Source organism: Micromonospora sp. NPDC023888, from assembly GCF_040639415.1.
GTDB lineage: Bacteria > Actinomycetota > Actinomycetes > Mycobacteriales > Micromonosporaceae > Micromonospora.
Genome location: NZ_JBEZZW010000024.1, coordinates 57672 through 115342, shown reverse-complemented (window position 1 = coordinate 115342; position 57671 = coordinate 57672). Strand labels below are relative to the sequence as shown.

At 71.5% G+C, this 57671-nt stretch carries 51 protein-coding genes and 1 pseudogene (2 of these 52 cut by a window edge); 31 read left to right on the top strand and 21 right to left on the bottom strand.

What is annotated here, in order from left to right; translation table 11 throughout:
- The 8 genes in view from AB0F61_RS21590 to AB0F61_RS21555 are tightly spaced (at most 43 nt apart) and all read left to right on the top strand, a layout consistent with a single transcriptional unit that may run on beyond the window.
- On the top strand, window positions 1-4934 hold the 3' portion of the coding sequence (locus AB0F61_RS21590) for an amino acid adenylation domain-containing protein (protein ID WP_357812334.1). The gene continues 1426 nt to the left of window position 1, outside the view; 4934 of the gene's 6360 nt are visible here — the last part of the coding sequence; the start codon falls outside the window, past its left edge; it ends in the stop codon at window positions 4932-4934.
- Window positions 4934-5149, top strand: a complete 216-nt coding sequence (locus AB0F61_RS21585; RefSeq protein WP_357812332.1) for an MbtH family protein — start codon at window positions 4934-4936, stop codon at window positions 5147-5149. Before AB0F61_RS21590 ends, AB0F61_RS21585 begins: the two co-directional genes overlap by 1 nt.
- A 21-nt stretch (window positions 5150-5170) precedes the next feature.
- The gene (gene idi / locus AB0F61_RS21580) at window positions 5171-5740 is read left to right on the top strand and encodes an isopentenyl-diphosphate Delta-isomerase (protein ID WP_357812330.1); all 570 of its coding nucleotides are present in this window, start codon (window positions 5171-5173) and stop codon (window positions 5738-5740) included.
- Between the two features lie 43 nt (window positions 5741-5783).
- Window positions 5784-6905, top strand: a complete 1122-nt coding sequence (locus AB0F61_RS21575) for a tryptophan dimethylallyltransferase family protein (RefSeq protein WP_357812328.1) — start codon at window positions 5784-5786, stop codon at window positions 6903-6905.
- On the top strand, window positions 6902-7792 hold the full coding sequence (locus tag AB0F61_RS21570; protein WP_357812326.1) for an acetaldehyde dehydrogenase (acetylating): 891 nt from the start codon (window positions 6902-6904) through the stop codon (window positions 7790-7792). The genes AB0F61_RS21575 and AB0F61_RS21570 overlap by 4 nt, the downstream gene beginning before the upstream one ends.
- Window positions 7789-8835 carry a 4-hydroxy-2-oxovalerate aldolase gene (dmpG, locus tag AB0F61_RS21565; protein WP_357812324.1) on the top strand — a complete coding sequence of 349 codons (1047 nt, stop codon included), beginning with the start codon at window positions 7789-7791 and terminating at the stop codon, window positions 8833-8835. Before AB0F61_RS21570 ends, dmpG begins: the two co-directional genes overlap by 4 nt.
- Window positions 8836-8855: 20 nt before the next feature.
- Window positions 8856-9839: a class I SAM-dependent methyltransferase gene (locus tag AB0F61_RS21560; protein WP_357812322.1), complete on the top strand. Its 984-nt coding sequence runs from the start codon at window positions 8856-8858 to the stop codon at window positions 9837-9839.
- Window positions 9836-10687, top strand: a complete 852-nt coding sequence (locus AB0F61_RS21555; protein WP_357812320.1) for a fumarylacetoacetate hydrolase family protein — start codon at window positions 9836-9838, stop codon at window positions 10685-10687. Before AB0F61_RS21560 ends, AB0F61_RS21555 begins: the two co-directional genes overlap by 4 nt.
- Window positions 10688-10751: 64 nt before the next feature.
- Here AB0F61_RS21555 and AB0F61_RS21550 read toward each other — a convergent pair whose 3' ends face one another.
- The 6 genes from AB0F61_RS21550 to AB0F61_RS21525 all read right to left on the bottom strand — a co-directional run bounded on the left by AB0F61_RS21550 (window position 10752) and on the right by AB0F61_RS21525 (window position 15224).
- Window positions 10752-11594 carry an S-methyl-5'-thioadenosine phosphorylase gene (locus AB0F61_RS21550; RefSeq protein WP_357812317.1) on the bottom strand — a complete coding sequence of 281 codons (843 nt, stop codon included), beginning with the start codon at window positions 11592-11594 and terminating at the stop codon, window positions 10752-10754.
- A gap of 1 nt (window position 11595) precedes the next feature.
- Window positions 11596-12033, bottom strand: a complete 438-nt coding sequence (locus AB0F61_RS21545) for a hypothetical protein (RefSeq protein ID WP_357812315.1) — start codon at window positions 12031-12033, stop codon at window positions 11596-11598.
- A complete protein-coding gene (locus tag AB0F61_RS21540) occupies window positions 12030-13178 on the bottom strand; it encodes a molybdopterin-dependent oxidoreductase (RefSeq protein WP_357812313.1) in 1149 nt (382 codons plus the stop codon). The genes AB0F61_RS21545 and AB0F61_RS21540 overlap by 4 nt, the downstream gene beginning before the upstream one ends.
- Window positions 13175-13732 carry a methyltransferase domain-containing protein gene (locus AB0F61_RS21535; protein WP_357812340.1) on the bottom strand — a complete coding sequence of 186 codons (558 nt, stop codon included), beginning with the start codon at window positions 13730-13732 and terminating at the stop codon, window positions 13175-13177. Before AB0F61_RS21535 ends, AB0F61_RS21540 begins: the two co-directional genes overlap by 4 nt.
- A gap of 137 nt (window positions 13733-13869) precedes the next feature.
- The gene (locus tag AB0F61_RS21530; protein ID WP_357812311.1) at window positions 13870-14550 is read right to left on the bottom strand and encodes a DUF2064 domain-containing protein; all 681 of its coding nucleotides are present in this window, start codon (window positions 14548-14550) and stop codon (window positions 13870-13872) included.
- On the bottom strand, window positions 14547-15224 hold the full coding sequence (locus AB0F61_RS21525) for a glycosyltransferase family 2 protein (RefSeq protein ID WP_357812309.1): 678 nt from the start codon (window positions 15222-15224) through the stop codon (window positions 14547-14549). The genes AB0F61_RS21530 and AB0F61_RS21525 overlap by 4 nt, the downstream gene beginning before the upstream one ends.
- Before the next feature lie 157 nt (window positions 15225-15381).
- Here AB0F61_RS21525 and AB0F61_RS21520 point away from each other — a divergent pair, with 157 nt between their 5' ends.
- Window positions 15382-16728: a hypothetical protein gene (locus tag AB0F61_RS21520; RefSeq protein ID WP_357812307.1), complete on the top strand. Its 1347-nt coding sequence runs from the start codon at window positions 15382-15384 to the stop codon at window positions 16726-16728.
- Here AB0F61_RS21520 and AB0F61_RS21515 read toward each other — a convergent pair.
- The gene (locus AB0F61_RS21515; RefSeq protein WP_357812305.1) at window positions 16700-17779 is read right to left on the bottom strand and encodes an NAD-dependent epimerase/dehydratase family protein; all 1080 of its coding nucleotides are present in this window, start codon (window positions 17777-17779) and stop codon (window positions 16700-16702) included. The genes AB0F61_RS21520 and AB0F61_RS21515 overlap by 29 nt on opposite strands.
- A 160-nt stretch (window positions 17780-17939) precedes the next feature.
- On the opposite strand from AB0F61_RS21515, the gene AB0F61_RS21510 reads away from it, so the two are divergent.
- The 5 genes and pseudogenes from AB0F61_RS21510 to AB0F61_RS21490 all read left to right on the top strand — a co-directional run.
- On the top strand, window positions 17940-18635 hold the full coding sequence (locus tag AB0F61_RS21510) for a response regulator transcription factor (protein WP_357812303.1): 696 nt from the start codon (window positions 17940-17942) through the stop codon (window positions 18633-18635).
- Entirely contained in the window at window positions 18628-19644 is a 1017-nt protein-coding gene (locus tag AB0F61_RS21505; protein ID WP_357812301.1) for an ATP-binding protein, read from the top strand. Before AB0F61_RS21510 ends, AB0F61_RS21505 begins: the two co-directional genes overlap by 8 nt.
- 152 nt (window positions 19645-19796) lie before the next feature.
- On the top strand, window positions 19797-20672 hold the full coding sequence (locus tag AB0F61_RS21500) for an endonuclease/exonuclease/phosphatase family protein (protein ID WP_357812299.1): 876 nt from the start codon (window positions 19797-19799) through the stop codon (window positions 20670-20672).
- Between the two features lie 108 nt (window positions 20673-20780).
- Window positions 20781-21185 (top strand): hypothetical protein, encoded by a 405-nt coding sequence (locus tag AB0F61_RS21495; RefSeq protein ID WP_357812297.1) that lies wholly within the window; start codon window positions 20781-20783, stop codon window positions 21183-21185.
- Window positions 21186-21308: 123 nt separating this feature from the next.
- Window positions 21309-21428: pseudogene (locus AB0F61_RS21490) on the top strand (ATP-binding protein); the annotation flags it as partial.
- A 57-nt stretch (window positions 21429-21485) separates the two neighbouring features.
- On the opposite strand, the gene AB0F61_RS21485 reads toward AB0F61_RS21490, so the two are convergent.
- From AB0F61_RS21485 to AB0F61_RS21475, 3 genes are all read right to left on the bottom strand, one after another.
- Window positions 21486-23693, bottom strand: coding sequence for a tetratricopeptide repeat protein (locus AB0F61_RS21485; RefSeq protein ID WP_357812295.1), 2208 nt, complete (start codon window positions 23691-23693; stop codon window positions 21486-21488).
- The gene (locus tag AB0F61_RS21480) at window positions 23690-24076 is read right to left on the bottom strand and encodes a hypothetical protein (RefSeq protein WP_357812294.1); all 387 of its coding nucleotides are present in this window, start codon (window positions 24074-24076) and stop codon (window positions 23690-23692) included. The genes AB0F61_RS21485 and AB0F61_RS21480 overlap by 4 nt, the downstream gene beginning before the upstream one ends.
- A gap of 105 nt (window positions 24077-24181) precedes the next feature.
- On the bottom strand, window positions 24182-24664 hold the full coding sequence (locus AB0F61_RS21475; RefSeq protein ID WP_357812293.1) for a hypothetical protein: 483 nt from the start codon (window positions 24662-24664) through the stop codon (window positions 24182-24184).
- Between the two features lie 238 nt (window positions 24665-24902).
- Between AB0F61_RS21475 and AB0F61_RS21470 the strand changes: the two genes are divergently transcribed.
- The 6 genes from AB0F61_RS21470 (at window position 24903) to AB0F61_RS21445 (ending at window position 33107) form a co-directional block, all read left to right on the top strand.
- Window positions 24903-26438, top strand: a complete 1536-nt coding sequence (locus tag AB0F61_RS21470; protein WP_357812292.1) for a family 43 glycosylhydrolase — start codon at window positions 24903-24905, stop codon at window positions 26436-26438.
- Window positions 26439-26474: 36 nt separating this feature from the next.
- Window positions 26475-27914 (top strand): glycoside hydrolase family 43 protein, encoded by a 1440-nt coding sequence (locus AB0F61_RS21465; RefSeq protein WP_357812290.1) that lies wholly within the window; start codon window positions 26475-26477, stop codon window positions 27912-27914.
- Window positions 27915-27966: 52 nt separating this feature from the next.
- Window positions 27967-29460, top strand: a complete 1494-nt coding sequence (locus AB0F61_RS21460) for an RICIN domain-containing protein (protein WP_357812288.1) — start codon at window positions 27967-27969, stop codon at window positions 29458-29460.
- Between the two features lie 261 nt (window positions 29461-29721).
- Entirely contained in the window at window positions 29722-30432 is a 711-nt protein-coding gene (locus AB0F61_RS21455; protein WP_357812286.1) for a ThuA domain-containing protein, read from the top strand.
- Window positions 30402-31502: a Gfo/Idh/MocA family oxidoreductase gene (locus AB0F61_RS21450; RefSeq protein WP_357812284.1), complete on the top strand. Its 1101-nt coding sequence runs from the start codon at window positions 30402-30404 to the stop codon at window positions 31500-31502. Before AB0F61_RS21455 ends, AB0F61_RS21450 begins: the two co-directional genes overlap by 31 nt.
- Before the next feature lie 150 nt (window positions 31503-31652).
- Window positions 31653-33107 (top strand): alkaline phosphatase PhoX, encoded by a 1455-nt coding sequence (locus AB0F61_RS21445; RefSeq protein WP_357812281.1) that lies wholly within the window; start codon window positions 31653-31655, stop codon window positions 33105-33107.
- Between the two features lie 69 nt (window positions 33108-33176).
- On the opposite strand, the gene AB0F61_RS21440 is transcribed toward AB0F61_RS21445, so the two are convergent.
- Window positions 33177-34919 (bottom strand): RICIN domain-containing protein, encoded by a 1743-nt coding sequence (locus AB0F61_RS21440; protein WP_357812279.1) that lies wholly within the window; start codon window positions 34917-34919, stop codon window positions 33177-33179.
- A 398-nt stretch (window positions 34920-35317) separates the two neighbouring features.
- Between AB0F61_RS21440 and lanKC the strand changes: the two genes are divergently transcribed.
- The 4 genes from lanKC (at window position 35318) to AB0F61_RS21420 (ending at window position 41592) form a co-directional block, all read left to right on the top strand.
- Window positions 35318-37894 (top strand): class III lanthionine synthetase LanKC, encoded by a 2577-nt coding sequence (lanKC, locus tag AB0F61_RS21435; RefSeq protein ID WP_357812277.1) that lies wholly within the window; start codon window positions 35318-35320, stop codon window positions 37892-37894.
- A 5-nt stretch (window positions 37895-37899) separates the two neighbouring features.
- Window positions 37900-38019: a SapB/AmfS family lanthipeptide gene (locus tag AB0F61_RS21430; protein ID WP_013734295.1), complete on the top strand. Its 120-nt coding sequence runs from the start codon at window positions 37900-37902 to the stop codon at window positions 38017-38019.
- A gap of 73 nt (window positions 38020-38092) precedes the next feature.
- Window positions 38093-39817: an ABC transporter ATP-binding protein gene (locus AB0F61_RS21425; protein WP_357812275.1), complete on the top strand. Its 1725-nt coding sequence runs from the start codon at window positions 38093-38095 to the stop codon at window positions 39815-39817.
- Entirely contained in the window at window positions 39814-41592 is a 1779-nt protein-coding gene (locus AB0F61_RS21420; RefSeq protein WP_357812273.1) for an ABC transporter ATP-binding protein, read from the top strand. The genes AB0F61_RS21425 and AB0F61_RS21420 overlap by 4 nt, the downstream gene beginning before the upstream one ends.
- Before the next feature lie 27 nt (window positions 41593-41619).
- Here the strand turns inward: AB0F61_RS21420 and AB0F61_RS21415 are convergent, their stop codons facing one another.
- From AB0F61_RS21415 to AB0F61_RS21405, 3 genes are all read right to left on the bottom strand, one after another.
- The gene (locus tag AB0F61_RS21415; protein ID WP_357812271.1) at window positions 41620-42204 is read right to left on the bottom strand and encodes a response regulator transcription factor; all 585 of its coding nucleotides are present in this window, start codon (window positions 42202-42204) and stop codon (window positions 41620-41622) included.
- 119 nt (window positions 42205-42323) lie between these two features.
- Window positions 42324-42929: a response regulator transcription factor gene (locus tag AB0F61_RS21410; protein WP_357812269.1), complete on the bottom strand. Its 606-nt coding sequence runs from the start codon at window positions 42927-42929 to the stop codon at window positions 42324-42326.
- 199 nt (window positions 42930-43128) lie between these two features.
- Window positions 43129-44373 carry a hypothetical protein gene (locus AB0F61_RS21405; RefSeq protein ID WP_357812267.1) on the bottom strand — a complete coding sequence of 415 codons (1245 nt, stop codon included), beginning with the start codon at window positions 44371-44373 and terminating at the stop codon, window positions 43129-43131.
- Window positions 44374-44535: 162 nt separating this feature from the next.
- On the opposite strand from AB0F61_RS21405, the gene AB0F61_RS21400 reads away from it, so the two are divergent.
- From AB0F61_RS21400 to AB0F61_RS21380, 5 genes are all read left to right on the top strand, one after another.
- On the top strand, window positions 44536-45006 hold the full coding sequence (locus AB0F61_RS21400) for a hypothetical protein (RefSeq protein ID WP_357812265.1): 471 nt from the start codon (window positions 44536-44538) through the stop codon (window positions 45004-45006).
- 160 nt (window positions 45007-45166) lie between these two features.
- The gene (locus AB0F61_RS21395) at window positions 45167-46462 is read left to right on the top strand and encodes a GAF domain-containing protein (RefSeq protein WP_357812263.1); all 1296 of its coding nucleotides are present in this window, start codon (window positions 45167-45169) and stop codon (window positions 46460-46462) included.
- 47 nt (window positions 46463-46509) lie between these two features.
- Window positions 46510-46950 (top strand): glutaredoxin domain-containing protein, encoded by a 441-nt coding sequence (locus AB0F61_RS21390; protein ID WP_357812261.1) that lies wholly within the window; start codon window positions 46510-46512, stop codon window positions 46948-46950.
- A 175-nt stretch (window positions 46951-47125) separates the two neighbouring features.
- Window positions 47126-47497, top strand: a complete 372-nt coding sequence (locus tag AB0F61_RS21385) for a DUF302 domain-containing protein (protein ID WP_357812259.1) — start codon at window positions 47126-47128, stop codon at window positions 47495-47497.
- 198 nt (window positions 47498-47695) lie between these two features.
- On the top strand, window positions 47696-48946 hold the full coding sequence (locus AB0F61_RS21380; RefSeq protein ID WP_357812257.1) for a hypothetical protein: 1251 nt from the start codon (window positions 47696-47698) through the stop codon (window positions 48944-48946).
- On the opposite strand, the gene AB0F61_RS21375 is transcribed toward AB0F61_RS21380, so the two are convergent.
- On the bottom strand, window positions 48891-49391 hold the full coding sequence (locus AB0F61_RS21375) for a helix-turn-helix domain-containing protein (protein WP_357812338.1): 501 nt from the start codon (window positions 49389-49391) through the stop codon (window positions 48891-48893). The two genes, AB0F61_RS21380 and AB0F61_RS21375, sit on opposite strands and share 56 nt — an antisense overlap.
- 166 nt (window positions 49392-49557) lie before the next feature.
- Between AB0F61_RS21375 and AB0F61_RS21370 the strand changes: the two genes are divergently transcribed.
- The gene (locus AB0F61_RS21370; RefSeq protein ID WP_357812255.1) at window positions 49558-50199 is read left to right on the top strand and encodes a short-chain dehydrogenase; all 642 of its coding nucleotides are present in this window, start codon (window positions 49558-49560) and stop codon (window positions 50197-50199) included.
- Window positions 50200-50204: 5 nt separating this feature from the next.
- Here AB0F61_RS21370 and AB0F61_RS21365 read toward each other — a convergent pair whose 3' ends face one another.
- Genes AB0F61_RS21365 through AB0F61_RS21340 form a run of 6 tightly spaced genes read right to left on the bottom strand, consistent with a single transcriptional unit; the run spans window position 50205 to window position 56331 of the window.
- Window positions 50205-51323 (bottom strand): LLM class flavin-dependent oxidoreductase, encoded by a 1119-nt coding sequence (locus tag AB0F61_RS21365; protein WP_357812253.1) that lies wholly within the window; start codon window positions 51321-51323, stop codon window positions 50205-50207.
- The gene (locus AB0F61_RS21360) at window positions 51323-52366 is read right to left on the bottom strand and encodes an aldo/keto reductase (protein WP_357812251.1); all 1044 of its coding nucleotides are present in this window, start codon (window positions 52364-52366) and stop codon (window positions 51323-51325) included. The genes AB0F61_RS21365 and AB0F61_RS21360 overlap by 1 nt, the downstream gene beginning before the upstream one ends.
- 20 nt (window positions 52367-52386) lie before the next feature.
- On the bottom strand, window positions 52387-53718 hold the full coding sequence (locus AB0F61_RS21355; RefSeq protein ID WP_357812249.1) for an LLM class flavin-dependent oxidoreductase: 1332 nt from the start codon (window positions 53716-53718) through the stop codon (window positions 52387-52389).
- A gap of 2 nt (window positions 53719-53720) precedes the next feature.
- A complete protein-coding gene (locus AB0F61_RS21350; RefSeq protein WP_357812247.1) occupies window positions 53721-54458 on the bottom strand; it encodes an ABC transporter ATP-binding protein in 738 nt (245 codons plus the stop codon).
- Complete coding sequence (locus AB0F61_RS21345; protein ID WP_357812245.1) at window positions 54434-55270, bottom strand: ABC transporter permease; 837 nt, start codon at window positions 55268-55270, stop codon at window positions 54434-54436. Before AB0F61_RS21345 ends, AB0F61_RS21350 begins: the two co-directional genes overlap by 25 nt.
- Window positions 55267-56331, bottom strand: a complete 1065-nt coding sequence (locus AB0F61_RS21340; RefSeq protein ID WP_357812243.1) for an ABC transporter substrate-binding protein — start codon at window positions 56329-56331, stop codon at window positions 55267-55269. The genes AB0F61_RS21345 and AB0F61_RS21340 overlap by 4 nt, the downstream gene beginning before the upstream one ends.
- 492 nt (window positions 56332-56823) lie before the next feature.
- On the opposite strand from AB0F61_RS21340, the gene AB0F61_RS21335 reads away from it, so the two are divergent.
- Window positions 56824-57671 carry the 5' portion of a glycoside hydrolase family 6 protein gene (locus tag AB0F61_RS21335; RefSeq protein ID WP_357812241.1) on the top strand. Its footprint extends 496 nt past the window's final position, so the window shows 848 of its 1344 coding nt (coding positions 1-848); the start codon lies at window positions 56824-56826; its stop codon lies beyond the right edge, outside the window.

Below are 57671 nucleotides of genomic sequence, written 5' to 3'. Positions count from 1 at the left end.
TCGGCGACGTGCGGCACCACGGCCTGCTGCGGGCGATGCACGCGGCGGTGCAGGAGTTCCGCAACCCCGGCGCCGGCTCGTCGATGGTGGACCACGCGGTGGCGATCGAGAAGGAACTGCTGCTCGCGCCCGAGTTCTTCACCGCCTTCCGCCATCCGCGGGCCACCGGCGTCGAGGTGCTGCTCAAACGGGGCAGCGCGGACAACGAGCTGACCGCCTACCGGTACGAGGTGGTGCTGCACACCGGCGCGACCCGACCGGTCGGTGACCTGCCCGAGCTGGTCTGGGGCCGGGACGTCTCCGACCTGGAGGAGGTGACGGTCCCGACCCGCCTGACCCGGATACCGAACCCGCGGCTGGCCGGCGCCGCCGCCGCCCGGCTGCACCCCGAACAGGTACGCCGCTGGGCCGCCGACCGCGGCTGGCGCGCGGTCCCCACCTGGTCGTCGCGGGACTGGGACGGGTACGACGTGGTGCTGCTCGCCGCCGGCGAGGACGAGCCGCTCACCGACGTCTACCGTCCGGGCAGCCCGGACGTTGTCGCCAACGTGCCCGGGGTCGCCCGCACCGCCGGTGAGCAGGTGTCCGAGCTGCGCGCCACGATCAAGCTGTTGCTGCCCGACCACCTGGTGCCGGCCACCATCACGCCGATCGAGCGGATTCCGCTCACCCCGAACGGCAAGATCGACCGCAGGGCGCTGCCAGAACCCGAGGCCGTCGCCACCACGACCGAGGAGCGCGGGCCGCGCGACCCGTACCAGGAGATCCTCTGCGAGCTGTACGCCGACCTGCTCGGCCTGCCCCGCGTCGGGGTCGACGAGAGCTTCTTCGACCTCGGCGGCCACTCGCTGCTGGCCACCCGGCTGACCAGTCGGATCCGTGCCGTGCTCGGCATCGAGGTGCCGTTGCAGCAGGTGTTCGCGGCGTCGACGCCCGCCCAACTCGCCACGGTTCTGGCACACGGGTCGGGCCAGGCGGCACCCGCGCTCGAACCAGCGCCGCGGCCGGAGATCCTCCCGTTGTCCTTCGCGCAGCAGCGGCTCTGGTTCATGCAGAAGCTGGAGGGGCCGTCGGCGACGTACAACTCGCCGCTGGCGGTGCGGATGTCCGGCGCGCTCGACGTGGCCGCGATGCGGGCCGCCCTCGGCGACGTGCTCGCTCGCCACGAGGTGCTGCGCACGGTCTTCGCTGAGCGGCGCGGGGAGCCGTACCAGCAGATCCTGGACCCCGTCGGCATCGACCTGCCGGTGCGTGCGGTGTCCGAGAGTGACCTGACGCAGGTGCTCCGGGACGCCTCCCGGCACGAGTTCGACCTGTCCCGGGAGATCCCGGTGCGGGCGTGGCTGTTCACCACCGGCCGCGACGAGTGGGTGCTGCTGCTGGTCGTGCACCACGTCGCGGTGGACGGCTGGTCGATGCGGCCGCTGGCCCGGGACCTGACCACGGCGTACGAGCATCGCGCGGCCGGCCGCGCCCCGGACTGGACGCCGCTGCCGGTGCAGTACGCCGACTTCGCCCTCTGGCAGCGCCGGACGCTGGGCGACGAGGCCGACCCGGACAGCCGGCTCAGCCGCCAGCTCGCCTACTGGCGCGACAAGCTGTCCGGCCTGCCGCGGCTGGTGACGTTGCCGGCCGACCGGCCGCGCCCGGCTGTGGCCAGCCACCGGGGTGCCACGCTGACCCGCAATCTCGACGCGGACCTGCACCAGGCGCTGCGTGCGCTGGCCCGACGCAACGGATCCACCCTGTACATGGCGTTGCAGGCGGCGCTCGGCGCGCAACTGAGCCGCAGCGGGGCCGGCACGGACATCCCGGTCGGTGCGGCGGTCGCGGGACGCGTCGACGACGCCCTCGACGACCTGGTCGGCTTCTTCATCAACACGCTCGTGCTGCGCATCGACACCTCCGGCGGCCCCAGCTTCACCCGGCTGTTGGAGCAGGTGCGGGACACCAGCCTGGCCGCGTACGCCCATCAGGACGTGCCCTTCGACCACCTGGTGGAGAAGCTCAACCCGGACCGGTCGCCCGCGCAGCACCCGCTCTTCCAGGTGCAGCTCGTTCTGCAGAACACGCCGGAAGCCGAGTTCGAGCTGGCTGGGCTGACCGCGCGACCGCAGCTCGACGGGGTCGAGACCGGGGTGTCCCGGGTGGATCTGTCCGTCAACGCGATCGAGACGTTCGACGATCACGGCGCGCCCGCCGGGCTGATCCTCGTCGTCGAGTACGCCACCGACCTCTACGACGGCTCGACCGTCGACGCCTTCCTCGACGAGTTCGGCCAGTTGCTGCACGAGGTCGCCGACTCGCCCGACCAACCCATCGGAGGACTCGAATTGGACAACGACGCCGCGCCGGTTGCGGGCACCCTGCCGCAGCTCTTCGAAACCTGGGCCGCGTCCGCGCCGTCCGCGACGGCCGTGACCGACGGCGCGGCCAGCATCACGTACGCCGAGCTGAACAGCCGGGCCAACCGGATGGCGCGGGAGCTGGTCGACCGCGGCGCCGGCCCGGAGGACCGTGTCGCCGTGCTGCTGCCGCGCAGCATCCGGCAGGTCGTCACGATCCTGGCCATCGCCAAGAGCGGGGCGGCGTACCTGCCGATCGACCCGACCTACCCGGCCGACCGGGTGGCGTACCTCTGCGCTGACGCCCGGCCGAAGCTGGTCGTGACGGATACCGCAGGAGCTGCCCGCCTCGGCGCGGACCAGCCGGTGGTCGACGTCGACGACCCGGACACCGTGGCGCGGTGGGAGAGCCGGCCGGGCACCGATCTGACCGACCGGGACCGGACGGCCGCTCTCGGCCTCGACCATCCGGCCTACGTCATCTACACCTCCGGCTCGACCGGCCGGCCCAAGGGCGCCGTGATCACCCACGCGGGCCTGGCCGACGCCAGTGACGCCTGGCGGCAGCGCTGGGGATTCGAGCCGGGCAGCCGGGTCCTGCAGCTCTCCTCGCCGAGCTTCGACGCCTCGATCATGGACTTCGTCGTGGCGTTCGCCGCGAACGGGACGCTGGTGTTGCCCGAGCCGGGGCTGATCGCGGGCGCGGCGCTGGCCCGGGTGCTGGCCGAGAAGCGCATCACCCACCTGGTGACACTGCCGTCGGTGCTGGCCAGCATGCCGGCCGACGCGGCGGGCCGGCTCACCGACCTGCGTGGCCTGATGCTCGGCGGCGAGGTGCTGACCCCCGACCTCGCGGCGCGCTGGTCGCCGGGACGGCGCATGATCAACGTGTACGGCCAGACCGAGACGACCATCGCGTGCACGATGACCGACCCCCTGGACGGCGGGCGCGTCACGGTGGGCCGGCCGAACCAGGGGATGCGGGTGTACGTCCTCGACGAGGCCCTGCGGATCGTGCCACCCGGCATCGACGGTGAGCTGTACGTGGCCGGTCCCGCCGTCGGCCGCGGATACCTGCACCGCCCTGGGCTGACCGCGAGCCGGTTCGTCGCCGACCCGTACGGCCCGCGCGGGTCACGGATGTACCGGACCGGCGACCTCGGCCGCCTCACCTACGCGTTCGAGCTGGAGTACGTGGGCCGCACCGACGAGCAGGTGAAGATCCGCGGGATGCGGGTGGAGCCCGGCGAGGTGGAGGCCGCGCTGGCCGAGCACCCGGCGGTGGCGCGAGCCGCGGTGACCGTACGGGCCGACCGTCAAAATGAGCTGGCCCTGTTCGGGTACGTCGTGCCGGCTCAGCCCGACGCGGACGTCACCGGCATCCGGGAGGACCTGCGCAGGTCGCTGCCCGAGCACCTGGTGCCGGCGGCGGTGGTGGCGATCGAGGACCTTCCGCTCACCCCGAACGGCAAGGTGGACCGGGGCGCGCTGCCCACTCCGCAGATCGCGGCGCCGGTGGGTCGCGGACCGCGTACCCCGCAGGAGGAGATCCTCTGCGGCCTGTTCGCCGAGGTGCTGGGCCTGGGCCAGATCGGCGTCGAGGACAACTTCTTCGACCTCGGCGGCCACTCGTTGCTGGCGAACAAGCTGATCGCCCGGATCGCCGAGGTGCTGGGTACGGAGATCCCGATCCGGACGTTCTTCGCCGGCCCCACCGTCGCGCAGTTGGCCGAGCAGCTCGGCTCGGACGGCACCGACCGGGCCTTCGACGTGCTTCTGCCGCTGCGGACCGGGGGTAGCCTGCCGCCGTTGTTCTGCATCCACCCGGGGGCGGCGATCTGCTGGTCCTACGCGGATCTGCTGCTGCACCTGAGCCCCGACTTCCCGGTCTACGGGCTGCAGTCCCGCGCGCTGAGCCACCCGGACGAGCTTCCGGAGTCGCTGATCCAGGTGGCCGACGACTGCATCGAGGAGATGCGTCAGGTGCAGAAGACCGGGCCGTACTACCTGCTCGGGCAGTCGTTCGGCGGAGTCGTGGCGCAGGCCATGGCGGCCCGTCTGGAGGCCGCCGGGGAAAAGGTCGGGCTCATCGTGGCGCTCGACTCGGAGCCGTCCCGGCCGTTGAGCGAACACGAGCAGACGCAGGTCATCGAGGCCACCGCCAAGGTCTACACGGGCATCCTCGAAGTGCTGGGCGTCGACCCGGCGGCCCTGCCGAGCGGCAACCTCACCTTCGCCCAGTTCTCGGAGCTGGCCCGGACCACCAACACGGTCCTGGGCAACGTCGCCGAGGACGAGTTCCAACTGCTCATGGCGATTCTGCACCGCAACATCTCGATCGGCACCAGACACCGCACGACGCGGGTCGAGGCCGACATGCTGATCTTCGGTGCGGCCGAGGAACCGGAGCGGGTGCTCGACCCCGAGGCCTGGCGGGACTTCGTCGGCGGCGAGATCACGTACCACCCGATCCCGACCAGTCACAGCACGATCATGGCGCCGAAGGCGCTCCAGCAGATCGGCCCGATCCTCGAGCAGCATCTGCGGGCCGCCATCGCCGCCAACGCCACAACCAAGGAGGAGAACTGATGGGTAACCCGTTCGACGACACCGAGGGCCGGTTCCTGGTGCTGGTCAACGACGAGGGTCAGTACTCGATGTGGCCGGTGACCGTCGACGTGCCGGCAGGGTGGACAGTCGCCCATCCCGAGGACAGCTACCAGGTGTGCCTCGACTACGTCGAGCAGAACTGGACCGACATGCGGCCGCGGAGCCTGGTCCGCGCCATGGATGAGGGGTCCTGACCGTTGCTCACGAACAACGACGTGAGCGGGAGCGCCCCGGATGAGGGACGTGACCTGCTCGAGCTGGTGGACACCACAGGACAGACCGTCGGGGTGCTCGACAAGCTGGCCGCCCACACGAGTCCCGGCCATCTGCACCGGGCGTTCTCCGTGTTCCTCTTCGACGACGAGGGGCGCCTGCTGCTACAGCGGCGGGCGCTGGGCAAGTACCACTCGCCGGGTGTGTGGTCCAACACCTGCTGCGGCCACCCCGGCCCCGGGGAGGCACCGGCCGTCGCGGCCACCCGGCGGGTCCAGGAGGAGTTGGGCATCGCGCCGGTCGGTCTCTCGGCCGTCGGCACCGTTCGCTACGCGTTGCCGGACCCGAAGTCGGGCCTCATCGAGCGCGAGTTCAACCACGTGTTCGTGGGCCGCTTCCGGGACGAGCCGCGACCCGATCCCGCGGAGGTCGCGGAGTGGACGGTTGTCACACCGGGGCAACTGCGGGACATGCGGGACCGGCTGGAGTTCTCGGTGTGGTTTCCGGCAGTGATCGGACGCGTCGCCGAGACGGGACGAGTGGCAGACCTTCATCTGGACGCGTGGCGTTGAGCCACCCCGCGCCTCGACGTGGATTCTGACAAGGAGAACCGGGTTGACCGAGTATTCGGCGACGGTCCGAGACGCCTGCGCCAGGATATTGGAGAACACGGCACGGACCCTGCAACTGGGAGCCAGCGGGACGGAGTTCGTCGCGGCGTTCCGGGCCATGACCGAGCACTGGGGTGCCGCCGGCACCAACGACCTACCCCTGTCCGACGTGTCACCCGACGGGTCGCCGGTGGAGTACGCCGTCGAGTTGGACGGACACGCACCCGCACTCCAGTTCGCCATGGAGCCGCTGACCGCGGGCGTGCCGGCCCGTGACCCGGTCGCGGCGCGGGCCATCATGCCGCTGCTGGCGGGGCGGTACGGCGCCGGCACGAGCCGGTGGTCGGCCGTCGCGGACCGGCTCCTGCCCGACGACGCGCACGGACCGCATGTCGCGATGTACGGCGCCGAGGTCCGCGCCGGCGCGCCGATCCGGTTCAAGGCCTGGTTCTACCTGGACGCGAACGGACCGGACGGCGCGTTCGACCTGCTGTTCACCGCCCTGGAGCGAATGGGCACGACGCACCTGTGGCCGGTCGTGCAGGCGCACCTGCACCGGGTCGGGCAGGACGTGCCGTTCCTGCTGTCGCTCGACCTGGCCGACGACCCCGCGGCCCGGGTGAAGGTGTACTTCCGGCACTTCGCGGCGGACGTCGAGGAGGTGGCGGCCGTGCTCAAGGCGTACCCGGGCTTCGAGCCGGGGGAAGTGCGCGCGTTCTGCAAGACCATGACCGACGGCCGCCGCCGCTTCATCGACCAGCCGGCCGTCACCTGCCTGTCGCTGCTCGACGCGCAGACGTTCGAACGCACCGCGGCCACCCTCTACGTGCCGTTGTGGACATACGCCGAGCACGACGGTGAGGTCCGGCGGCGGGTACACCGGGCCCTGGCCGCGTGGCCGCAGGCGCTGCACCGCTACGACAGCGTGCTCGCCGACATCGCGCACCGCGGGCTGGACGCCGGGACCGGGATCCACAACTACATCTCCTGGCAGCCCGGCCGGGTCCGCCCCCGGGTCAAGGTCTACCTGTCGCCGGAGATGCACGACGTGAATCCTCCGCCGCTCGGCGTGAGCCAACAGGATCACCTCGGTGGCCAGGCCATTGCGAGAGGAAGAACCGAATGAGTACGCAGATGCATCCCGTTCCGCTACGGACCGCCATCGTGGGGACCGGGAACATCGGCACCGATCTGCTCCTGAAGGTGGCGGCGTCCCCGCTGCTGACCTGCGTCCTGTTCGCCGGGCGGCGGGCTGATTCGCCAGGCATCAACTTGGCCCGCGGTCTCGGGGTGACCACCAGCACCGGCGGCATCGACGCCGTGGTCGACGCGGCCGACGACATCGATCTGGTGTTCGACGGGACCTCGGCCGGGGACGCCACCCGGCACTGGGCCGTCGTCGAGCCGCTGGGGCTGCCGTTCATCGACCTCACACCGGCGAACCAGGGCAAGTTCTGCGTACCCGCGCTCAACCTCGAGGACTGCCTCGACGAGCAGTACCTCAGCATGGTGACCTGCGGCGGGCAGGCCGCAGTGCCGATGGCGCGGTGCATCACCCAGATCGCGGGCCACGTCGACTACCTGGAGATCGTCTCGGCGAGTGCCTCGGCCAGCGTCGGCCCGGCCTCCCGGGCGAATCTCGACGAGTATGTGCACACCACGGAACAGGCCACCGCCGAGTTCTGCAGCACCACGCGGACCAAGACCGTGTTGATCATCAACCCGGCCGACCCGGGCATCGTCATGCGCAACACCATCGCGGTCTCCACCTCCGAGCGGATCGACATCGACGCCCTGCGGGACTCGGTCACCACGATGGAGAAGCAGATCCGCTCGTACGTTCCCGGGTACCGGGTCGTGGTGCCGCCGACCGCCACCGGAGACCGCTACCTGCTCACCGTCGAGGTCGAGGGGCGGGGCGACTACTTCCCGCGCTACGCCGGAAATCTGGACATCATCACCTGCGCCGCCGTCGCCGCAGCGGAAGCCCGCAGCGGGCGGAGGCACTCATGAGCGTGCAGCTACAGATCTGCGACTCGACGCTACGCGACGGCAACCACGCCGTCGCCCACCGGCTCGGCCGCACGGACATCAGCGCGTACGCCCGAGCGGCGGAGGCGGCCGGGGTGGACGTCGTCGAGGTCGGGCACGGCAACGGGCTCGGCGCCTCCTCCATCCAGGTCGGCATCGCCGCCATCAGTGACGCGGAGATGCTGCGCGCAGCGAAGGCCGAGCTGCGTAACTCCCGACTGGGTGTGCTGTCCATCCCCGGCTTCGCCAGCGTCGAACGCGACCTCAAACCCGCCCTCGACTGCGGCGTCGACGAGGTCCGGGTGGGCGCGCACTGCACCGAGGCCGACGTCACCCGCCAGCAGATCACGATGCTGCGGGCGATGGGCGTCACCGTGAAGGGCCTGCTCCTGATGAGCCACATGGCGTCGGCCGAGGAGTTGGTCGAGCAGGCACGGCTCATGCAGGACTACGGCGCCGAGGCGGTCGTGCTGATGGACTCGGCCGGCGCGTACACCCCGGAGATGGTCCGCGAGAAGGTCGGCGAGCTGGTCGAGCGGCTCGACATCGCGATCGGCTTCCACGCCCACAACAACCTCGGCCTGTCGGTGATCAACAGCATGACCGCGATCCAGGCGGGAGCGTCCATCGTGGACGTCACGGCACGCGGCTTCGGCGCCGGGGCGGGCAACGCCCCTATCGAACTGGTCGCCGCCAACCTGCACGTGCAGCAGGTGGACGCGCGGATCACGCTGTTCGGCGCGTTGGACGCGGCGGACACCGCCGAGGCGCGGTTCGTGAAACATGTTCCGACAAACGACAGCGTCACCATCGCCAGCGGCATCGCCGGGGTGTTCTCCGGGTTCGCGGCACCGGTCCGGCGAGCCAGCCGGCGCTTCGACGTCGACCCGCGCGAGATCCTGCTCGAACTGGGCCGCCGGCGGGTGGTGGCCGGCCAGGAGGACACCATCATCGAGGTCGCCATGGCCCTCGCCGCCGAGCGGGCGCCCGCGGATCTGACGCACGCCTTCGTAGACCACATCTGACGTGTAGGGGTGGGGGAATCATGGAACGGAGAGTTTCGGAATCCGTGGCAGATGTGGCCGCTGTCGCCGCACTGTTGCAGATCGGCGCCGAGATCGGAGTCGACCAGGTGCTGGACGCCGAGGAGCCGTTCAGCGCCGCGGACGTGGCCAAGGTCGTCGACGTCCCGGTCGCCGGCATCGACGGGTACCTGGGGGCGCTGCTCGCCGCCGGCCTGATCGTCCAGGCCGAGGTCCCGGGCACCTTCCAGGTGGCCGCCGACTACCCCGAACTGCGCTACCAGGCCGGGTACGTGTCCTGGGCGATGAACGCGAACGGCCCGTTCATCGACAACGCCCGCGCGTTCCTGACCGACCCGGCCGGGGCCGCCGAGGTCCATCGGCGCAACGGGCGGCGGGTCGCGGTCAGCTCGCGGTGGATCGGTGCGCGTGCGTTCTACCCGCAGCTCATCGAGCAGGTGGCGGCGTCCGGCGCGCTGCGGGTGGCCGACCTCGGTGCGGGCGCCGGTGGACTGCTCATCAGGCTGTTGCAGGAGGACCCGGCGCGGACCGGCACGGCTGTCGACAGCAGCGGCGCCGCCTGTGCCGCGGCGCGGCAGGCCGCGCTCGCCGGCGGGGTGCACGACCGGCTGACGGTCGTCGAGCGGCAGATCGAGTCGCTTGTCGACGACCCCGGGCCGGTCGCGGGCGCGGAAGCCATCCTGGCCTGCTACGTCATGCACGACATCGTGGCCGACCGCCGCATCGCCCTCGGCGTTCTGGGCGCTCTGCGCGACGCGCTGGCTCCGGGCGGGTTCCTCGCCGTGGCCGACGCCGTCGCCTACGCGCGGCAACCCGAGGAGCGCACGTTCAGCGCGCTCTTCACCTACCTGCACGCCACCTTCATGAGCGTCGTCCTTCCCACCGAGCAGGAGTGGCTGGACACGTTCGAGGCGGCCGGTTTCTCGACGACCAGGATGGTGCCGATCGGCCTGCCCGGCGGCCGGCTCTTCGTGGCGACCAGATGACGGCCGTCGCGTCAACGCTGCTCCGCGACCTCGCCGTGGAGCTCTGGGAGGCCGCCCGGACCCGCCGACCGGTGCCACCCCTGTCGGTCCGGCACCCGGGGCTCGATCTGGCCGACGCGTACGCGATCCAGCGTGAGATCCGGGCGCTCGAACTGGCCGGGGGCGCCCGGCTGACCGGGCTCAAGATCGGCGCGACCAGCGAGGCGATCCAGCGGATGTTCGCCATCGACCATCCCGATTTCGGCTATCTCACCGACCGCATGCTGCTGCCCGACGGCGTCGCCCTGGACGTGCGGACGTTCATCGCACCGAAGGTCGAGGGCGAGATCGCGTTCCGGATCGGCCGGGACCTGAGCGGCTCGGCCGTCACGGCCCAGGACGTCCTCGACGCCACCACGGAGGTCTGCCCGGTCCTGGAGGTGCTCGACAGCCGGATCGAGGCCTGGAAGATCTCACTCGTGGACACCGTCGCCGACAACGCGTCCTCGGCGGCGGTCGTGGTCGGCGCCGGTGTCCCGCCGGACACGACCGACCTCGCGGCGGCGCGGATGGTGCTGCGCATCGGCGACGCCGGGCACAGCACAGACGCGTCCGCCGTCGCCGAGCACACCGGGTACGGCTCTGCGGTCATGGGGCACCCCGCGGAGTCGGTGGCGTGCCTGGCCCGGATCCTGGCGGGGTTCGGCACCGGGATCAGCGCCGGTGAGCTCGTGCTGGCCGGCTCCTGGTCCGACGCGGTGGATCTGGTGCCGGGGCAGGCGGTGCACGCGTCGTTCGGCGTCCTGGGGTCGGTGTCGATGACGACGATCGACCGCGAGGTCAGCGCCGGTGGGGTCGCCACCGGTTGATGAGACGGTCAGGCAGTCGTGAGATCGGCCGCGCCGGCCGCCGTGGACGCCCCCGCCCCGGTGGTCAGGGGAGCGTGATGCCGCTCTGCGTACCGGCCAGAGCCTGTCCGCACGGGCAGCCGTCCTGCTCCGGTGGCAACGCCCGCACCGCGTCGCCGAGCAGGACGCGCAGACGGTCGATGTTTCGCGCGAAGACCGTGAACACCTCCTGCTGGGTGACGCCCTGACCGACCTCGACGCCCGAGTCGAGGTCGGTCACCAGCGACAGCGCGGTGTAACACAGTGCCAGTTCGCGTGCCAGCACCGCTTCGGGGTGACCGGTCATGCCGACGACCGACCAGCCCTGCTTGCCGTACCACAGTGATTCGGCACGGGTGGAGAAGCGCGGCCCCTCGATGACGACCATGGTGCCGCCGTCGACCGGTCGCCAACCGGCGGTGCGGGCGACGTCGAGGACCGTGGCGCGCCCGACCGGACAGTAGGGGTCGGCGAACGGCACGTGGACGACCCCGGGAAGTTGCCCGTCCGGGCGCAGCCGCCCGTCGTAGTAGGTCTGCTCGCGGCCATTGGTCCGGTCGACCAGTTGATCCGGTACGACGAGAGCGCCGGGACCCAACTCCGGTCGCAGGCCACCCACGGCCCCCGGCGCGAGCACCTGGCGGACGCCGACCGTGCGCAGCGCCCACAGGTTGGCCCGGTAGTTGATGCGGTGCGGGGGAAGGCTGTGCCGACGCCCGTGGCGGGGCAGGAACACCACCTGTCGGCCGGCGACGCTCCCGACGGACAGCGAGTCGCTCGGCGGTCCGTACGGGGTGTCGACGGTGACCTCACTGGCGTCGTCGAGGAACTCGTAGAAACCGGATCCGCCGATCACGCCGATCGGCGCGGAGGTCGTACCTTGTGACATCTCACGTCTCCTGGGAAGCGGGTGGGGCCAACTCAGAACGGCCGCGCCGGCCGACGACTGTGGCGACGAGCAGCACGATCACGATGACGGCCCAGACGACGGCCAGCCCGGCGGCGAGCCCCAGCGGGTAGTCGCGGTCCGGTAGGCCGGGGTTCGGCGGTGCCGAGGGCGGTCGCCACAGCAGGGGCACCGCGATCAGCAGCAACGTGGCGCTGCCCAGCAGGCCCGCGCTGATCCACGCCAGGCGCAGCCGGTCCGTCACCAGTCGGCCCAGCGCCAGCCCGACCAGTCCGACGAGCGGTGCCACCAGGACGTCGTGCAGCAGCGGACCGCCGAGAAGCCACGGCACTGTGGGGCCGAGCTGGGGGAGGAGCAGCCAACCGCCGTACCCCACCGCGGCCCCGCCGAGCACGAGCAGCAGCAGTCGGACGCTTCTCACCGCAACACCTCCAACCGGGCCACCCACTTGGTCTGGAGGACACCCGGCCGGCTCGGCGCGATGAGACGGCAGGGGTACCCGTGGTCCGGTGACAGCTCCTCGCCGTTGATCCGCAGGGCCAGCAGGGTCAGCGGGTCGCCGGCATGGGCGGCGGGGAGGGTGCTCGCGGCGTACAGGCCCTCGGTCTCCAGGGACGTGACGCGAACCGGCCGGCCGGTGGGTGCGCCGGCCCGGCGGAGCAGGTCCGCGACGGGCACGCCGGTCCAGTGGGCGGACGCGCTCCAGCCCTCGACGCAGGCGATCGGCAGTTCCGCTGTGCGTTGCGGCAGGGCCGCCAGGTCGGCCAGGGACAGGGCGTACCGCCCGCCCGGCCAGACGATCTCCAGCCGCCAGTCCGGTGGAACGGCGACGCGCGCGGCGGCGGCCGTCCGGTTGACCGGTACGCCCTGCGGTCCGGACGCCGACCGCCACGCCAGCGGCGACACCCGACGCAACCACCCGACGGTGACCCCGGCGGTGGACAGCACCGCGATGCCGGCGACACCCGCCGAGGTACGCAGGAACGCGCGCCGTCCGGACGAGTCCCGGTCGTCACCCCCGCCGGCGCTGGGCCGCAGTGGCGTGCCCAGCGCCGCGCGGGCCACCGGGAGCTGCACCGCGACGTGCAGCAACAACGCGCCCACCACCAGCCAGGCGACCGCGTAGTGCGCCGTCGGGAAGAAGAACCCCCACGGGTACGACTGGGCGACGTTGAACAGGCCGGTGACCAGTTCGAAGAACGCGGCGCAGACCAGCACCAGGACGGAGATCCGTTCGAGGGCGTGGGCGGACAACCGGATCGGCTGGCGCAGGGGCGGCCGGACGAACAGCCGGGGGTAGACGCTCCACAGTTTGGCAAGCAGCAACGGGATCGCCGCGACGCCGGAGAGCACGTGGACACCCTGGGTGATCCGGTAGAGGTTCACCGGTCGGGTCGGCCAGGTGAACCACCCCGGTGGGTGCTGGAGGTAGTGGCTGAGCAGTCCGGTGCCGAAACACAACCCGAACGCCACTCCGAGCCAGAGGCCGAGCCGGGCGGCGACAAGTGGTGAGTGCGACGGCGCGGTGAAGTCCTCGGGGGCGGGGACGCGGGGCCGGCGGATCACCGGCGCACCAACTCGACGAACCAGCGGTTGCCGAACCGGAGACGGCTTGCGACCCGTAGGCCGGCAGCGGCGGCGGTACCTGCCACCACGTCAGCCCCGACCCGTGCCCAGGGAAACGCCGGCCCCGGGCGGCCCCCGTCGCCGGACGCCCCGGACAGCACGTACGCGTGTCCCTGCCACAGCCCGGCTCCCGGGGGTTCCACCTCGACCACAAGCGTCCCGTCGGCCGCGAGCAGGGCGGCGCACCGGCGCAGCAGCCGGACCGGGTCACCGCCGATGCCGATGTTGCCGTCGACGAGCAGGGCGTGGGCCCACCTCCCCTCGCCGGGAAGTGGGTCGAAGACGTCGCGCCGCAGGGCGACCACACCCCGGCCCTGGGTCAGCCGGACCGCCTCGGCGGAGATGTCCACCCCCAGTGCGACGAGACCGCGCTGGGCGAGTGCCCTGGTCAGCCGGCCGGGACCGCAGCCGAGATCGATCGTCGGCCCGTCGCAGCGGGCGGCGATGGACTCGATCGCCGGTTCGGGTGGGCCGTGCCAGCGCCATACCGGCAACAGGTCGCGTCGCCCGTCGGTGTGCACCAGCCAGTGCTCGAACGGGGCGATCGGCGTAGCGCAGGCGTCCTGCCTGGAAGGCCACCCGTCGAGTCCGCCCAGCACCACGGCGAAACCGTCGAGACTGATCGTCGACGTCACCTGAGGCGTCCGCTCACCAGGTGGCCGCCCACCGACGCGACGGCGGCCGCGAACCGGGTGCCGGGCAGGTCGGCCGCGACCGCCAGCGCGCTCGGCCAGTCGTCGACATCCCGTTGGGTCGGCAGGAGCGCCGGGCGTACGCCGTGCTTCCGGAGAGCGGCGAGGGTACGGCGACCGGTGTCCTCGGTCGACATGGGCACGTCGCGCAAGGCGTTCGCGTACGCCGGGTCACGTAAACCGAGGGCCCACCAGCCGCCGTCGAGCGCCGGCCCGACCACCGACCCGTGTTCGGCGAGCAGCTCCAGGGCGGTGGTGAGCAGGGCCGGCCGGACCTGCGGCGTGTCCATGCCGATCTGTAGCACCGGCCGGCCGGGGAAGGCCGCGCCCGCGTCGGCGTGCGCGTTCGCGAGACGGTCGGCGAACGTGCCGCCGCGCTGTGCAATGAGGTGCCAGCCCGCCAGCGCGGCTGTCAGTTCCGCGCTGTGCTCGGCATCGGCGAACCGACCGGCGTGGGCCAGCACGGGAATGGTCGCCGCGGTGGCGCGTACCGCCGCGAGGGTGTCCAACAGCGCAGCCGCCGCGACCCGGGCCGCCTGGGCGGGACTCGCCGGTGGGCAGAGGCGCGTCTTGGCCAGCCCGGCGACAGGCGCCTTCGCGACCAGGAGCAGGACGTTCACCGGCCACCGCCGACACCGGCGCGCAACACCCCGGCGAAGTCCCTACTCGCCCGCACCGTGCCCCGGACCGACCCGGAGACCTTCGACCGGGTGCCGGCGGCCCGGGGCGCGTACGCGACGTCCAGCTCGAGGATCCGCCAGCCCGCCTCGGCCGCGCGCAGCAGCAACTCCAGGGGGTAGCCGAAGGCGCGGTCCTGCACGCCGAGTCCCAACAGCGCCGCGTGCCGGGCCACCCGGATCGGGCTGATGTCGTGCACCGGCACACCGCGACGCCGCAGCAGCGCGGCGACAAGCGCGTTTCCCATCCGGGCGTGCCACGGCCAGGCATCCGCCGAGACCGGTCGACGCCGCCCGACGGCGAGATCCGCCCGACCGTCGAGCAGCGCCGCGACGAGCCTGGGCAACTCGGCCGGATCGAACGAGCCGTCCGCGTCGAGGACGCAGACCAGCTCCGCGTCCGCCGCCAGCAGGCCGGCGTGCACGGCCGCGCCGTACCCGCGTCTCGGCTCGTGGACGACCCGGGCCCCGTACTCGGCGGCGACTGCCGGCGAGCCGTCGGTGGAGCCGTTGTCCACCACGATGGCCCGGTAGCCGGGTGGCAGCCCGCTCAGTACGACAGGCAGTGCGGCCGCCTCGTCCAGACAGGGCAGCACCACGTCGATCGTTGTGTGCATACCGGCGACGCTAGGCCCGCCACCGGCCGTCCGGACCGCTGTCGCTCCTTACGAATCGCTTACGCGGCAAGGGATCTTACGAGTCCCTGACGTCCCACCCGTCGCGCTGTCGAATGCCTGGTCGCAGGTCGTATCGTCGGCCGTCACCATGACCATGATGACCCGGCCGGGACGACCCCGGTCCGCCGACCTGATCGTCCTCGGCGCGGAGGTGGCCCTGCTCGCCGCGGCCGTCACCGTCGGCGTGCTGCTGAACCACCGGGGCGTACGGCTCCACGCGGACGCCGCCCCGCTCTACGCCACATGGCAGCCGCATCTGGGCCCCGGCACTCCCGTCGCGCTGCTCGTCGCGGCGCTGTTCGTCTGGCGGGGCACGCGCTGGGGCACCACCGCGCGGTGGCCGCGGCTGCTTGTCGTCGGCTACCTCGCCACGGTGCTCTGGACGCTGTCGCTGGCCCTGGTGGACGGCTGGTCCGCCGGGTTGACCGAGCGGCTCACCGTGCAGGCCGAGTACCTGCACGAGGTGCCCCGGGTGACGGATGTGGGCGGCATGCTTGCCGGCTTCGCCGATCGGATCCTCGATTTCCAGCCCGGTTCGTGGTCCACCCACACCGCCGGTCATCCACCGGGAGCGCTGCTGTTCTTCGTGGGGTTGGAGCGGATCGGCCTGGGCGGCGGGACGGCTGCCGGGCTCGCGTGCGTGGTGCTCGGCGCCACGGTCTCCGTGTCGGTTCCGGTGACGTTGCGGGCGCTCGGCGCCGAGGACGCCGCTCGGGCGGTGTGGCCGTTCCTGGTCCTCCTCCCGGGGGCGGTCTGGGTGGGCGCGTCCGCGGACGGCATGTTCGCCGCCGTGATCGCCGCCGGGTTGGCGCTGCTGGCGGCGGGTGGTCGGCCCGGGGCCGTGGTGGGCGGGCTGCTGCTCGGCTTCGCGCTCTACCTGTCGTACGGGTTCGTCCTGGTCGGGGTGCTCGCGTTGACAGTGGTGCTGCTGCGGGCACGGGACCGCCTGGGCGTGCTCCTGGTCGCGGCGGCGGCGGTCGTGGCCGTTGTCGTCGGGTTCAGCGTCGCCGGCTTCTGGTGGCTGGACGGCTACCACCTGGTGGCACGTCGGTACTACCAGGGCTGGGCGGCGGAACGCCCGTACCGCTACTGGATCTGGGCGAACCTCGCCGCCCTGCTGCTCTCGGCCGGGCCGGTGGTCGGGCCGGCGCTGCGCCGGGCGGTGGCCGCCGTGTCGATCCGGCCACCGCTCCCGACGGCCCTCCGGCAGCGGATTGTCAGCGCCGGACCCGCCGTGTGGTTGCCCATCGCGGCGGCGGTGGCCGTGCTCGCGGCGGACCTGTCCGGGCTCAGCAAGGCCGAGGTGGAGCGGATCTGGCTACCGTTCGCCGTCTGGCTGCTGGTCGCCACCGCGCACCTGCCCGGCGGGCACCGGCGGTGGTGGTTGGTGGCCCAGGCCGGCACGGCTCTCGCCGTCAACCACCTACTGTGGACGGTGTCCTGACCGAGGCCGGCTCTCGCATCACCGCTGTGGTGAAGTCGGCGACGCCGGCGGCGAAGCCGACGCGGGCGGTGAAACCGAGCAGCCGGGCGGCGCGGGCCGGATCGGCCACGACGTGCCGGACGTCCGCCACCCGCCCGCCGCCGACGGTGACCGGCGACGGCCCGCCCATCGCCGAAGCCAGCTCGTGGGCCAGCTCGCCGACGGTGTGCGGTTCACCCGAGCAGACGTTGACCGGGACGAGGGGCTCCGGAGCCGCCGTCGTGAGGGCCAGCACGTTGGCCGCGGCGATGTCGCTCACGTGCACGAAGTCGCGCCGCTGCCGGCCGTCCTCCAGGACCCGCGGCGGTTGCCCGGCGGCCAGGGCCGACCGGAAGATCGACGCCACCCCGGCGTACGGGGTGTCGCGGGGCATCCGCGGCCCGTAGACATTGTGGTAGCGCAGCGCCCAGACCGACCCGCCGGTCTGCCGGGCCCAGGCGCCGGCGAGGTGTTCCTGGGCCAGCTTGGTGGCGGCGTACGTGCTGTGCGGTTCCAGCGGCGCGTCCTCGGGCACGAGACCGGGGGAGAGCACCTGGTCGCAGCGGGGGCAGGTCGGCTCGTACCGGCCCTCGGCCAGATCGGTGGCCCGGCGGCCGGCCGGGCGGACGATCCCGTGGGCCGGGCAGTGGTAGCGGCCCTCGCCGTAGACCACCATCGAGCTGGCCAGCACCAGGCGGCGTACGCCGGTGGCGTGCATCGCCGCGAGGAGGGTGGCCGTGCCGAGGTCGTTGTGCGCGGCGTACCGGGGGGCGTCGGCCGGGTCGACGCCGTGGCCGACCATGGCCGCCTGATGGCACACCGCGTCGACCCCGGCGAGCAGCCGGGTCAGCAGCTCACCGTCGCGCACGTCGCCGACCACGAGGTCGTGCCGCTGCGCCCAGGGCGGTGCCGTCGCGCCGTGCGCCTCCGGCAGGAGCGCGTCGAGGGCCACCACCTCGTGCCCGTCCTCGCCGAGCAGGTCGGCGACGTGGGAGCCGATGAACCCGGCAGCACCTGTGACAAGTATCCGCATTCGGGTCACCGTATGACCCCGCGCACGCCCGTACCGGTTGGCCCGCGCGGCCGTAAGAACCTCGTTAGGTTTCGCCGGTGCGGTCGGCACCCGGTGCCTGGCTACGCTGGGCGGATGGACAGGTCGGGGGCAGGTCGCCGGGCCGGAACGGGGGACGTTCGTGACACAGCGGGTGCTGGTGGTCGACGACGACCAGACCGTCAGTGACGTCATCTGTCGATACCTCGAACACGACGGCTTCCAGGTGAGCCACGCCGGGGACGGGGCGGTGGCGCTTGCGGCGGTGGCGCGCCAGGCACCGCACCTGGTCGTGCTCGACCTGATGCTGCCCCGGATCAACGGCCTCCAGGTGTGCCGGGAGCTGCGGGCGCGGCCGGATGGCATCCCGATCATCATGCTGACCGCGCGGGGTGACGAGTCGGACCGGATCCTCGGGCTGCAACTCGGCGCGGACGACTACCTGACCAAGCCGTTCTCCCCCCGGGAACTGGTGCTCCGGGTCCGTTCGGTGCTCCGTCGCGCCGCCAGTGGGCCGCCACCCGAGCGGCCCGAGGCGATCACCGACGGCAACCTGGTCGTGCACACCACCTCCCGGACCGCCCGTCTCGCCGGTGCCGACCTGACGCTGACGTTGCGGGAGTTCGACCTGCTCGTCCACCTCATGCGGCATCCGTCCCGGGTGTTCAGCCGGGCCGAACTCCTGGAGCAGGTCTGGGGTTGGAACTTCGGGGACCACTCCACGGTGACCGTGCACGTACGCCGACTGCGCGAGAAGATCGAGGGCAACCCGGCCGATCCGCAGCGGATCGTGACCGTGTGGGGCGTCGGCTACCGGTACGAGCCAGCCGATGCGTGACCTGCTGCTGATCTTCGCGATCGCCCTCGGCGCGGCACTGGGCGTCGGGCTCGCCGGCGCACTGCTGCTGCGCGCGCTTCGGCGCAGCTCGATCACCGTGCACCTCAGCGTGCTGCTCGCCACCACTGTGGTCGCCGTCGCCGTGGGGGTGCTGGCGGTCGCGGAGGCGATGTTCCTCTCCGCCCACGACCTCGAGGTGGTGCTGATCACCGTCTCGGCGGCAGCGGTGGTCAGCCTCGCCGTCGGCGGGCACTTCGGCCGTCGACTGGCCCGCGCGGCGGTCTGGCGCGACCAGGCCCGGGAACGGGAACGGCACCTGGAGAAGGGCCGACGCGACCTGGTCGCCTGGGTCTCCCACGACCTGCGTACCCCGCTCGCCGGGCTACGGGCCATGGCGGAGGCCCTGGAGGACCGGGTGGTCCGCGATCCGGACACCGTCGACGAATACCACCGAAGGATCCGGTTGGAGACCGACCGGATGACCCGACTCGTCGACGACCTGTTCGAGTTGTCCCGGATCAACGCGGGAGCGCTGCGGTTGTCGTTGACCGCGGTGCCGCTCGGCGAGGTGGTGTCGGACGCGCTGGCCAGCACCACCCCGTTGGCCGACGCCCGCCGGATCAAGCTGATCGCCAGCGAGTCGGGGTGGCCGACGGTTGCCGCGAGCGAACCGGAGCTGGCTCGGGTCGTGGCCAACCTGCTGCTCAACGCCGTGCGCTACACCCCGGAGGACGGCACCGTACGCATCGAGGCCGGCCACGAGGAGGACCACGCCTGGCTGTCGGTCGCCGACACCTGCGGTGGCATCCCCCCGGCCGACCTCCCCCGGCTGTTCGACATCGCGTTCCGTGGCGAACCGGCCCGCACGCCCGGCCCCGGCGACGGCGGGGCGTCCGGCGGGCTCGGCCTGGCCATCGTCCACGGCCTGGTGGAGGCGCACGGCGGTCGGGTCGAGGTGCGCAACACCCCGGAGGGTTGCCAGTTCATGGTCCGACTCGCGACCGCCTGACGAAAACGAACGCCGCCGTCCACCACAACGACCCCATCCCTCGGGGGCGGAGGCTGTCCGGGTCTTCGTTACCGAACGTTCGGCGTCGCGTCGACTCGAATCGATAGGGTGCGTTGGCCGCCACCGACGGCGGGTTGTGCGGAGGGACATCGATGCGCAGGACAACGGACTGGCAGGCCCGCGCCCTGGGCGCCCTTGCGAGCACGGTCGCGCTGGTGGCGGCTCTGCTGCCGGCGGCCCCGGCGGCTGCCGCGAGCGTGGGCTTCAAGGCGGCCACGCTGAACATCTACTACGGGCTGAATCAGGTCGATTTCGTGCACGACCTGAACCTGATCGCGTCCAAGGCCGACCTCGTCGGTCTCAACGAGGTCGGTGCCCGCAAGGCGTTCCTGGAGAGCTGGGCCGCCGACAACGGCTGGTGGTTGTACGCGCCGGGCGGGACCAACCAGGCCGGCGAAGCGTTGCTCGCCAGGAAGAGCATGTTCGACGTACTCGACAAGGGGTCGATTTTCGTCTGTGACACCAACGGCCCGGGCGAGGTGCCGCCCGCGCGGTACAACAACTGGGTCAAGTACCGGCACAAGGCCACTGGCCGCATCGTGACCCACCTCAACGCCCACACGGTGGCCAACATCGAAACCGCCGGCCGGCCGGAGGACCTGCCGCGCACCCGGTGCGCCGAGGCGCAGTTCCAGGCCCTCAAGGACCTGGCGGTCGACAAGCAGGACGAGGGTCAGGTGATCGTGAGCGGAGACCTGAACGTCGATTTCAGCGCCGACCGGAGCTACGGGTACGCGAAGTTCCCGTGGCAGGTCTTCGAGGCCAACGAGCTGCCGAATCTGCGCTCCAACTACAACCTCTACGGCGAGAAGGGCACCGGGACACACGGCAACCGGCACATCGACTACGTCTACTTCTGGAAGCGGCTGCCCGAACACCAGCTGATGTGGATGACCGACTACGAGATCGTCGGTGGCACCAGGTCCGACCACAACGGTGTCGTAGCCATGTTCTCCATCCAGAACTGACGCACCCGCCCTCCGCCGGGTACGAGTCCTGCGCCCGCTCCCGGCTGAGGCGTTCCGTGCTGCCGGGGCAGATGCGACGCGGGTCGCACGGCAGACGACAATGCGAGCATGACCGACACCGTATCGGCTTCGCTGCCTGCTGTGATCGAACTCGTCGATGAGTACATGTACCGCGTGCTGAAGGGCGCAGACGATTCGGTGCTGGTGATCGGGGAGCTGATGGGCGCACTGACCGAGCCGAATGCCGAGGTCAGCGAGGTCAGTGAGGGGAGCGTTGGCAAGCTCTACCCCCTGTTCGGGGACCTGTCGGACATCGTCGACGGCTTCCCGTTCGACTACGCCGACGGTACTCAGATGATCGCCCAACGGGAGATCCGCGACGCTGCCTGGGACTGGCTGACCACGGCGCGTAACACCGACTGGTTGACCATCTACATCGACCGCTGGACCGAGAGAATCGCAGCCTTGCCGACCATCGAGGAAGGGCGGCCGTTTCGCGGTATAGCGGGCTAGCGGTGGGCTTCGAGCGTGTCCAGGGCGGGCGCTCATGCGAGGTGAACACCTCCAGCGCGATCCGGTGCAGGCCGATGCCCCGGCGGCGGTCCACGACCGCCAGGTCGAGTCGGTCGGGACGTTGCGGCTGGAGGGCTCGGCCTGTCCATCGTCCATGGCCTCGCGGAGGCGCACGGGGGTCGGGTCGAGGTGCGCAACACCCCGGAGGGTTGCCACTTCATGGTCCGACTCGCCACCACCTGACGCCACGGTCGCGGACCGGCACCTGTCGACGTCACGGCTCACGCCCGCGAGATCGAACTATGCCTCGCCCCTCAACGCCCGCAGCGCATCAACCGCTACCACGGTGTCCGGGTGGTCGGCGCCCAGCACCCGCGCCGCGTCGTTGACCGCCTTCTCCATGATGGTGATGGCCTCGTCGGTGCGGCCTCCTTGGCGATAGGAGGCGGCGAGGTTGGCCCAGGCGACGATCGCGTACGGGTGGTCGTCGCCCAGTACCCGCACCGCGTCCCTGACCACCTTCTCCATCATGGTGATGGCCTCGTCGGTACGGCCTGCCTGGTAGTAGGAGGCGGCCAGGTTGGCGCGGGCGGTGATCGTGTCCGGGTGTTCGTCGCCCAGCACCCGCGCCGCGTCGTCTACTACCTTTTCCTCGATGGTGATCGCCTCGTCGGTGCGGCCTGCCTGTCGGTAGGAGGCGGCCAGGTTGGACCGGGCAAGGATCGCAGCCCGGTGTTCGTCGCCCAGCACCCGCAGCCGATCGTTGAGCACCTTCTCCTCGATGGTGATCGCCTCGTCGGTGCGGCCTGCCTGTCGGTAGGAGGCGGCCAAGTTGGCCCGGGCGGCGATCGCGTACGGGTGCTCGGCGTCGAGGACCTGCACCGCGTCGATGAGGACCTCTTCCTCGATGGTGATCGCCTCGTCGGTGCGGCCCGACTGTCGGTAGGAGGTGGCCAGGTTGGCCCGGACGGTGAGCGTTTGCGGGTGTTTGGCGCCCAGCACCCGCACCGCATCGTCGACCATGCGGTGCCAATATTCGACGGCAAGGGCATACAGCCCCGACCGCAGGAGGCTGCCACCGGCCCGCCACAACAGCAGATGCCCTTCGGGGTGCCACAACAGGTCACCGGTGAGGCCGGCCAGGGTGCTGGTGTTGGAACGCAGGGCAGCGACCAGCTCGGTGGTGGCGTGGTCGTTTTCCGGCCACAGCCGCAACAGCGCGGCGGCGGCGGCGTGGGCGACGATGGCCGGGTCGATCGTGCTGACTTCTCGGCTGGCGCGGGCGGTCAGCGCGTGGACTCGCACGGCGCGGGGACCGTCGGCGGGGGTGTGGGTCAGCAGGCCGTACCGGTGCAGTGTCCGCAGGGCCATGCCGGACTGGTCGGCGGTGACGGGTCGGCCGACCTGGTCGGACAGGTAGCCGGTGACCGCGGCGGTGGTCCACAGTTCGTCGGGGTGGCCGTCGGGGCTGAGCAGCGCCGCCAGCGCCAGGGCCGGGCGGGCCAGCCCGACCGGGTTGGCCTGGTCGGCGGCGTCCAGGGCGAGCAGGAGTGTGACAGTCACCGGTCGGCCGTAGCCGTCGGGGTCGCTGCCGGCGGGCATCACCTCGGCCACCCCGGCGGCGGTGGCGTAGCGGGCCAGATAGTCCGCGCACCCGACCGCCTGGTCGATCATGTAGGCGGTGGCGTGGGACAACGCCAGGGGCAGGTGCCCGACGGCTGCGGCCAGGTCGCCCGCGCTCGCGCCGAGCAGGCCGGGACACCCGGCGTCGGTGAGCCGGTCGGTCAGGTACGCCAGCGACTCGCTCGGGCTGTACACGCCGATGTCGATGCTCTGCCGGCCGCCGGTGGACAGGGCCGCGTCGCGGCGGCGGGTCGTCGCGAGCGTCCACCCGGTCGGTCGGTGCGGCGGCCACCAGCCGATCAGGTCGGTCGGGTCCGTGATGTCGTCCAGGACGATCAGCCAGGTCCGGTCGGTGGTGTGCAGCCACTCGCAGAAGGCGGTGGCGTCGGCGGCCGGTTCCGTGCCGTCGGCTCCCGGTGCGCCGACGCGCAGCGCCGCCCGCGCATAGCCGGTGATGATCTGCTCGGGGCTGCCCGCGGGCACCCACACCACCAGATCCGCGGTCCGCTCCTCCTGGGCCTGGTGGGCGAACCACGCCGCCAACTGCGACTTGCCGACTCCGCCCTCACCGGCGAGGACCCGGGTACGCGTCCGGGCCGGCCGGACGTCGTGTTGGGTCAACACCACGTCGGCCCCGTGGTCACGCGCGTCCTGGATCCTCTCCCGCACGGCCCGGCGTGGTTGGAACGCCGAGGCCAACGCCGGTGGCTGCCCCACCTGGACCGGCCACGTCACCGCCGTGGGCGGGTAGTGGCGATGTTCGTGGAACTCGGGCCGGACATCGCCGTGGATGACGCCGGTGTTGGCGACACCAGCCCGGTCGGCCGTCGCGGCACCGGAATCGGTGACCGTGGCCGCGGCGGGCGGTTCGAGCGGTGAGGTCACGGCCGTGGCCGGCGCTGAACACCGGTGTTGGCCACGGAACCAGGACCATCAGCTGTCGCTTCTCCGGAACGGGCGACCTGCGCCGGACGGTCCGGACCGACCACGTCCGCTCCCGTGTTCGCCTGGCCGCCGCCGGTGGCGCGGGCCGCGCCCGTGTCCTCGACCCGGTCCGGCTCCACCATCGACGCACCCCCTGATCCAGCGGCGGGCAGCAGGTACGGCGCGACCAGCGCGACCAGTGCCACCACCACGCTGATGGCACTGGCCAGCTTGTCGGCCTTGTCCACACCCACCGCCACCAGGTACGCCACCAACCCAGCGAGGATCACACCGAACGTGACGCGCCCGGCCCACAGCCACCCACGCCCGCGACGAGGCACCATGCCTCCACCCCATAACGATCGATGTCGCTGGTTACTGCTGGTCAGTCTACGAACACGCGCCAACCTCCGCGCGACTGTGGCGGGACGGACTCCGGGTGCGGAGGATCAGGTCTGCCGCCACACCCGGAACGTCTGGTCGAGCCGCCACGTGCCATCGGGCTGCCGTGCCTCGTTGCGCCAGCGGAACTCGTCTGCCTCGATGTCGGAGAAGGTCCAGCGGAGGTCGCCGCCGTCGAGCACGATCTGGTCGCCGACGCGGGAGGCCAGGAAGGTGTGCGTCCGACGCCGTCCCGGTCCCACCCACGTCGAGCGCCAGAGGCCCGCCCCGGCTGTGGGATCGGGGAATCGCACGCTGACGCCGTGTTCGACGCCGGGCAGGATCCAGACGTCGGTGGTGGCCCGGCCGCCCAACGCGTACCCGAAGTGCCACTCGCCTCGTCGAACGGCCGAGGACCCGTCAGGGTCGTACTCGGTGCAGTCCAGTGCCCAGGAGCCCGTGAACTGTCCGAACAGGCTGAGGTCGACGCCGTCGGCCGGCTCGTCCGCGAGGAAGGCGGCCCCGATGGCATCGGATGACGTGAGCACCATGTCAGAACGATAGCGCCGGCCGTGGTGGCGGGATCAAGGCGAACGAGGCTCGTCGATCCTTGACACTCGCAGATGCGATCGCTAACACTGTCACGCAACGCGAACTTAACGAGCAGAACACATTGTGCCTGTACCGCGTGGCGACGCGTGCGGCACGTTGCCCGCCAGCCAAACCCGCGAAGACCCCGAGCCACGCAAGAGTCGATCTTGTTAACGCTAACATTCCGGAAGGGGAGTCGTGACCGTGGTTCCAAGGCGAACACCAGCGGCATCGACCACCGGGCCGGCGTCGCCACCGGACGGCGCGGCCACCCCACGCTGGGCCGACACCGGCAGGGCGGACAGCCGGTGGCGCCTGCGCTACGGGACCAACGGGTACGTCGGCATCCGGATTCTCGCGCTCTCCGCCGTGGCCGCCGCCGCTCTCGTGGTGGTCGCCGACGGGCCGGCGCAGGCCGCCACGCTGCCGACCGGCGCGGTCTCGCTGGAGGCGGTCAACCAGACCGGACGGTACGTGCGGCACATCGACTACCTCGGGCAGCTCGACCCGGTGACCGCCAGCAGCGCCAACCAGGTCAAGCTCGATGCCACCTTCACAGTGGTCAACGGTCTGGCATCGCCCTCCTGCTACTCGTTCCAGACCAAGACGGGCCTGTTTCTGCGGCACCGCGACTACCGGCTCCGGATCGACAGCAACACCGGTGACCCGGGGTTCCGTGCCGACGCCACCTTCTGCGCGGTCGACGGCTCGGTCGCCGGATCGGTGGCGCTGGCCTCGTACAACTATCCGAACCGGCGGATCCGGCACCGCGACTTCGCGCTCTGGCTCGACGCGTACCAGGACACGGCCGCGTTCCGGGCGGACAGCTCCTTCCGCCTCGCCGCGCCGTGGGCGCCCAGGACCACCAAGGGGCCGGTGATCCCGGGCCTCTTCGCCGACCCGCACCTCGCCGTCTTCAACGGCCGCTACTACCTGTACCCGACGACCGACGGCTACGCGAGCTGGGCCGGCACCTACTACAAGGCGTTCTCCTCCACCGACCTCGTCAACTGGACCGACCACGGGGTGATCCTCGACCACGGCCCGGACGTGTCCTGGGCGGACAACTCAGCCTGGGCGCCGGCGGTGGCCAGCGCCAACGGCCGCTACTACCTGTACTTCAGCGGTGGCGCGGCCAGCGGCAACACCGCCAAACACCTCGGTGTCGCGGTGGCCGACAGCCCCACCGGGCCGTTCCGCGACGCGCTGGGCCGGCCGCTCGTCCGTAGCGACCAGTTCTCCGGTGGGCAGGCGATCGACCCGATGGTGTTCACCGACGACGACGGGCAGTCCTACCTGTACTGGGGGCAGGGCGTCGCGCGGACCGTGCGACTGAACACCGACATGGTCTCCTTCGACACCGCGCAGGTACGGGTCGTCACGCCGTCGGGCTACAACGAGGCGCCGTTCGTGTTCAAGCGCAACGGCCAGTACTACTTCATGTGGTCGGAGAACGACACCCGCAGTGAGGACTACCGGGTCGCGTACGCCACCGGCCCGTCGCCCCTCGGGCCGTGGACCAGGCGCGGCGTCGTGTTGCAGAAGCGGCTCGACGTCGGCATCAAAGGCACCGGCCACCACTCCGTGGTCCGGGCACCCGGCAGCGACACCTGGTACATCGCCTACCACCGGTTCGCCGTGCCGGCCGGCAACGGCACCAACCGGGAGACCGCCATCGACCGGATGGAGTTCAACGCCGACGGCACCATCCGTCCCGTCGTACCGACCCTCTAGCAGACCCGGATGTCCCTCCGCGAAGGAGAAAGACACATGTCGAGAGTCCTCGCGCGGCTCGGCGCGGTTGCGGTGACCGCGTGCCTGCTGTTCACCACCTGGTCGGCGGCGACACCGAAGCAGGCGGCGGCGATCGACCCGACCGTCGGCTACCTGATGGCGCACTTCACCGGCGAGTCGTCCACCGACCAACAGATCTACCTCGCCCACAGCACCGACGGTCTCCGCTGGACGGACCTCAACAACGGCGGGCTCGTCCTGCGTTCCACGGTCGGCACCCGCGGCGTGCGCGACCCCGCGCTGGTCCGCTCGCCGAACGGTGACCGCTACTGGATCATCGCTACGGACCTGTGCATCGGCTGCGGCCAGGACTGGTCGACCGCGATCAACAACGGCAGCCGCAACCTCGTCGTGTGGGAGTCCACCGACCTGGTCAACTGGTCCGCACCGTGGTTGCTGAACGTCGCCGGCGCGATCCCGGACGGACGCAACGCCTGGGCGCCGGAGGCGATCTGGAACCCGGACACCGGCGACTACGTCCTCTACTGGGCGACGAACGTCCCCCTCAACGGGGCGACCAAGCACCGCATCTACTCGGCCCGCACGGCGAACTTCCGCAGCATCACCACGCCGCAGGTCTACATCGACCGACCCGGCAATCAGGAGATCATCGACACCCAGATCGTCGAGGTGCCGGCCGGCGTCGGCTCCTACCGTTACGTCCGGGCCTCCCGGGACGGTCAGATCGCCATCGAGGGCAGCAACTCCATCCTCGGCACCTGGACGAGCCTCGGGAACCTGTCCGGCATCGGGCTGACCGGTGCCCAGGTCGAGGGCCCGATGTGGATGAAGTACAACAACCGCAACGAGTGGGTCCTCTACCTCGACCAGTACTCCTCCGGGCGCGGCTACCTGCCCGTCCTGACCACCAACCCGTCGAGCCCGAGCAGTTTCCGGCTGCCGGCGTCCGGCTCGTACGCCATGGGTGGCACCAGGAAACGGCACGGCACGATCCTCAACCTGACCGCCGCCGAACAGGACCGGGTGCTCGCCCGCTGGCCCGCCACCGCGGTCAACCGGATCCAGTCGTACAACTTCCAGGACCGGTACGTGCGGCACTACGACTACGACGTCCGCATCGACCCGAACGTCAGCCCGGCCCAGGACAGCCAGTGGCGACTGGTGCCCGGCCTGGCCGGCTCCGGCACCGTCTCCATCCAGTCGGTCAACTACCCGGGCTACTACCTGCGCCACTACGGTTTCGACTTCCGACTGGAAGCCAACGACGGCAGCGCCACCTTCGCCGGCGACGCCACCTTCCGGCGGGTCGCCGGCCTGGCGAACTCGTCGTGGACGTCGTTCCAGTCCTACAGCCACCCGGACCGATACGTGCGGCACTACAGCTACCTGCTCCGGCTCGACCCGGTCACCGACGCGCAGGGCCGTGCCGACGCGACCTTCCGCGTGACCAGCTGAACTCTCTGCACCTTCGAACCCGGAGAGGCACGATCTAGTGATTGGACATCGCATGGAACGGATCAGCCGGTCGTTGCGCCGGACGGTGATCGCCCTGGTGGCCGCCATGACGGCGATGGTCGGCGGCGTGGTCGTCGTCGCGTCGTCGCCCGCCGCCGCCGCCACCAACCAGTTCCGAGGCATGAACTGGGCCATGTTGGGTGACAACTTCAAGACGACCCCGCTCGTCGTGCAGGGTCTGAGCATGTCCGACAGCAACGCGACGGTGCGGGCCAAGGCCAACGCCCTCTACGACGACATGGCGTCCACCATGGGGATCAACACCGTCCGGCTGCCCATCAACACCCACACCGTGGGCACGGCGTGGTGGGAGGCCTACCGAGGCGCCATCGACGCGGCCACCGCCCGCGGCTTCAAGGTCATCCTCGCCTACTGGGAGGACGCCGCCGCCTCCGGCGGCAGAATCACGAATCTCGCCGCGTGGAACACGATGTGGTCCACCGTGACGAACACGTACGGCTCGAACACGAACGTCTACTTCGAGCCGATGAACGAGCCGCACGGTTACAGCTCGACGGAGTGGCGCAACGTCGCCGCGAACTGGCTCAGCTACCACACCTCGGCGGTGCCCGGCCGGGTGCTGATCGGCGGCACCGGCTTCAGCCAGGACCTGCGCGACATCTGCAACGACAGCCGCTTCAACTCGACGCTGCTGTCGTTCCACTACTACGCCTTCTTCTACGGCGCGATGACCTACGACGCCTTCCGCAGCCACATCCGGGAACGCCTCGGCAACTGCGCCTCCCGCGCGGTCGCAACCGAGTTCGGCGCGCCGATGAACGACGGTCGCAACTACGCCGACGCGGGCAGCACCGACAACTTCGTGCGCTACATCCGGGCCATGGCCCAGGTCATGCGGGACAACCAGATGGGCGGCACCTACTGGCCCGCCCTCGGCGGCAAGACGGGCACCATCGGCTACGACTGGTACTCGATGTTCGCCCTCAGCGGCAGCGGCACCGACCTCAACCTGACCGTCCGCAACACCTCCGGCGCGGACCGGATCCGGTACGCGTGGGGCGACACCATCGGCGGCGGCGACCCGACGACGCCTCCGCCCACGACGGGAACGTTCTACCGGCTCGACGTGCGGCACAGCGGCAAGGCCATGGACGTCCAGCAACCGAACACCGACAACGGCGCGCGCGTCGGTCAGTACACGTACGGCGGCAACGCCTGGCAGCAGTGGCAGTTCCAGGACGCCGGCAGCGGCTACTGGCGCATCGTCAGCCGGCACAGCGGCAAGTGCCTCGACGTGGTGAGCGCGTCGACCGCCGACGGCGCCGAACTCGTCCAGTACACCTGTGGCAGCGGCACGAACCAGCAGTTCCAGATGGTCGCCAACGGCAGCTACTTCCAGCTCCGGGCCCGACACAGCAACAAGTGCGTGGACGTACCGGCCGCGTCGACAGCGGACGGCGTGGTCCTCAAGCAGTACACGTGCAACACCGGCACCAACCAGCAGTGGTCACGCACGGCCGTCTGAGGTAGCAACGGATCCAGCGGTGCGGCCCGTACGCCTCGAAACCGAGGTGTGCGGGCCGCACCGACGCCGTCCTGACCTTCCGCACCGGGTGTGCCCCGCCTCGGTCCGGTCCCGTGCACTGTGGAATCCGGAGCCCTACCAAGGTCGGCTTTGGCGGCAACCACGAGTACGGTTTCGGTGCCCGACAAGCACGGGTATCGGCGGTACGTCGCGGGTTGGGAGCGCCAGCCCGGCGGCGGCGGGCCGTGGGAGGGAGCGAGGGTGACGCAGCGGAGAGCATTGGTGGTTCGGGGCGGATGGGAGGGGCACCAGCCGGTCGAGGCGACCGAGTTGTTCATTCCCTTCCTCGAACGTGGCGGCTATGCCGTACGGGTCGAGGAGTCGACGGAGATCTACGCCGACGCCGCCGAGATGGCCGACACCGACCTCGTCGTGCAGTGCATGACGATGTCGCAGATCACCTCGGCCCAGTCGGCGGGCCTGAGCGCGGCGGTCAGCGCCGGCACGGGGTTCACCGGCTGGCACGGCGGCATCGTGGACTCGTTCCGCGCGTCCTCGGAATACCTGCATCTGGTGGGTGGACAGTTCGCGACCCACCCGGGCAAGGAGCCCTGCGAGCGGCACGGTGGCGCGGAGGACAACTTCCTGCCGCACACGGTACGCGTCACCGACCTCGGTCGGGAGCACCCGATCACCGCCGGCGTCGAGGACTTCGACCTGGTCACCGAGCAGTACTGGGTGCTGCACGACGACCTGATCGACGTACTGGCCGTGACGACCCACCCCACGCAGGCGTGGCATCCGTGGCACCGGCCGGTCACCTCACCGGCGATCTGGACCCGACGTTGGGGTGCCGGGCGCATCGTCGTGACGACCCCGGGGCACAGCGTGGACGTGCTGGAGCACCCGAGCGTGCGTACCGTCATCGAGAGGGGGATGGTGTGGGCGACCCGCACCGCGTCGGCGTCGTAGGTCTCGGGGTCATCTCCCGCGCCTACCTGGACACCCTCGCCAACCACCCCGCCGTGCAGATCGCCGCACTTGCCGACCTCGACGACGCCCGGTCGGCCGCGGTCGCCGCCACGATTCCCGGCGCCGAGGCGACGAGCGTCGAGCGGCTGCTCGCCCGCCCGGACGTGCAGACGGTGCTCAACCTCACGATCCCCGCGGCGCACGCCGACATCTCGTTGGCCGCGATCGACGCCGGCAAGGACGTCTACGTCGAGAAGCCGCTCGCCGTGACGTTCCCGGACGGCCGCTCGATCATGGACCGGGCCGCGGCGGCCGGTGTGCGCGTCGGGTGCGCGCCGGACACCGTCCTGGGCACGGGCACGCAGACGGCGCGGGCGGCGATCGACGGCGGGCTCATCGGACGCCCGATGTCCGCGTCGGCCGTCATGGTCACCGCGGGGCACGAACGCTGGCATCCCAACCCCGACTTCTACTACGCCCCCGGCGGCGGCCCGTTGCTGGACATGGGGCCGTACTACATCTCCGCGCTCGTCCACCTGCTCGGACCGGTCCGCGCGGTGGTCGGAGCCGCCAGTCGCCTGCGCGACGAGCGTGTCATCGGCTCGGGTCCCCGGACCGGCGAGCGGATTCCGGTGGAGGTGGACACCCACGTCACGGGCGTGCTCGAACACACCAACGGTGCTCTGTCCACCATCACCACGAGCTTCGACGGGGTCACGACGACGGCCGACCCGATCGAGGTACGAGGGGAGACCGGCACCCTTGCCGTGCCCGACCCGAACTACTTCGACGGTGAGGTCCGCCTCTTCCCGCTCGGCGGCACCGAATGGCGCGTCCTCGAACCGCAGGCCGGCTACGCCGGCTCGTCCCGCGGCATCGGCCTGATCGACCTGGTCAGAGCCGACGGGCAGCGTCCGGCCCGCGCTGGTGGCGACGTCGCGCTGCACGTGCTGGAGACGATGACCGCCCTGCTCCGGTCGGCGGCCGAGGGTAGGCGGATCGAGCTGACGACGGTGGTGGAGCGGCCCGCACCCGTTCCGCTCACCCCGGTGGAGGACTGGAAGGCGTAACACGCACCTGGAGACAGCCGTCGCGACGGGTGGGCGACCCCGATTCTTAACTCCGATGTCACCGTTCAAACCCTCAGGCGACGTGTCGGTGTCTGCCCGCAGGAGTTGGCTGTCAGCCGTCGCACGTACCCTGACCAGGAGCTGATTCGAGTGCCTTCCTCCCGTCGTACCTTCCTCGCGGGCGGCGCCGCCGCCGGCGTGGGCCTTGCCGTCGCCGGTGGGCTGCCGTCCCTCGCTCAGGCCAGCCCCGGCCGGCCGCACCCGCCGGTCAAGAGCGGTCCCGTGCCCTTCCCGCCGCTCGTGGACGACCCCAAGGGGATCCTGGCCCTGCCGGAAGGCTTCAGCTACACGGTGGTGACCCGGACCGGCGTCACCCGACTCGACCGGGGCCAGGGCGTGACACCGTCGGACCACGACGGCATGGCCGTCTACGACGCCGGCCAGGGCCGTTACACCCTGATCCAGAACCACGAGATCGACCCGGGCGCCGAGTTCGGCGTACCGCACGTCAAGGGCACGGTGTACGACCCGGGCGCCGTCGACGCCGGCGGTTGCACCGTGATCAAGACGGACCGCGCGGGCCGTAACCTGGGTGAGTTCGTCGCCCTCTCCGGCACCATCTCCAACTGCGCGGGCGGGCCGACCCCCTGGGGCACCTGGCTCACCTGCGAGGAGACCGAGGACCGGGCCGGCGACGAGTGGGAAGAGGGCGGCCGCTCCGGCGTCTACCAGAAGGACCACGGGTACGTCTTCGAGGTGTGGGCCGACGGCAGCGCCGACCCAAAGCCGATCAAGTGCCTGGGCCGCTACTCCCACGAGGCCCTGGCGGTCGACAAGGACCGCACCGCCATCTACCTCTCCGAAGACGCCGACGGGCCCAACGGCCTCTTCTACCGCTGGTCGGCGCCACGGGGCGTGAAGCTCGGTCCCGGCGTGCTCACCCGCCTCGCGCCGAACGCCGGCGTCCTCGCCGCGATGCAGATCATCATGGACGACGGTTCGGTGCTGCCGGACGTCGCCTACCTGACCTCCGCCCAGCTCGGCCGCCCCTTCCCGGTGCGGTGGATCGAGGTGCCGGACCGCGACGCGCGGCAGAAGTCGGTGCGCGAGCAGTTCGCCGACGGTCAGGTCACCCGGGGGCGCAAGTTCGAAGGTGTGTGGAGCACCGACGAGGGCGTGTACGTGGTCAACTCCTACGCCTGGGACGACGGTGACCTGCCGGCCGACGCCGCGCCGCACGACGGCATGGTCTGGTTCTACAACTTCCGCGACCAGACCATCCAACTGGTGACGTACTTCCCGCACCAGACGGCGTCGGAGGAGGGCACGGCGGTCAAGTACACCGACCTCACCTTCGACGGCCCGGACAACGTCTCCGTCACCCCATGGGGCAGCCTGGTGCTGGCCGAGGACGGCACCGGGGCCTCCCACGTGCTCAGTACGACTCCGGGCGGGCCGACGTACGCGATCGCCCGTAACCAGCTCAACGACTCGGAGTTCTGCGGGCCGACCTTCAGCGCCGACGGCAGGGTCCTCTTCGTCAACATGCAGGACCCGGGCCTGACCCTGGCGATCACCGGCCCGTGGGAGAAGTACCTGGGCTGACGGACGTCGGGCCGACCGGTGGGGGTCAGGTGCTCGGCCTGATCCCCACCGGAGCCGTGCGGTGGACCGTCAGCCGACCTGGACCAGCCGCCAGTTGTTCCTGGTGCTGCCGTTGTCGGTGTACTGGACGGCCTGGGCGCCCCAGGTGCTGGAGCCGTTGAGGACGGCGAGCACCTTGCCGCTGTTGACGTTGCGGATCCGGTAGGAGCCGTCGCTGTTGGCGACAAGCGTCCAGCGGTGGTCGGCGGTGCCGTTGTCGGCCCACTGCAGGACGCGGGCGTTGTCGGCGGTGGACATGTTCTCGACGCCGAGGACCTTGCCGCTGTTGGCGTTACGGAACCGGACCGCGCTGCCGTCGGTGATCCGGACCCAGTTGTGGTCGGCGGTGCCGCTGTCGCCCCACACCACGGCCGGACCACCGTCGGCGGTGGACATGTTCTGCACGCCGAGGACCAGGCCGGTGTCGACGTTCACCAGTTTGTAGGTGCTCCCGGTGCTGGTGCCGCCGCTCACGCTTGTCACGAAGGTCATGACGCTGCGGGCGGGAAGCGTGACGGTGAGGGAGCCGTTGGACATGGTGAGCGCGCCCTGGGGCGCGACGGTCCTGCTCGCGTCGGTCAGCCAGTTCGAGACACTTCCGGACGCGGTGGTGTTCGACAGGGTGAACTGCTGGCTGACCGCCGAGGTGTTCTTGTTGACGGCGACGATCACGACGGTGTCGCCGCCCCGGTACGCCGAGACGTAGACGTTCGACGCCGGGTTCGCCGTCGCGTCGATCCGGACGAAGCCGGGGCGGACGAACCTGGCGAAGTGCGCCATCATGGCCCCGCGCTTGCTGATCTGGCCGTCCTCGCGCATGGGCCCGTAGCTGCGCCGGAGATACCACCAGACGTACGCCTGGAACTCGGCGTCGACCATGGCGCGGTGGATGTGCTCGCCCACGTCGAGCGCCTCGGGCCAGGCGTCGCCCGAGTTCGTGTTGCTGTTGGGGTAGTAGACCTCCGTCATCCAGAGTTCCTTGCCCGCGCCCTTCTGCTTGAACAGGGGGTAGGCGAAGTTCGCGTACGAGGTGCCGTAGAGGTGCGCCCCGATGATGTCCACGTTTGCGAGCGCCGTGGCGTCGTTGAGGATCGGGTCGGACACCGACTTCACGTACTGGAAGGACTCCGGCGCGATGACCCTGGTGCTGATCGAGCCGGCGTTCTCCTTCAGGAACCGGACCATCTCGGTGGTCGTCCACCACGTCCACTCGGCCGCGTAGTCGGGCTCGTTCTGTACCGAGATGGCGTACAGGTTCACTCCGTTGTCCCGCAGGTGCGTGGTGAAGCCGTTCAGGTGCTGGGCGTAGGCGGCGTACGAGCTGTATCGCAGGCGCCTCGCGTTGGTCTGGCTGCCCCGGGTGAAGGTCTCGATCATGCTGGCCGGGGGATTCCAGGGCGACGCGAAGACGGTGGCTCCGAGCTCGACCGCGCGCCTCGCCGTCGCCAGGTCAGCGCTCCAGTCCGCCTGGTTCTCGCCGACGGGGATCCGCAGCAGGGAGAATCCCAGCCGGCCCTCGCCGGTGCCGAACGCCGTGTCCCGCTGGGCGGCTGTCAGGTCGCCGATCCAGGCCGCGTGTGCCATCGCGCCGAAGCCTCGGATCGTCTGCCGGGTGGCGGATGGATTGATGCTCGCCGCCGCCGCGGAGGCTTCCGTGGCGCCCACGACCGCCGCGACCGTCGCGACCGGTACGGCTCCCATCGTCGTCAGGACGGTTCTGCGGCTCAGCAACTGTCGCCTGCCGCTCACCGGCTCGTTCTGGTCCTGCGTCATGTTTCGTCCTCCTGGCTGGTGGTGGTACGCGCCTTCGCGGTTCCCTCGGCCCGGTCGGCACCGGTCTGCCGCGTCGCCACCGGTCGACGGGATCCCGGTGGTGATGACCATTCGATTGCGATCGAATGACGTAACTGTTAACGCTAACAATCACGGCAGTCTAAGTTCAGTCTTCGCCGAAGGTCAAGAACGAGCAGGTCAGTGAGTGGATGAACGCTCTGCGTGACCGCGCCTCTGCACGGTCATCACACCGGTGCGCGCCTGACTAATGTCATGACCACCCATGCGCCCCACATCGAGTGTCGTGACTATGTGCACTGGGGCCCGCCCCGTCCCGACCACGAGACTTGACTCAACGCCGGAACACCAGCCGGCCGAGTCGAAGGGACGGCGGGACAGTGGACGAACGCTACGACAGCTACTGCGCCGCGGACCCGCTGTTCTACGACTCGCTCGGCAGCGCCGTGGCGCAGCCGGTCTTCCCGGCCGCCGACCGGCCACTGCCGACCGGCTGGCGCCGCGAGCCGCTCGACGACTGGCTGATCTACGCGCCCGACGGCGGCTCGCTGCCGCAGCAGGGCTGGAAGATCCACGTGTCGGCGGGCCTGGCGAACGCCGAGCGGGTGCTGGACGCCGTGTGGGACTACTGCGTCCCCCGGGGCCTGTCCTTCAAGTTCCTCAGGGGACCCCGCACGCTGCTGCTGCGCAACTCCAAGTACGCCTCCCGGGCCGCCAGTGGCAAGTTCGTCACTGTCTACCCCCGCGACGAAGCGGAGCTGGAGCTGACCTGCAAGGAGCTCGACGAACTGCTCACCGGCGAGACCGGGCCGTACATTCTCAGTGACCTGCGCTACGGCAACGGCCCGGTCCACGTGCGCTACGGCGGCTTCGCCGCCCGCTACTGCCACTCGCCCGACGGTCAGGTGGTGCCGGCCATCGAGGACGACTCCGGCATACTGGTGCCGGACCGCCGCGAGCCGGTCTTCCACGTGCCGTCCTGGATCACCCTGCCCGACTTCCTCGGCCCGCACCTGGCCGCCCGCGCCGGCACCAGCACCGACCAGGTGCCGTACCGGATCGAGCGGGTGATCCACTTTTCCAACGGTGGTGGCCTGTACGTGGGCCGGGACCTGCGTACCGACACCGAGGTGGTGCTGAAGGAGGCCCGGCCGCACGCCGGCCTGGACGCCGACGGTGCCGACGCCGTCGCCCGGCTGGCCCGCGAGGCGGACGCCCTGCGGCAACTCGCCGACCTGCCGCAGGTGCCACGGGTGCACGACGAGTTCGTCCTGGGCGAGCACCACTTCCTTGCGCTGGAGTTCATCGAGGGCCGAGCGCTGAACAAGGTGCTCGTCGACAGGTACCCCCTCATCGACGCCGACGCGACAGACGACGACCGGGCGGCGTACGCCCGCTGGGCCCGGCAGACCTACGAGCAGGTCGAGTCCCTCATCGCGGCGATCCACGAACGCGGCCTGGTCTACGGGGACCTGCACCTGTTCAACATCATGATCCGGCCGGACGACCGGGTCGCCCTCGTCGACTTCGAGGTGGCCGCCCCGATCGCCGGGCACCGCCGACCCGGTCTGCGCAACCAGGGCTTCGCCGCCCCGCGCGACCGCACCGGACCAGCGGTCGACAGGTACGCCCTGGCGTGCCTGCGGTTGGCGCTGTTCCTGCCGCTGACCCAGTTGGTCCGTCTCGCACCGGCGAAGGTGACGCACCTGGCCGACATCATCGCCGCGAACTTCCCGGTGCCGAGGTCCTTCCTCGATCCCGCGGTCGAGGAGATCACCGGTCGCCCCCGGGCCGCGGACGTACACCACGCGTCACTCACGCGGGAGAAGCTGGCGACGGCCATCCTGGTCAGCGCCACCCCGACCCGGGACGACCGACTCTTTCCCGGTGACATCGAGCAGTTCCGCAGCGGCGGCCTCAACCTCGCCCACGGGGCGGCGGGAGTGCTCCACGCGCTCGACAAGAGCGGTGCCGGACGGTGGCCCGAGCACGAGGACTGGCTGGTGCGGCGAGCCACAGCGCCGCCGTCCGGCACCCGCTGCGGCTTCTACGACGGGCTGCACGGCGTCGCGTACGCGCTCGAACACCTCGGACGCCGGCAGGACGCGCTGGACGTCGTCGACATCTGCCTGCGCGAACCCCTGGACGGGCTCGACCACAGCCTGGCGAGCGGACGGTCCGGGATCGCCCTGAACCTGGCCGAGTTGGCCGCGCGTACCGGCGAGGTCTCGTTGCGCGACGCCGCGTGGCGGGTCGCCGAGCAGGTGATCGGGCAACTGGCCGACGACCCGGGGCCGGACGTCAGCGGCGGACGTAACCCCTACGCGGGGCTGCTGCGCGGCCGGACCGGACCCGCGCTGATGCTTTTGCGGCTCTACGAGCTCAGCGGTGACGACGAGCTGCTGACGCACGCCGCCACGGCGCTGCGCCAGGATCTGCGCCGGTGTGTGCTGCGCCCGGACGGCGCCCTGGAGGTCAACGAGGGCTGGCGGACCATGCCGTACCTCGCGCATGGCAGCGTCGGAATCGGGCTGGTCCTCGACCAGTACCTGCGGCACCGCGCCGACGAACGGTTCGCCGAGGCGAGCGCGGGAATCCGTCGCGCGGCACGGTCACCGTTCTACGCGCAGTCCGGGCTCTTCGCCGGCCGCGCCGGCATCATCGCCTACCTCGCCGCCTCGACCGACGACGCCGACCGCCGGGAACTTCGCGCGCAGCTCGATCGGCTGACCTGGCACGCGCTGCCGTACCAAGAGGGAACCGCGTTCCCCGGTGAGCAGTTGCTGCGCCTCTCCATGGACTTCGGCACCGGCACCGCAGGCGTGCTCTTCGCGCTGGCCTGCGCACAGCACGACCGGCCGCCGGTGCTGCCTTTCCTCGCGCCGCTGCCGGGCGCGCAGAGACTCCCCCGCGACAGCGGGGGCGACCTGATCGGCGAACGGAAGGAAGGGAGGTGAACGACATGGCGCTTCTGGACCTCCAGGGCCTGGAGATGGCTCCGGCCGACCGCACGGGTGGCGGTAGCCGGGCGAGCCTGCTGCTCTGCGGCGACAGCTCGCTCTCCGTCACGACCTGCAACTGATCCGCCGCACAAGCGAGGCCCTGGGTGGGCAGACGTGCCCACCCAGGGCAACCGCGTACCACCGGGAGGACCGATGCCGACGTTCGCCTCGGGGGATCGACTGCTCCGGCGGACGGCCCGGGCCGGCGGCGGCTGGACCGGCGGACTCGCGGCGGTCGCGCTGCTCGGCGCGGCCGCCGAACTGTTGCTACCCGCGGCCCTCGGCCGCGCCGTCGACGCCGCCCTCGGCGGGGGCTCCGGCTGGTGGGCGGTGTCCGCCGGTGGCCTGGTCGTCGTCCTCATCGCCGTCGACACCCTCACGGACCTGGCCAGCGGATTCGGCGCGGCACGCGCCACCGCCGGGCTGCGCCGGCACCTGCTGCGGCACGTGTTCGCGTTGGACGTCCGCGCCACCCGCCGGTACCCGGTCGGTGACCTCGTCGGCCGGTTGGTCGGCCAGGCCGCCGACGCGGGGCAGGCCGGCAACGCCATGGTGCTGACCGTCGTGGCGGTGCTTCCGCCGCTCGGCAGCGTCGTCGCGCTCGCCCTCATGGAACCGGTCCTCGGGATCACCCTGCTCGTCGGTCTCGGCCTGCTCGCCGTCCTCATGCGCGCCTTCGTGGCCGACGCCTCGGCCGCGACCGCCGGGTACCAACGGGTCCTCGGCACCATCGCCGGCCGACTGCTGGAGTCGCTGACCGGCGCGCGGACCATCGCCGCCGCCGCCACGACCCACCGCGAGGAGGACCGGGTGCTCGCGGCCCTGCCGGAGCTGGGCCGGCACGGCCGGCGCACTTGGGACCTGCTGGCTCGGGCCAGTGCGCGCACCTCCGCCGTGGCACCACTGCTGCACCTGAGCGTCGTCGCCGTCGGCGGGTACGCCCTGACCGCAGGCTGGCTCACGCCGGGCGAACTGGTCGCCGCGGTCCGGTACGCGGCCATGGGCGCCGGGCTCGGCGGAGTGCTCGCCACCCTGAACCACCTGGTCCGCAGCCGCGCGGGGGCACACCGGGTCGCCGAGCTGCTGCAACAGCCGGTCGCGCCGGCCGGCGACCGGCCCCTCCCGCACGGCGGCGGAGCCCTGCGACTGCGTGGGGTGCGCGTGTACGCCGACGACGGCCGACCGATCCTGGACGGCATCGACCTGGACATACCGGCCGGCGCGACGGTGGCTGTCGTCGGAGCGTCCGGTGCCGGCAAGTCGACCCTGGCCGCCGTGGCGGGACGGCTGCACGACCCCGACGGCGGTGAGGTGCGACTCGACGGGGTGCCGCTGCGCGACCTCGACGGGTCGGCGCTGCGCCGAGCCGTCGGCTATGCCTTCGACCGGCCGGTGCTCGTCGGCGCGACAGTCCACGATGCGATCGGGTTGGCGCTGCCTGTCGACTCGGCCCCGCCGCCCGACCGGAGTCCGGCCACGCCTGCCGTCCGCCGGGCGGCCCACCTGGCGGCGGTCGCCGACGTGATCGACCGGCTGCCCCACGGTTACCGCACCCCGCTGGTGGACACACCGCTGTCCGGAGGCGAGACCCAACGCCTCGGCCTGGCCCGGGCGTTCGCCGCCGAGCGGCTGCTCATCCTGGACGACGCGACGTCCAGCCTGGACACCGCGACCGAACACCGGATCACCGAGGCGCTGCTCGGGTCGGACGGCTCGCGTACCCGGCTGGTGGTCACCCACCGGCCGGCGGTGGCCGCGGCGGCCGACCTCGTCGCCTGGCTGGACCGCGGTCGGTTGCGTGGACTGGCGCCGCACCGGCGGCTCTGGGCCGACCCGGACTACCGGGCTGTCTTCCAGCCGGCCGGCGGTGGCTCGTGAGCCGACCCGGCGTACGGCGGGTGACCTGGCGGGCGCTACGGGCCCGCCGGCGCGATCTCGCCCGGCTCTGCGGCTGGTCGCTCGTCGAGTCGCTGCCCGCGCTGCTCGCCGGCCTCCTGGTCGCCCGCGCCGTCGACGACGGCTTCCTGGCCGGACGTCTCCTGCACGGCCTGGCGTGGTTGGCGGCGCTCGCCGTGGCGGTGCTGGTCGGCGCGGTGGCTACCGGTCGGACGTACCGGAGCCTCGGCGCCGTGGTCGAGCCGTTCCGCGACGAGGTGGCCGCCCAGGTGGTCCGGAGTTCGCTGCGCGACGCCACCCGGGCGGGTGGCCGCCCGGACAGCGCCGCCGTGACCCGGCTGACCCACCAGATGGAGATCGTCCGCGACACCTTCGCCGGTCTGCTGATGGTGACCCGCGGCTTCCTCTTCTCCGCCGGCGCGGCCCTGCTCGGCCTCCTCGCCCTGGCACCGGTGGTGGCGGTGCTGGCCGCCGCGCCGATGGTCGCCGGCCTGGCCGTGTTCCTCGCCGCGATGCCGGCGATGGTCGCGCACCAGCGCGCGTACGTCCGGGCTGGTGAGCAGCTCGGCCAGTCGGCTGCCGCGGCGCTTGCCGGTCACCGCGACGTGCTGGCCTGCGGCGCCCAGGCACGCGTGACGGCCGACGTGGAACGCCTGGTGTCGGCGCAGGCCGCCGCCGAACGCACCCTCGCCCGGATGGCCGCGATCCGCAGCCTCAGCCTCGGCATCGGCGGTTGGCTGCCGCTTGTGGTGCTGCTCGCGGCCGCTCCGTGGCTGGTCGAGCGGGGGTTGACCGCAGGCGCGGTGCTGGGCGCGCTGATCTACGTCTCCACCGGGCTGCAACCCGCCCTGCACACCCTCGTGCAGGGCCTCGGCGGCGGCGGGCTGCGGTACGTGGTCACCCTGGAGAACATCCTGCGCGCCGGCGCGGTGTCCGACGGCCCCCGCCGGTCCGGCCCCGCCATCCGGGCACCCCGCTCCCGCCCGTCGACCGGGCCGGTCGGCCGCTCGCCGGCCGTCGAGGTCCGGGGGCTGACGTTCGGCTACGGCCCGCGCGCCCGGCCGGTCCTGCGGGACTTCTCGCTGACGTCGGCCGACGGGGAGCACCTCGCCGTGGTCGGCCCGAGCGGCGCGGGGAAGTCCACACTGGCCGCCCTGATCGCCGGGCTGGTGCCGCCGCAGACCGGTACGGTCCACCTGGCCGGTGTGCCGGTCGCCGGCGCTGAGCCTGACGTCCTGGCCGGCATGCGGGTGCTGGTGCCGCAGGAGGCGTACGTCTTCACCGGCAGCCTCGCCGACAACCTCCGCTACCTGCGGCCGGACGTCGACGACGAGACGCTGGAGGGCGCCCTCGACGCGCTCGGCGCGCGCCCGCTGGCGACCCGCCTGGGCGGGCTGGGCGCGCCCGTCGCGCCGGCTCTGCTCTCCGCCGGGGAGCGGCAGCTCATCGCGGCGGTCCGGGCCTGGCTGGCACCCGCCCCGCTGGTGATCCTCGACGAGGCGACCTGTCACCTGGACCCGGCACTTGAGGCGACAGTCGAGAGTGCCTTCGCCCGGCGGCCCGGCGGCCTCGTGGTGATCGCGCACCGGATCAGTTCCGCGCTGCGGGCCGATCGGGTGCTGGTCCTCGACGGCGACGAGCCCGCGCTCGGAACCCACGGGCAGTTGATGGCCCGCTCGGCCACCTACCGGGCGCTCGTCGGCTGCTGGGACGAGCCGGTGCTGTCGCCCGGGACGGCACCGGCTCGGCGGGGCTGAGCCGCAGGCCCGACCGACGACGCCAGGTCAGATCCAGCCCGCCTCGCCGGCCATCCGCACGGCCTCCACCCGGGTGCGCGCGCCCACCTTGCGGGTGATCCGACCGAGATGGTTGCGGACGGTGCCACGGGTGAGCCCGAGCGCCGCCGCCACCTCCGCGACCGGCGCCCCCGCCGCCGTCAGCCTCAGCACCTCGGTCTCGCGGCTGGTGAGCGGGCCGTCCGAGCGCAGCGCCGCGACGACGAGATCCGCGTCGAGCACCGGCTCCCGGCGGGCGAGCCGGCGAATGCCGTCGATGACCCGGTGCGGGGCGGCGTCGCTGGGCAGGATGCCGACCGTCCGGGTCGAGCGGAACATGCCGCGCAGCCGCCGGGCCCGCTGTGGGTGGGCCAGCACCAGGACGGGGCACTGGCCGAGTCGGTTCGACTCGACCCCCTCGACGAAGTCGAGGTCGGCCACCACCACGTCGGGGCGTTGGGCGCGGACGGCCGCGGAGACGGCGTCGCCGCGATCGACCTCCGCCACGACGCGGATGTCGTCCTCGGCGGCGAGGACGAACGACAGCGCGCCCAGCACCAGGGCACCGTCCAAGGCGAGCAGGGTACGGATCACGATGAGCCTTCCCGTACTCCGATTGGTGATCACTCAACGTCAATATTCAAACACGCATGCGTCGGGTCCGCACGGCGACGGGGCGGGCCCGGGCACCTTCGCCGGACCCGCCCGCACGGCTACAACCAGCCGTTACACCGGGCGCGCCACACCGCTTCCAACCGGTTGCGCGCTCCCGTCTTGCGCAGGATCACCGACAGGTGGTTGCGCACCGTTCCGTGGGCCAGGTAGAGGCGGGCCGCGATCTCCTTCAGCGGCAACCCTTCGGCGGCCATCCGCAGCACGTCCATCTCCCGAGGTGTCAACGGGATCTCCGGAGGGCTCAGCACCGCGACCGCCGCGGCCGGGTCGATCGCCCGTTCCCCGGCCGCCAGCGCGCGGATCGCCCGCACCAGCTCCGCCAGGGAGCTGTCCTTCCCGACCAGGCCGCGTGCGCCGGCCGCCAGCGCCGCCTCCACCAGGGTGGGGCTCCACCGTGGGCTCATCGCCAGCACGGCGGTGTGCGGCGCGTCGGCGCTGATCCGGGCGACCACCTCCACCGGGTCGGCCAGCTCCGGCGTCAGCGCCAGCACCACCACCTGGGGCCGGCACCGCCGGACCACAGTCAGCAGCTCGCCGACACCCTCGACGTCGGCGACCACCTTCATGTCCTCCTCACCTGACAGCGCGGCGCAGAGCGCACCGCGCAGCAAACCCATGTCCTCGGCGACGACAACGTGGATCACCACGTTTCTCCGATCTCAGGTACGCGTCACACCGGCCACCGATCCCGGAACATCCACGGGTGGTCAGGGCGGTCGTGCGCGACGGACGGATAGGCATGGCCCGCGGCACCGTCACGGTGGACGGGCACGGGCGCTTGTCGACCAGACCAGCGGGTGGAACGGCCGTGCGGGCCAGCCACCCGGGGTCGGTCGACCCGCCTCAGCCCGGACGGGCGATCGGAGCTGGAGCGCGGCTCCCGACGAGAAGTGGCACGAGGTCACCGGGCTGGCCGGCGCCGAGGTGCGACTGCCGGTCGGTCGGCCGGACCAGGCCCGGTGCGGGCGGCGATCCGTTGTCGGCGCCAGCGGCGTCCTGGTCGGTGGGCGCGACGGGTCGGCCCGGACGGTAGGCCTGCGGGGTCACCGGATCAGGGCGCGCGGCATGGTGCCCCGTCGAGGCCCTGAAGCTGGGGGGCGCGGGGCCGACGACGGACATCGCCGGTGGCGCGGCCGGGGGTGGCACCGCCGCGGCGCGTACCGCCGCCAACGCCGGTTGCGCCGGTTCCGTTGATGACGCCGGCACGGTCGGCACGGTCGGCACGGGTGTCGGGTCAGCCAGCGGCACGGTGGCCGACCGGCGCGTTGGGGGAGCGGGCCGGGCGGGTGTCGCCGCAACGACCGCCGCGTCGAGAGCGGGTGGCAGAACGGCAATGGTGACATGGCAGAGCGCCGTGACGACCGGCCGGATCGGCACTGCGGTCACGATGTCGACGACGTGCGGCACTGCGCTCACGACGTCGACGACGTGCGGCAGTGCGCTCACGTCGACGAGGTGCGGCAGCGGCGCGGTGATCAGGTCCGGTGCGGGCGTGTCGGCCGATCCGTGTAGCGCGGGCAGGTCGGGTGCGGCGAGGGCCGGCTGTCGTAGCGGATCAGCGGGCGGCCGGACTGCGGGTACGCGGTGAGCTGGACTTTGAGCCGCGCGGGCGGGGGAGGCTGGCCGGTGTCGCTCGGGCTTCGCCGCGCCGGGTGTGTCGACCCGGGACGGCGGCACGGACACCTGCGGCACGCCCGTCGACAGTCGAGATCCCGGGGCGGGTGTCGCGTCGCGGGCGGCGACGACGCCACCGATGGTCCCGGAGAGCGAGGCGTCGGGGCTACCGCCGCGGCGGTCGTCGACACCGGCGGCTCGCTGGCGGTCCTGGTCGGATCGCGCCGCCTCGGTGAGCCGCGCGACCGGCTCGAGCAGGCCGCCGAGCCGTAGCTGAGGCTCGGCTCCGGAGCCGCGGCCCGTCCCGTCGGCGGCGGCCGGCCCCTGGAACAGGGCGGCCAGGAGGAAGCCGGCCCCGACGGCGGCCGCGAACAGCACCACCCGTCGGGCGAGTCTGCGCAGTCGGTCGGCCGCGAGCGGCGCGGATCGGCCCGGCGCGGACGACGGCGCGGTTCCGTTGACGGGACTTCGCACGCGGGCACGACCCCCTTCCCTCTGGATTGCTGACCCATAGTAGCTATGCACTCACGTATATGCATCCGGTGACGTGTGTCGACAATCCGCCTCGCTCTGCCACGGGAGGGAACCCCCCGAAGGAGGGAGGCGTCGTCGTGCCGGCGCGACGATGGTGCTGGTATGCCCGCCTTCAGAGGTCCGCGCTGGGCGTACGGCGCCCTGGCCTGGTTGATCTTCTTCGTGGTGTCCCATGTGCTCCTGGTGTTCTTTCCCGGCGACGATCCGACAGGCGACGGACCCTGGAGTACGCGGGCCTACGTGATCTTCAACGTCGTGCTCATCTCGATGTCTGCGGTCGGGGCCGCCGTCGTCCTCGCCACCGCCCGTCCCTGGGGTCGACACCTTCCCCGGTGGTTGCTTCTGCCGCCGCTTCTGTGTGGCAGCATCCTGCTCGTGATCCGGGGCGTTCCCGGGATGGCCGAGAACCTGCTGATGGTCACCGGTGTCCGTCGCGGCGGCTTCGTCGGAGCGGAGGACATCTCCACCGGCGAGTTCTGGGCCGGCCTCGGAATCAACACCTACTTCTTCGCCGGGGCCGTGTTGCTGATGGGCGCAACCGTCTCCTACGGTCGCCGATCAGCGACCCCGTGAACCGCGTGCCTCGCTGCCGTCGGCGTTCGCCGTCGGTTCGTTCCGCCGGTAGGCTGCGTCGGCGGCCTCAGCCACCTCCTCGCGCACAGTGAGCACCGGTGCACCGACCGACGCACCATCGAGGCCATTCCCGTAACCCGGACGAGAGGCGGACCACGACGTGACGGCGGTACCAGACCAGCTGCCCACGGCTGCGGATCCGGCGGGCGCCGGGCCGGGCGGGGCAGAGGAGGATCTGCGGGCGTTGTTCGGGCAGTCCACCGCCGTCTTCGCCTCGCTGGCGGGCCCGGAGCATCTGGTCGAGACGGCGAACCGGGCGTTCTTCGCCACCATCGGCGGAGAACGGGCTCGCACCGGGGTGGCGCTTGTGGACCTGATGCCCGAGCTGGCCGGTCAGGGCTTCATCACGCTGCTCGACCGGGTCTACCGCACGGGTGAGCCCCACACCGGCAGTGACGTCCGGGTCCTGCTGGGCACCGGCCCGCAGGCGCGGGAGGCGTTCTTCGACTTCACCTACGAGCCGCGCCGGGACGTCGCCGGTCAGGTCTGCGGGGTCCGGGTGCTCGGCGTGGAGACCACCCAGGTCAAGCACGCCCAACGGCTGATGGCCGAACACCGTGCCCTGTTGGAGCAGATCGCCCGTCAGGCCCCCCTGACCGAGGTGCTCGACGGGATGGCCCGCTGTATCGAGAATCTGGCACCGCAAGAAGTGCTCGTCTCCGTCCTCCTCGCCGATCCCGACGGTCGGCACCTGCGCCACGGTGCCGCACCCAGCCTCCCCGACTTCTACAACGAGGCCATCGACGGGATCGCCACCGGCGAAGGCGTCGGCTCCTGCGGCACGGCCGCCCACCGCCGGCAGCCGGTGATCGTCACCGACATCGGCACCGACCCGTTCTGGGACGACTTCCGGCACCTGGCCGAGCAGGCTGACCTGTCGGCCTGTTGGTCCACGCCGATCCTGGCCCGCGACGGCGGCCTGCTTGGCACCTTCGCCATGTACCACCGCACCCCGCGCGCCCCGCAGGACTCCGACCTCGCCCTCGCCCGGGTCTTCGCCGGCACCGCCGCCCTGGCCATCGAGTGTCACCACAGCGAGCAGGCCCGCCGGGCCGCCGAAGCGCGGGCCAGGTCAGCCCATGACGAGCTGGCCAGGGTGCTACGCGTGGAACGGGAGTTGCGCGCCGAGGCCGAGCAGCGGGCGACCGCCGCCGCGGAACTCGCCGCCCGGATGCGCGCCGCGGCGGCCGCGCAGGCTGCCATGCCGCACCCGGAGCAGTGCGAGCTGGGTGGCGCCCTGGGATGCACCGCCCCGGCCGAGATCAAGATCGCCGATTCGTGGGGCGACGCGGCGTGGGGCTGCTCGGCCCACGTCGAGGAAGCCATCCTCAACGTTCGGTCGGTCTTCATCGCCAGCGAGGAGCTCGGTGGCCTGGCCGCGTACCTCAAGCGCTAGCCGACGGCGAGGACGCGTACCCGGGCGCCTGAGGTAGCGTCGGCGTCGTGCTGCGGCGGTGGATCTTGGCGATCGTGATGGTGGCGTGCGGCGTGCTGGTCCTGGTGACGCAACTGGCCGCCGGTCTGCCCGCCGTCGGCGCCGTCGAGTTGGTGGTCTTCCTGGCGTTGGCATTCGTGCTGTCGCCGTGGGCGTTCCCCCGCTCGGTGGACGCCGCCGAGGCGCAGCGGGCCAGCGCGGCGGACGGGCGACCGGTCGTGTACTGGCGCCCCGGGTGTCGTTACTGCCTCCAGCTCCGGTTCTCGCTCGGCCGGCTCGCCCGACGGGCGCACTGGGTGGACATCTGGCACGACCCGGCGGGCGCCGCCGTGGTCCGGGCGGTGGCCGGCGGCAACGAGACAGTGCCTACCGTCGTGCTCGGCGGGCAGGCCGTCGTGAACCCCGACCGGGCCTGGCTCCGCGAGCAGCTCCGCTCGGGCGGAGCATGACCGAGGGCGACGGACCGTCGCCGCCACGCCAGAGGATGACCGGTCGTCGCGGCGACGGGGGAGCATCGGCGGCCGGTTACGGCAAACCTGCCCCGAACCACCTCGGGTGCCGGCACGATGAGATGGATTCGCTGGGTGGCACGGTGAGCGGGGGTCGGCCGTGAACGACGGATTGGTGACCAGGCGGAGTGCCCACGACGTCGCGGAGACAGTCTCGGCGCTGCGGGCCGAGGCGGAACGCGTGGGCGCTGCGGTGGCGGCGGTGGTCGACCACGCGGCGGCCGCTCGCAAGGCTGGGCTGAGCATGCCCGACACACAGGTCATCATCTTCGGCAACCCGCAGGCGGGCACGCCGCTCATGCAGGCCCGTCCCGAGATCGCCATCGACCTGCCGATGCGACTCATGGTGCGCGACGACGGTCAGCCCGGCTCGCTGGTCACCTGGCAGGACCCCGCGTACCTCGCCCAGCGCTACGGACTGGGCGAGGATCAGCTCGCACCCCTGAACGCCCCGGCCAAGATCGCCTCGGCGGTCGAGGGTCGCTGACGGCGGCCCCGGCTCAGCCGCTCCAGCGTCGCGGCGGCGACCAGGCCGTACGCGACATACGGCAGGGCGTCCTCGACCAGCCCTCGGTGAGCGCGCCGTGGAACCGCCCGTACACGTCCCCGGGCCGGGCTGCTGATCGGAATCGGCTCTGTTAACTTCCTCGATACCCTGCAGGGGCCGCTCGGGGAGAGGTCGTTGATGGTGAAGGACGTCACGTCGATACGTGTGGTCGCCTATTTTCCGTGCCAACTGTCTGTGGAGACCGCGTCCTGGCGTGCCGATTCGACCCGGTGGAGTGTCACCGACGGGCTTACCGACCTGGCGTTGCAGCCGTACGGCCAACGGCTGCTCGACGAGCTGCTGGGCAGCATGCCGCGGCCGACCATGGAGATCAGCGGTGGCCCGGAGGTCCTGCGGAGACCCGGGGAGGAGGAGATCGAGGCAACCCTGCTACCCAGCACGGCCGCTGGCGCGTGGCGGGTGATCTCCGCCCGGATCAGTGTCTGGAACGTCGACTGTGGCCTCCTGTGCATCACCTACCAGGTGCCGGACGGCATCGTCGACGGCACCGACGACGTGGTCGCCGAGGTCGCCCCGGCGGTTCAGCGGATGCTGCCCGCGGTGACCCGGTTGCTCCGTGCCGTCCTGCCGCCGGTCGGCGAGGACGAGGTGTTCGTCCTCTGGGCCAACACCACCTTCGCCGTCCAGGTGGCCCCGGAGTGCGATCCGGCGCGGCGTCGGGCCATCGCCGAGCTGTTGACCCCGGACGGGCTCGACTGCACGCCCGACGGGGCCCGGGATGCGGTGTTGCGGATCGGCTCGCACACCACAGCGGTGGTCACCGACTTCGGGTCCCGTCCGGCCCTGCTGCTGTCGCGGTTGACCGGCGTGCATCATGTCTGCTGGGCAGCGGCCCTGCGGTACGACGCGGTGTTGTCGGCGGAGCTGTCCCAGATCGACCCGGGCCGCGCCGACCTGTCCATGACTGCGCTCGAAGACCAGGCCGAACGCATCCTCACCGGTTACCACCGGATCCGCCTGTTCCGACTCGGATATTCGTCGGTGGAGGCGCACCTCGACGCGGCCGCCGGAGCCGTCTGGAACGCCCTGGAGCAGCAGTGGAAGTTCCGACTCGTCCTCACCACGCTTGACGAGCGGCTCGACTTCGTCCGAACGCTGCACCAGCAACTGGTCGGCCGGCTTCAGGACCGCCGATCCCGTCTGCTCAACGAACTGGTCCTGGCGTTCACCTTCCTCAACATCTTCGCCATCGTGCTCGCCGCCCTGACCTTCGTGGCGCTGCCGAACATCGACGTGGGGCTCGTGGCGTCGATGATCGGGTTGGTGATGCTGCTGGTCAACCTGAGCGCCTACCTCGTCTTCCGGCGTCGGATCAACGACCCGGTTCGAAACCCGCGCGCGTCATCGTCGGTGTCGACGCTGTCCTGAGCGGCCGACGATCGTCCCCCACGGGTGGGGCGACAGTAACCCGGCAGGTGGCAGTCGGCCCTGGTGACGGTGGTTGTCCGGCAGACGCCCGCGCCCGCGCTCGTGCCTGGTCGATCTCGGACGCATGATCGACCGCCCACTCACCGAGGGCGATGACCAGCGGGAGAAGTGAGTGACCCAGGCCGGTGAGCGCGTACTCGACGCGATCCGGCATCTGTTGGCGGCTGATCAGTCCATCGGCCTCCAGCGTCCGCAACGTGCGGGTGAGGATTCGCCGGCTCAGCCCATGAACGGTGCGATCGAGTTCGTTGAAACCGTACGGACGCTCGTGGAGCACGGCGAGAATGAGGACTGTCCACTTCTCGCCCACACGTCGCAGGACGTCGGTCGCCGCGCACGACGCACGGTCGGCCAGGGTCACGGGTAGCGGTAGTGCCGGTGACATCGATGTGCCTTCTTTCCGCGAACTCGGGCGAGACCCACGATGAAGTATGCGCACAGTGGTAATCACGGGCGGGACACGCGGCATCGGCGGAGCACTCGCTGACAGGCTGCGGCAAGCCGGAGACCGGGTCGTCGCGATCGGCAGTGCCGACGCCGACCTCACCTCGGTGCGGCAGACCGCCGCACTGACAAACCGGCTCCCCGACAAGATTGACGTGTTGGTGCTGGCAGCCGGACGTTTCGACAAGCGGCGGGTCGTCACCGACGAGGGTTTCGAGCAGACCTTCGCGATCTACGTCCTCAGTCGTTATCTGCTCGCCGAGCGGCTTCGCCCCGCGTTGGAACGTGCAGAGGCGCCGCTCATCCTCAACCTCTGCGGCACCGGTGGAATCCGGGCCGGCCGAATCAACTGGAACGACCTGCAGCTTGCCGATGGATACAGCCTGTTCAAGGCCACCATGCAGGGCGCACGCGCAAACGACCTCCTGGGAGCGGGCTTCGCGGACGCGCATCCGGAGAGCCAGATCCGATACGCGCTCTACAACCCCCTGTTCGTCAACAGCGGTATGCACCGCCAATTCGGCCAGCCGACACGCGCCATCGTCGGCGCGTCAGCCGCCCTGTTCGGATCGTCAACCGACACCTCAGCCGCCCTCCTGGCCGCCCTGCTGGCCCAACCGCCGACCGCCCCACTCACGGCGCTGCGTCGCGGAGCGCCGGTGCCTCTCACCCGCCCGGAGTTCGACCGCCCGGCGGCCGCCCGGCTCTACACGTTGCTTGCCGAGCTGACCGAGCCTCATCGCGTGTGATCGGTTCAGGTGACCGTCGGCACCGCGCCCCGCGTGCTGCTCCGGCGGGCGGCGACGGCTCCTTGGCGCAGCAGCGGCAGCAGTTGCGTGCCCTGACGATCGATCTCCGGTAGGTAGGGCGTGTCGGAGAGCACGAAGTGCGTGATGCCGAGACGCTCGTACCTGCGCAGTGACCGCGCCACGTCCTCGGCCGAGCCGACCAACCAGGTGGTGCCGGCTCCGCCGCCGCCGTACCTGCCGGGTGCGGTGTAGAGGTTGTCGTCGAGCACGTCTCCGCGCGCGGCGAGGTCGAGCAACCGCCGCTGGCCGACGGCGGCCTGCCAGTTCGGGTTGCGTTCGATGCCGCCGGCACGCTGCGCCAGCTTGGCGACCTTCGCCTCGGCGTCGGCCCACGCCTGGTCGGTGGTGTCCCGGACCAGGGTGGTGATCCGTAGCCCGAACTCCAACGGAGCGTGCTCGCGCCCCAGTTTCTCGCTGAGCCGCTTCAGCCGCTCGATCCGCTCGGCCACGCCGTCGAGCGGCTCGCCCCAGAAGAGCTGGACGTCGGCCTCGGTGGCGGCCACCTCCTCGGCGGCGGCCGAGGCGCCACCGAAGTACAGCGGTGGGTGCCGGCGCTCGCCACGGACGACCGGTCGGGGCGCCAGGGCCGAGTCGGTGACGCTGAAGTGCGCGCCGCGATAGGTGACGCTTTCGGCGGTCCACAACCGGCGTACGATCTGGATGAACTCCCGGGTCCGGGCGTACCGCGCGGCCTGGTCGCCGTCGCTGTCGCCGTACGCGGCCAGGTTGTCCTTGCCCGACACGATGTTGACGAGCACCCGCCCCTGGGTGAGGTGGTCCAACGTCGCGGCGGCGGCGGCGAAGTTGGCCGGACGCCAGTAGCCGGGCCGGATCGCGATCAGCGGTTGGAATGTCGTCGTGCGGGCGGCCAGCGCGGCGGCGACAGTGAAGGTGTCGGGGCGACTCCAGCCGGTGCCGATGAGCGCGCCGGACCACCCGTGCTGCTCGATGGCCCGGGCATGACTGGTCAGGGTGTCGAGACTGTTGTGGTGCTGGACGACGTCGTCGCCGCGGTGTCCAGGCTCGACCTGGTTGGGGATGTACCAGAGGAACTTCGACGTCATCAGCCGTTCCTCCCGCCGCGACGCCGGTGCGCCGGGTCGGTGAGCGACGGCGGTTGGTATCCGGCGTCGGCAGGGTTCAGCGTGGTGCCCGGCGGGACGATGGCGTCGATGCGGTCCAGCACGTCGCGGGACAGGGTCACCTTGGCCGCGCCGAGCTGTGACTCCAGATGGGTGAGCGTGCGCGGGCCGATGATCGCCGACGTGACGGCCGGGTGCTCCAGGACGAAGGCGACGGCCAGGTGGATCAGCGACAACCCGGCCTCGTCGGCGAGGGCGGCCAGCTTGTCGACGGCGGCGAGCTTGGCGGCGTTCGCCGGCCGGGTCGGGTCGAACCGGGCGGGCAGGCGGTCGGCCCGGCGGGAGATCGGGGCGTCGAGCTTGCCGTGGTAGCGCCCGGAGAGCCATCCGCCGGCAAGCGGGCTCCACGGGATCACCGCCAGCCCGTGGCGCTGCGCCACCGGCAGCACCTCGCGCTCGATCTCGCGGGCCAGGATGGAGTACGGCGGCTGCTCGCTGACCACCCGTTCCCGGCCACGCCGCTGCGCGAGCCACTGACCCTCCACGATGGCGGACGGTTCGAACGTGGAGGTGCCGATGTAGCGGACCTTGCCCTGGCGGACCAGGTCGGTGAGCGCGCCCAGGGTCTCGTCGAAGTCGGTGTCCGGCTCCGGCCGGTGCACCTGGTACAGGTCGATCCAGTCGGTGCCCAGCCGCCGCAGACTGTTCTCCACCGCCCGGAAGATCCAGCGGCGGGAGTTGCCCCGGTGCTGCGGGTTGTCGCCCACCTGGCCGTGGAACTTGGTGGCGAGGAAGACGTCGTCGCGACGCCCCCCGGCGAGGGCCTTGCCGACGATCTCCTCCGACTCGCCATGGGAGTAGACGTCGGCGGTGTCGATGGCGTTGATGCCCGCGTCGAGCGCCCGGTGGATGATCCGGATGCCGTCCTCGTGGTCGGGGTTACCCCGTTGGCCGAAGTTCATCGCGCCGAGCGTCAGCGAGCTGATCTGTACGCCGGTGCGTCCGAAGGGTCGTTGGTCGACCATCGTTCGTCCTCTCCAGGTGGTCAGTGGGAAGCGGCGGCGAGCCGCCGGGCGGACTTGTTGACCGGGCGGGGCAGCCCGTAGTGGTCGCGCAGGGTGGTCCCGGTGTACTCGGTGCGGAACAGACCCCGGCGCTGGAGGATCGGCACGACGTGGTCGACGAACGTCTCCAGCCCGGACGGCAGCACCGGCGGCATGATGTTGAAGCCGTCGGCGGCGCCGCTGCGGTACCACTCCTCGATGGCGTCGGCGACCTGCTCCGGCGTGCCGGCGAAGGTGCGGTGCCCGCGTCCGCCGCCGAGTCGGCCGATGAGCTGGCGTACGGTCAGTCGTTCCCGCCGGGCCAGGGTGACGATGAGCGTGTACCTGCTCTTGGCGCCCTGTATCTCGTCCTCGCTGGGCAGGTCGGCGGGCAGTTCCTTGTCCAGGTCGAGGTCTTCCGGTGCTACCCGCAGCGTGGTGGCGAGCTGAGCGCGCGCGTACTCGGGTTTGATCAGCCGATCCAGCTCCTCCTCAAGCGCGCGGGCCTCCGCCTCGGTGGCGCCGACCGCCGGCACGATGCCGGGCAGGATCTTGACGGTTTCCGGGTCGCGGCCGAACTGCGCGGCACGCCGCTTGAGGTCGCGGTAGAAGCTCTGCGCCTCGGCGAGCGTCTGCTGTGCGGTGAAGACGGCCTCGGCGTACCGGGCGGCCAACTCCTTGCCGTCCTCGGACGAGCCCGCCTGCACCAGCAGGGGATAGCCCTGCGGTGAGCGGGGCACGTTGAGCGGGCCGGCTACCCGGAAGTGCCGTCCGACGTGGCGGGGCGGGTAGAGCAGGCTGTCGTCGCCCCACCGGCCGGCTTCCTTGTCGCCGAGGGGTGCTTCGTCGTCCCAGCTGTCCCAGAGCTTGAGCGAGACCTCCAGGAACTCGGCGGCCCGCTCGTAGCGGTCCCGGTGGGCGGGCAGCTCGTCCAGGTTGAAGTTGCGGGCCGCGTCCACGCCGGCCGTGGTGACGACGTTCCACCCGGCCCGGCCGCCGCTGATGTGGTCAAGCGACGCGAACCGGCGGGCCAGGTTGAACGGCTCGTTGTACGTCGTCGAGGCGGTCGCGATGAGCCCGATGTGCTGTGTCGCGCCGGCCAGTGCGGTGAGCAGCACCGTCGGTTCGAGGGTGCCCGCCGGCCGCCGACCGATGCTGTTCCAGAGCACCGGGCTGTCGGCGAGGAAGAGCGAGTCGAGCTTGCCCCGCTCGGCGATGCGCGCCAGGTGGGTGAAGTGTTCGACGTCGGTCTGCGCGAACGGATCACTCTCCGGCAGCCGCCAGGCCGCCTCGTGGTGGCCGACGCCCATCAGGAACGCGTTGAGGTGCAGCATTTTCATCCCTCCGTCGGGTCGACGCCGAGTGCGCGGAGCAGGGTTTCGCGGTACGCGAGGAATTGCGGCTGCCGGTACGAGCGTGGCGCCGGCAGGTCGATGGCCAGGTCGACGGCGATCCGGCCGGCGTCGAGCAGCAGCACCCGGTCGGCCAGGGTGATCGCCTCGTCGACGTCGTGGGTGACGAGCAGGACCGTGGGCCGGTGCCGGGCGCACAGTTCCCGCAGCAGGCCGTGCATGCGGAGCCGGGTCAGCGCGTCCAGCGCACCGAACGGCTCGTCGGCGAGCAGCAGGTCCGGCTCGGACACCAGCGCCCGGGCCAGTGCCACCCGTTGCTGTTCGCCACCGGACAGCTCGTTGGGCCAGGCCCGCTCCCGCCCCGCCAGGCCGACCTCGGCGAGTGCCGCCTGCCCGCGCTTGTAGGCGTCCGGCCCGCGCAGGCCGAGGACGACGTTGTCCAGCACCCGCTGCCAGGGCAGCAGTCGGGCGTCCTGGAAGACGACCGAGGAGTTCTCCGGGACGTCGACCAGGCCCGAGCCGTTGGCGTCGCCGTCCAGGCCGGCGAGCGCGCGCAGCAGGGTGCTCTTGCCCGAGCCGCTGCGGCCCAGCAGGGCGACGAACTCGCCCGCGCCGATCTCCAGGTCGAACCCGTCCAGGACGACGCGATCCCCGAAGCCGCGGATCAACCCCTCGACCTGGACGGTACGGGTGGCGGTCAGTCCGCCATGGTGCGTCGCCACGACAGGGCCCTCCTCTGCGCGAGCCGGACGGCACCGTCGGACAGCAGCCCGAGCAGTCCGTACAGGACGAGTCCGACGATGATCACGTCGGTCTGGCCGTACTCGCGGGCCAGTTCCATCATGTAGCCGATGCCGCTCGTCGAGTTGATCTGCTCGACGACCACCAGGGACAACCACGCTCCGACCACCGCGAACCGCATGCCGAGCAGGAAGCCGGGCAGCGCGCCGGGCAGCACGATCCGGCGGATGAAGGCGGTCCGCCGCAGGCGCAGCGACTCGCCCAGCTCGACGTACCGGCTGTCGATGGTGCGCAACCCGTTGTGGGTATGTATGTAGACCGGAACGAACACGCCCAGCGTGATGGTGATGACCTTCATCTGCTCACCGATGCCGAACCAGAGCACGAGCAGCGGGATCAGCGCGAGGGCCGGGATGGCCCGCTTGATCTGGATCGGGCCGTCGAGGATGGCCTCACCCCACCGGCTCAGGCCGGCGAGCACGGCCAGCACGATGCCGACGACCGTGCCGATGGCGAGGCCCAGGCCGGCCCGTTGGGCCGAGATGACCAGGTTGTCCTGGAGTCGGCCGTCGGCGATGAGGTCACCCGCCGTCGTCACCACGGTCCAGGGCGCCGAGAGGGTACGGCTGTCGATCCAGCCGCCTGCCGAACCGGCCGCCCACACCGCCAGGAGCAGGAGCGGACCGATCGCCGCCCCGAACGGGATGGGACGACCCGGCTTGAGTCGACGCCGCGGGCGGCCGGCGGGAACGGTGACGGCTGGCCGGGGCCGGCTGAGTGTCGAGGCGGTCACTTGGCACCTCCCGCGGCCAGGGCCTCGGCACCGACGGATTCGTACCGTCGGTCGTACAGGTCCTCGGCCCTGAGAGGCTTGTTGCCCGTCTCCTTGGCCAGCAGATCGATGGTCTCCTGGTGCCGGCCGATGGCCTCCGTCCAGCTCGCCGGGATGTCGGCGATGCCGCCGTTCTCGACAAGCCACCTGCCGTCGTCGACGGTCAGGCCCTGGTCCTTGACGTAGTACCGCTCGATCCACTCGTCGGGATTGGCCTCGCGCCACCGCCAGGCCCGCGCCCACGCCTGCACGTACTCGCGGATCGCCGCCGCCTTGGCCGGGTCGCCGAGCACGCTGACCGGCGCGTACAGGTGACCGGGGTCGTCCCGCAGTCCGTGCGTGATGGCCGTCGCGCCGTCCCGGGCGTACTTGGTCTCGTAGCGTTTGATCTGCACGCCTCCGATCGGCGCCACCTCGACCTGGCGGCTGGCGAGCGCTGTCGCGTAGACGTCGCCAGTGCTCGGCAGCTCGACCAGCTTGACGTCCTTCTTGCTGAGGCCGGCCTTGTGCAGCACCCGCAGCACCAGCGCTCCCTGCGCCTGCCCCGGGCTGTACGCGATCTTCTTGCCCCGGAGGTCGGCGAGGGTGGCGACCGTGACGCCGGGTGCGATGCCGAGCCGGTAGATGGCGTGGTTGAGCGGGTCCTGGCGGTACTTCGAGGCGACGATCTTCGTGGGGATGCCCGTCCAGTGCGAGTGGATCGGCGGGATGTCCGCCACCGCCCCGACGTCGAGCGCCTTCGCGCGGAATGCCTCAAGGGTCTGTGGGCCGCCGCTGATGTTGGCCCACTCCACCTGGAAGGACAGCTTCTCCGCCTCCCCGGAGAACTCGATCGCCTTCTGGTGCTCCTTGTCTCCGATGACGAGCTTGGTGCCCTTCGGTACGTCAGGCGGCAGTGGCGCGCCGGCGGCCAGGGCCACGGCGGGTGTCTCGTCGCCGGCGCAGGCGGTCAGGCCCAGCGTGACCACGCCGAGGGTGGCGGCCAGGATGGCCCGGCGATCCAGGAGGGGTGGTGACGTCACTTGCGACTCCTTCGTAGCTGGTTGCACGACGGGACCGCGCCCCACGTGGACGAGGGGCGGCACCGTCGCCGTGACTGCCGATCAGTGGCTCGACGAGCGCGATCGCGTACGCGCCGGCGGGCACCCACTGGGTGACCCGACAGGAGCCGGCGATCGGCTCGGCGCGCATCCGTTGATCGGTTCGACGAGGCGGCTGCCGGTCGTCGTCGAGCCGGCGGCGCCGCGGGTGGGGGAGGCGGGTAGCGCTCGCTCAGCGGCAGCAGCCGCAAGCGGCGGTCCAGCTACGGCAGCATCCCCGCGACACCGCGATGGCGGTGCCCCGAAGCAGGGTGTGCTGGCTGGTCATGGATACGACGCTAACCCACAATTCCTATGTGTCAACTAGGATTTCATGCGCTGGGACGCGCGAGGTGTGACAATGGATCGAAATACGTGAATCCATGGCCGACGGCGCACACCCGACGCCGGGTCAGACCTGAGGGAGTCAGCGCCATGACCATGCCCCGTCGAGGACGCGGACCCGTCCCGGTCCTCGCCGCCGTGTCCCTCCTCGTGGCCGGGGTGCTCGCCGGCGCCGCTCCGGCCGCCGCCGCCGATCCGCCGCACCGGGTGGACAACCCGTACGTCGGAGCCCGCGTCTACGTCAATCCCGAGTGGGCCGCGCACGCCGCCGCCGAACCCGGCGGCGCCGCGGTCGCCGGTCAGCCGACCGCAGTCTGGCTGGACCGGATCGGCCGCATCGAGGGCAAAGACGGGGTGCTGGGCCTGCGCGAACATCTGGACGCGGCCCTGGCGCAGCGCGCCGACCTCGTCCAGGTGACCCTCTACGACCTGCCGGCCCGCGACTGCGGCAGGCGAGCCCCGCAGGGCGAGCTGTCGATCGGGGACATCGCCCGCTACCAGGCAGAGTTCATCGACCCGATCGTCGAGATCCTCGCTGATCCCCGCTACGCCGACCTGCGGATCGTCGCGTTCGTCGAGCCGAACTCACTGCCCAACCTCGTCGTGAACACCGGCACCCGCTACACCGCCACCCCCGCCTGCGACGAGGTGCTGGCACGCGGCACCTACCTGGACGGGATCGGGTACGCCCTGTCCCGGCTCGGCACCGTACCCAACGTCTACCCGTACCTGGACATCAGTCACCACGGCGAGGTCGGCTGGCCGGAAGACTCCGCCGCGCTGACGGCGCTGCTGCTCCAGGCCGCGACCACCGCCGGCAGCACGGCGGCCAACGTGCACGGCTTCGTCGCCAACACCGCCAACTACTCGGTCCTGCACGAGGAATACTTCCGTGCCGACGACGTCGTCAACGGCCAGCCGGTGTACCAGTCGAGGTG

What these genes read in the sequence shown, in the direction of transcription:
- AB0F61_RS21400 (WP_357812265.1), top strand. Translation starts at nt 44,536, where the DNA reads ATGCCCGCCTTCAGAGGTCCGCGCTGGGCGTACGGCGCCCTGGCCTGG.
- AB0F61_RS21460 (WP_357812288.1), top strand. Translation starts at nt 27,967, where the DNA reads ATGGAACGGATCAGCCGGTCGTTGCGCCGGACGGTGATCGCCCTGGTG.
- AB0F61_RS21475 (WP_357812293.1), bottom strand. Translation starts at nt 24,664, where the DNA reads ATGGTGCTCACGTCATCCGATGCCATCGGGGCCGCCTTCCTCGCGGAC.
- AB0F61_RS21515 (WP_357812305.1), bottom strand. Translation starts at nt 17,779, where the DNA reads ATGCGGATACTTGTCACAGGTGCTGCCGGGTTCATCGGCTCCCACGTC.
- AB0F61_RS21550 (WP_357812317.1), bottom strand. Translation starts at nt 11,594, where the DNA reads ATGTCACAAGGTACGACCTCCGCGCCGATCGGCGTGATCGGCGGATCC.
- AB0F61_RS21555 (WP_357812320.1), top strand. Translation starts at nt 9,836, where the DNA reads ATGACGGCCGTCGCGTCAACGCTGCTCCGCGACCTCGCCGTGGAGCTC.
- AB0F61_RS21525 (WP_357812309.1), bottom strand. Translation starts at nt 15,224, where the DNA reads ATGCACACAACGATCGACGTGGTGCTGCCCTGTCTGGACGAGGCGGCC.
- AB0F61_RS21585 (WP_357812332.1), top strand. Translation starts at nt 4,934, where the DNA reads ATGGGTAACCCGTTCGACGACACCGAGGGCCGGTTCCTGGTGCTGGTC.
- AB0F61_RS21520 (WP_357812307.1), top strand. Translation starts at nt 15,382, where the DNA reads ATGACCCGGCCGGGACGACCCCGGTCCGCCGACCTGATCGTCCTCGGC.
- AB0F61_RS21465 (WP_357812290.1), top strand. Translation starts at nt 26,475, where the DNA reads ATGTCGAGAGTCCTCGCGCGGCTCGGCGCGGTTGCGGTGACCGCGTGC.
- AB0F61_RS21360 (WP_357812251.1), bottom strand. Translation starts at nt 52,366, where the DNA reads ATGGTCGACCAACGACCCTTCGGACGCACCGGCGTACAGATCAGCTCG.
- AB0F61_RS21375 (WP_357812338.1), bottom strand. Translation starts at nt 49,391, where the DNA reads ATGTCACCGGCACTACCGCTACCCGTGACCCTGGCCGACCGTGCGTCG.
- AB0F61_RS21430 (WP_013734295.1), top strand. Translation starts at nt 37,900, where the DNA reads ATGGCGCTTCTGGACCTCCAGGGCCTGGAGATGGCTCCGGCCGACCGC.
- AB0F61_RS21505 (WP_357812301.1), top strand. Translation starts at nt 18,628, where the DNA reads ATGCGTGACCTGCTGCTGATCTTCGCGATCGCCCTCGGCGCGGCACTG.
- AB0F61_RS21495 (WP_357812297.1), top strand. Translation starts at nt 20,781, where the DNA reads ATGACCGACACCGTATCGGCTTCGCTGCCTGCTGTGATCGAACTCGTC.
- AB0F61_RS21365 (WP_357812253.1), bottom strand. Translation starts at nt 51,323, where the DNA reads ATGACGTCGAAGTTCCTCTGGTACATCCCCAACCAGGTCGAGCCTGGA.
- dmpG (WP_357812324.1), top strand. Translation starts at nt 7,789, where the DNA reads ATGAGCGTGCAGCTACAGATCTGCGACTCGACGCTACGCGACGGCAAC.
- AB0F61_RS21500 (WP_357812299.1), top strand. Translation starts at nt 19,797, where the DNA reads ATGCGCAGGACAACGGACTGGCAGGCCCGCGCCCTGGGCGCCCTTGCG.
- AB0F61_RS21380 (WP_357812257.1), top strand. Translation starts at nt 47,696, where the DNA reads ATGGTGAAGGACGTCACGTCGATACGTGTGGTCGCCTATTTTCCGTGC.
- AB0F61_RS21440 (WP_357812279.1), bottom strand. Translation starts at nt 34,919, where the DNA reads ATGACGCAGGACCAGAACGAGCCGGTGAGCGGCAGGCGACAGTTGCTG.
- AB0F61_RS21355 (WP_357812249.1), bottom strand. Translation starts at nt 53,718, where the DNA reads ATGCTGCACCTCAACGCGTTCCTGATGGGCGTCGGCCACCACGAGGCG.
- AB0F61_RS21425 (WP_357812275.1), top strand. Translation starts at nt 38,093, where the DNA reads ATGCCGACGTTCGCCTCGGGGGATCGACTGCTCCGGCGGACGGCCCGG.
- AB0F61_RS21560 (WP_357812322.1), top strand. Translation starts at nt 8,856, where the DNA reads ATGGAACGGAGAGTTTCGGAATCCGTGGCAGATGTGGCCGCTGTCGCC.
- AB0F61_RS21480 (WP_357812294.1), bottom strand. Translation starts at nt 24,076, where the DNA reads ATGGTGCCTCGTCGCGGGCGTGGGTGGCTGTGGGCCGGGCGCGTCACG.
- AB0F61_RS21570 (WP_357812326.1), top strand. Translation starts at nt 6,902, where the DNA reads ATGAGTACGCAGATGCATCCCGTTCCGCTACGGACCGCCATCGTGGGG.